This is a genomic window from Antarcticimicrobium sediminis (genome assembly GCF_004348975.1).
GTDB classification, from domain to species: Bacteria; Pseudomonadota; Alphaproteobacteria; order Rhodobacterales; family Rhodobacteraceae; genus Antarcticimicrobium; species Antarcticimicrobium sediminis.
The window spans coordinates 281,828-339,498 of sequence record NZ_SMFP01000004.1 but is presented as its reverse complement, the minus strand read 5'-3'; the positions used below and the strand labels follow the sequence as shown (position 1 = coordinate 339,498).

Below are 57,671 nucleotides of genomic sequence, written 5' to 3'. Positions count from 1 at the left end.
TCGGCCGCGACGCGGCCCAGAAGACGTTCGCCCAGCGTTGCCACGACTTCACCGTCGTTCACCGCCGCCTCGACGGTGATCGCGTTCTCGGTGCCACAATCGCGCGCCCGAACGATGCAGTCCTGCGCCACGTCGACCAGACGACGGGTCAGATAGCCCGAGTTCGCCGTCTTGAGCGCGGTGTCCGACAGACCTTTCCGCGCCCCGTGGGTGGAGTTGAAGTACTCCAGAACGGTCAGGCCCTCTTTAAAGTTCGAGATGATCGGCGTTTCGATGATGTCGCCGTTCGGCTTGGCCATCAGGCCGCGCATCCCGCCCAGCTGTTTCATCTGCGTGACCGAGCCCCGCGCACCGGAGTGGGCCATCATGTAGACCGAGTTCGGTTCCATCTCGGCCCCGTTCTCGTCGCGTTTTTCAGCCGAGATCGCGTTCATCATCGCGTCGGTGACAAGGTCGTTACACTTCGACCACGCATCCACGACCTTGTTGTACTTTTCGCCCTGAGTGATCAGGCCGTCCATGTACTGCTGTTCAAAGTCGCGCACCTGCTCGCGCGTGTTCTCGACGATCGGCCATTTCGTTTCCGGAACCACCATGTCGTCCTTGCCGAACGAGATGCCGGCCTTGAACGCCTCGCGGAAGCCCAAGGTCATGATCTGGTCGCAGAAGATGACCGATTCCTTCTGACCGCAATAACGGTAGACGGTGTCGATGACCTGCTGCACCTCTTTCTTCCGCAGCAACCGGTTGACCAGTTCGAACGGCGCCTTGGCGTTGAACGGCAGCAACGCCCCCAGACGCACACGACCCGGAGTGGTCTCGAAGCGTTGGTACACCTCGTTGCCCTCTTCGTCGAACTGGGTAACCCGCGCGCTGATCTTGGAGTGCAGATGCACCACGCCCGCGTCCAGCGCGTGCTGAACCTCGTCGAGCGAACCAAAGACCTTACCCTCACCGGGCATCCCGTCGCGTGCCAGCGTCACATAGTACAGACCCAGGATCATATCCTGCGACGGCACGATGATCGGCGCGCCGTTGGCGGGCGACAGCACGTTGTTGGTCGACATCATCAGGACGCGCGCTTCCAGCTGGGCCTCAAGGCTCAGCGGCACGTGCACGGCCATTTGGTCACCGTCAAAGTCGGCGTTGAAGGCGGAACAGACCAGCGGGTGAAGCTGGATCGCCTTGCCTTCGATCAGCGTGGGTTCGAACGCTTGGATGCCCAAACGGTGCAAGGTCGGCGCCCGGTTCAGCATGACAGGGTGTTCGCGGATCACCTCGTCGAGAATATCCCAAACCTCGGGACGTTCCTTTTCGACCAGCTTCTTCGCCTGTTTCACGGTGCTGCTGAGGCCCTTGGCCTCCAGCCGCGAATAGATGAAGGGCTTGAACAGCTCCAACGCCATCTTCTTGGGCAGGCCGCACTGGTGCAGCTTCAGCTCGGGACCGGTCACGATGACCGAACGACCGGAGAAGTCGACGCGTTTGCCCAAAAGGTTTTGACGGAACCGGCCCTGCTTGCCCTTGAGCATGTCGGACAGCGATTTCAGCGGCCGTTTGTTGGCGCCCGTGATCACCCGGCCACGACGGCCGTTGTCAAACAGCGCATCGACCGATTCCTGCAGCATCCGCTTTTCGTTGCGCACGATGATGTCGGGCGCACGCAGTTCGATCAGCCGCTTGAGACGGTTGTTCCGGTTGATCACCCGACGATACAGGTCGTTCAGATCCGAGGTCGCAAAGCGACCGCCGTCCAGCGGCACCAGCGGGCGCAGTTCCGGCGGAATCACCGGAATCACGGTCATGATCATCCATTCCGGACGGTTGCCCGATTCCAGAAAGGATTCGACGACCTTCAGCCGCTTGATGATTTTCTTCGGTTTCAGCTCGCCCGTGGCGACGGCCAGATCGGCGCGCAACTGATCGGCTTCGGCGTCCAGATCGATGTTCTGCAACATCTCGCGGATCGCCTCGGCGCCGATATTGGCGGTGAACGCATCCATGCCATAGGCATCCTGCGCGTCCATGAATTCTTCTTCGGTCAGCATCTGGCCATAGGTCAGATCGGTCAGACCGGGTTCGATCACCACGTAGTTCTCGAAATAAAGCACACGCTCCAGATCGCGCAGCGTCATGTCCAGCATCAGGCCGATCCGGCTGGGCAGTGATTTCAGGAACCAGATATGGGCAACCGGCGAGGCCAGTTCGATATGGCCCATACGCTCACGGCGGACCTTTTGCAGCGTCACTTCGACACCGCATTTCTCGCAGACAACGCCGCGGTACTTCATCCGCTTGTACTTGCCGCACAGGCATTCATAGTCCTTGATCGGACCAAAGATGCGGGCACAGAACAGACCGTCGCGCTCGGGCTTGAAGGTCCGATAGTTGATGGTTTCCGGCTTCTTGATCTCGCCGTAGGACCACGACAGGATCCGTTCCGGCGAGGCCAGCGAGACCTTGATTTCGTCAAAGACCTTGGGCGGGGTCAGCGGGTTGAACGGGTTGTTCGTGATTTCCTGGTTCATTTTCTAATCCTTAGAGGCTGGCGGAAGGGGAAGCCGGGCAAGAGCCCGGCAAACCGAGTTGGCGTAGGCCGGGCCTTGGCCCGGCGCTTGCGTCACTCATCCTCCTCCGCATCCAGGAGTTCCATGTTCAGGCCGAGGCCGCGGACTTCCTTCACCAGAACGTTGAAGGATTCGGGCACACCGGCCTCGAAGTTGTCCTCGCCCTTGACGATGCTTTCATAGACCTTGGTCCGGCCTGCCACGTCGTCCGACTTGACCGTCAGCATCTCTTGCAGGGTATAGGCGGCGCCATAGGCTTCCAGCGCCCAGACTTCCATCTCCCCGAAACGCTGACCACCGAACTGCGCCTTACCGCCCAGCGGCTGCTGGGTCACAAGGCTGTACGGCCCGGTCGAACGCGCGTGGATCTTGTCGTCCACCAAGTGGTGCAGTTTCAGCAGGTACTTCATACCCACCGTCACCGGACGCGCGAACTGTTCACCAGTCCGACCGTCAAACAGGATCGACTGACCCGAGGTGTCAAAGCCCGCACGTCGCAGCGAGTCGTTCACATCGGCTTCTTTCGCCCCGTCAAACACCGGCGTTGCAATCGGCACCCCACGGGTGACGTTGCTGGCTGCGTCGATCAGATCCTCTTCGCCCATGCCCACGATGCCTTCTTCATAGACATCGTCGCCATAGGCGATGCGCATCGCTTCGCGCACCGGAGTCAGATCGCCGGACCGGCGATAGTCTTGCAACGCATCGTCGATCTTGATCCCAAGACCGCGCGCGGCCCAGCCCATATGGGTTTCAAGGATCTGACCAACGTTCATCCGCGACGGCACACCCAGCGGGTTCAGACAGAAGTCGACCGGGGTCCCGTCAGCCAGGAACGGCATGTCTTCCATCGGCACCACGCGGGAAACAACACCCTTGTTGCCGTGACGGCCAGCCATCTTGTCGCCCGGTTGCAGCTTGCGCTTCACCGCCACGAAGACCTTGACCATCTTCATCACACCCGGCGGCAAGTCGTCGCCACGGCGCACCTTCTCGACCTTGTCCTCGAACCGGGCATCAAGGGTGCGCTTCTGCACCTCGTACTGCTCGTTCAGGGCCTCGACGATCTGCGCGTCGGCCTCTTCGGACAGCGCCAGCTGCCACCACTGACCGCGCGACAGGCTGTCGAGCAGATCCTCGGTGATTTCCGAACCCGGCTTGATGCCTTTCGGGCCCTTGGCAACCGTTTTGCCCAGGATCATCGACTTCAGACGCGCGTAGATGTTGCGATCCAAGATCCCCATCTCGTCGTCACGGTCCCGCGCCAGACGCTCGACCTCTTCGCGTTCGATCTGCAGGGCGCGCTCGTCTTTTTCCACCCCATGACGGTTGAAGACACGCACCTCGACCACGGTGCCGAAATCGCCCGGCTTGACCCGCAGCGAGGTGTCGCGCACGTCAGATGCCTTTTCGCCGAAGATGGCGCGCAGCAGTTTCTCTTCCGGGGTCATCGGGCTTTCACCCTTGGGGGTGATCTTGCCCACCAGAATATCGCCCGGCTCCACATCCGCGCCGATATAGACGATGCCAGCCTCGTCGAGGTTACGCAGCGCCTCTTCGCCCACGTTCGGGATGTCGCGCGTGATCTCTTCCGGCCCGAGCTTGGTATCGCGGGCCGCGACCTCGAATTCCTCGATATGGATCGAGGTATAGACGTCATCGCGCGAAATGCGTTCCGAAATCAGGATCGAGTCTTCGTAGTTGTAGCCATTCCAAGGCATAAACGCGACGGCCACGTTTTTACCCAGAGCCAGTTCGCCCATATCGGTCGAAGGACCGTCTGCGATCACCTCGCCCTTGCCGACCGTCTGGCCGACCTTCACCAGCGGACGCTGGTTGATACAGGTGTTCTGGTTCGACCGCTGGAACTTGCGCATCCGGTAGATGTCGACGCCGGCATCGCCCAGTTCCAGATCATTGGTGGCCCGGATCACGATCCGCTGGGCATCGACCTGATCGATCACGCCAGCCCGCTTGGCCATGATGGCCGCACCGGAATCGCGTGCAACGACTTCTTCGATACCGGTGCCGACCAGCGGCGCCTCGGCCCGCAGAAGCGGAACCGCCTGACGTTGCATGTTCGAGCCCATCAGGGCGCGGTTGGCGTCGTCGTTTTCAAGGAACGGGATCAGCGAGGCCGCAACCGACACCAGCTGTTTCGGCGACACGTCGATCAGGTCCACGTTTTCGCGCGGGGCAAGCGTATAGTCGCCCGATTTCCGCGTGCTGACCAGATCGTTGATAAAGTTGCCGTTCTCGTCCAGCGTCGCGTTGGCCTGTGCCACGGTGTGACGCATTTCCTCGGTCGCGGACATGTAATGGACCTCATCGGTCACATGGGTGTCCTTGACGACGCGATAGGGGGTCTCGATGAAGCCGTATTTGTTCACGCGGGCAAAGGTGGCCAGCGAGTTGATCAGACCAATGTTCGGCCCTTCCGGCGTTTCAATCGGGCACATCCGGCCATAGTGGGTCGGGTGAACGTCGCGCACTTCAAAGCCCGCACGCTCGCGTGTCAGACCACCCGGCCCAAGCGCCGAGAGACGGCGTTTGTGGGTGACTTCGGACAGCGGGTTGGTCTGGTCCATGAATTGCGACAGCTGCGAAGAGCCGAAGAATTCGCGGACCGCAGCGGCGGCAGGTTTGGCGTTGATCAGATCCTGCGGCATCACAGTGTCGATCTCGACACTGGACATGCGTTCCTTGATCGCGCGTTCCATCCGCAGCAGACCGACGCGATACTGGTTTTCCATCAGCTCGCCGACCGAGCGCACCCGGCGGTTGCCAAGGTGGTCGATGTCGTCGATGTCGCCCTTGCCATCGCGCAGCTCAACCAGCGCCTTGATGCAGGAGACGATGTCCTTGCTATCCAGCGTGCGCTGGGTGTCAGGCTTGTCCAGTGCCAGACGCATGTTCATCTTGACCCGGCCCACGGCCGACAGGTCATAGCGGTCGTGATCGAAGAACAGCGTGTTGAACAGCGACGACGCCGCCTCGACGGTGGGCGGCTCGCCCGGGCGCATCACGCGATAGATGTCCATGAGCGCGGTATCGCGGCCCATGTTCTTGTCCATCGCCATGGTGTTGCGGATATAGGGGCCAACGTTGATGTTATCGATGTCCAGCACCGGAATCTCGGTGACGCCAGCATCGACCAGCTCCTTGACGGTGCCGCCGATCAGATCGCCGCCCTTGTCGTATTCCAGCGTCAGCTCATCGCCGGCTTCGACATAGATCGCGCCGGTTTCCTCGTCGATCATGTCCTTGGCCACGAACTTGCCAACGATATTTTCGAACGGCACCAGCAGATCGGTGACAGAGCCTTCGTCGATCAGCTTCTTGACCGCGCGCGGGGTCACCTTCTTGGTGGCCTCGGCGATGATCTCGCCGGTTGCGGCATCGACCAGATCAAAGGTCGGACGGGTACCGCGCGCCCGCTCGGGGAAGAACGGCGCGACCCAGCCTTCACCCTTGCGCAGGGTATAGGTAACTGTGTCGTAATAGGCATCCATGATGCCTTCCTGATCCAGCCCCAGCGCATAAAGCAGCGTGGTCACCGGCAGTTTGCGACGACGGTCGATGCGCGCGAACACGATGTCCTTGGCGTCGAATTCGAAATCCAGCCACGACCCGCGATACGGAATGATCCGGCAAGCGAACAGCAGTTTGCCCGAACTGTGGGTCTTGCCCTTGTCATGGTCAAAGAACACGCCCGGCGAACGGTGCATCTGGGACACGATCACCCGCTCGGTCCCGTTGACGACAAAGGTGCCGTTCGGCGTCATGAGCGGCATGTCGCCCATGAACACGTCCTGCTCCTTGATGTCCTTCACCGACTTGGCGCCGGTATCCTCGTCCACATCGAACACGATCAGACGCAGCGTGACCTTCAGCGGAGCGCTGTAGGTCATGTCGCGTTGCATGCATTCCTCGACATCGTATTTCGGCTTTTCAAGCTCGTATTTCACGAACTCCAGTACCGCGGTCTCGTTGAAGTCCTTGATCGGGAATACCGACTGGAACACACCTTTGATGCCTTCACCGTCCTGCGGATCGGGCTGATCGCCGGATTTCAGGAACAGCTCATACGAGGATTTCTGAACCTCGATGAGGTTCGGCATCTCCAGCACTTCGCGGATTTTGCCATAGTACTTCCGAAGACGTTTCTGGCCGAGGAAGGTTTGCGCCATATCAGTGGTCACCTTTTCAGTTTCTCACCGGGAAAGACAGCCGCCGGGCCACGGCCGCTTCCCCATACGAGATCGCAAGTTCGGATCAATTCGCGGTCGCCGTCCCGACTGGCGTCCTTCCCGATCCTAGAACCACGCCTTAGAAAGAGTCCGGCCCTCGCCTGGGCCCTTTCTAAGACAGGTTCGGCTGGATCCGGTATTCCCCGGATCCAGCCCCGTTTCTACGTCGGCTCGCGCCGCGCACCGATGTGGCTTAGGCCACTTCGACTTCGGCGCCAGCTGCTTCCAGCTTGCCTTTGACTTCTTCGGCTTCGTCTTTCGACACGCCTTCTTTGATCTTGCCGCCAGCTTCCACCAATTCCTTGGCTTCTTTCAGGCCCAGACCGGTCAGGGCGCGCACTTCTTTGATCACGTTGATCTTGGAAGCGCCGGCGTTCTTCAGAACGACGTCGAATTCGGTCTTTTCTTCTTCGGCTGCGCCGGCGTCAGCCGGGCCTGCCATCATGACAGCGCCGCCAGCGGCGGGCTCGATGCCATATTCGTCTTTCAGGATGGTTTTCAGTTCCTGGGCTTCCAGGAGCGTCAGACCAACAATCTCTTCTGCGAGTTTTTTCAGATCAGCCATTTTATCAGCTCTTTCCGTTTTGATGTGTGTTCCAACGTGAGGGGCTCCACCCTACGCCAGTCAGTACAAGTCGCTTTCCGCTTACGCGGCTTCGGCCTTCTCTTCGATGGTCGAAAGAATGCTTGCGATGTTGCTTGCAGGTGCGCCAATTGCCCCAGCGATGTTGGAGGCGGGTGCGCCGAGCATGCCAGCGATCGTTGCGATAAGTTCATCGCGCGACGGCATTTTCGACACGGCCTCGACACCGGCCCGGTCCAGAGCGTTTTCACCCATTGCACCGCCAAGGATTTCGAACTTTTTGTTCTCTTTGGCGAAGCCCTCGGCAACCTTGGCCGCAGCCACAGGATCCTCGGAATAGGTTAGAACGGTCATACCGGTCAGCAGGTCCACCATGCTTTCGCAGGGCTTACCCTCAAGGGCGATTTTGGCGAGCTTGTTCTTGGCAACACGCACAGACCCACCCGCTTCGCGTGCACGCGCGCGCAGGTCTTGCATCTCAGCTACTGTCAGACCGGTGTAGTGGGCAACCACCACAACGCCAGAGCTTTCGAAGATTTGGCCGAGTTCCTCGACCACTTTCTCTTTCTGGGCTCTATCCACAGTTCTCTCCAAGTTATGGGGCGCTACCGCGCCCCGGCTCAAGTTTGCCGGACAAAGCCCGGCGTTCAGGTCCGAATTACGGGGTTGAGCCAAAAACCGCCCGAAGGCAAAGCCCCCGGTCAATCTGGTCTTTCCCGTCTCAGGCAGGACATTAAGGCCAAGGCCACCCGCCATCTTGGACGAAACGAAATAAAGCGCACGACGAATCGCACGCTTTATCCCGCGACCCTACTTAGGCCGGATTTCCCTGCTTTCCAAGGGGTAAATCGTATGCATGACACATCAATCGGAAATTAACCTTTGGCGGAATCAAAGAGCGCCCGCCGCGGTGCGTCCAGATCCAGCGCCAGCTCCAGCCGCGCACCGACCTCGTCCAGCCGCGCCAAGGCCGCCTCATCCAGCTTGTGCATCGCGTCATACAGCGCGCGCAATGGCGCCTCGGGCGCGCCCGAAGACATCGCTGCCTCGATCCGGCGGGTCATCGGTGTGGTAAACCCGCGCGAGACCGAGCGCCACTCCAGCTTGCGCCGCCAAGCCTCAAAATCATAGCCGATCATGTGCAGCAGAAAACCGCGCTGCGCCGCCCCGACCAGGCGTTCAGCCACCGGGGTGCCGTCAGACCGCTCGACCCAGTGCTGGCGCGCCCGCGCATCCGATAGCCCGGTCCGGGTTGCGGATTTTCCCTGCGGGTGCCCGATCAGCCCCCGCCGCCGGGGGCCGAACAGCGCCGCGCTCTCACCATAGACGCGCCGGGCCGCATCACGCGGCATCGGCAGGCGGAACTGCAACTGCTCCATCGGCGCCACCGGGCGCACCACCTCAGCCGTCAGCACCCGCACCGCCTCGATTGCGCGCGGTTGCGCCGCCAGCAGCGTGGCGATGGACCGCCCTTCGATATACAGAAACTCGTCCGCGTCCACGTTCAGGAACCACGGCTCATCAGTACGATGATAGGCCCAGGTCAGCGCGGCGTTCTGGCGTTTGGGGAAATTGGTATCGGGCGTCATGCCCAGCATCGCCCAGAACTCCGGCGTGCAGGGCACGCATTCGATCCGGGGATGGTCACCCAGGACCCCGATGGCGGGGTCCTGGGGATTGTCAAACATCAGCAGGAGCGAGGAAGCCCCCCCGGACAGATACCACGCGGCAAAGCGCATTGTATCAGCCAGGTCCTCATTCAGGATTGCGGCGGCTCGCCACGCGCCCTGCATCAGATTTGCGTTACTCGCCCGTGGCGTCAGCCACGTCGATCGTCACGCCCGGGCCCATGGTGGAGCTCAGCGCGATCTTCTTCATGTAGGTGCCTTTGGCGCCAGCCGGACGGGCCTTGGCCACGGCATCGACAAAGGCGCGCACGTTCTCGACCAGCTTGGCCGTATCGAACGACACCTTGCCAACACCGGCATGAACCACACCGGCCTTCTCGGCTTTGAACTGAACCTGACCACCCTTGGCGTCTTTGACGGCCTGGGTCACATCCATGGTCACGGTGCCAACCTTGGGGTTCGGCATCAGGTTGCGCGGGCCCAAAACTTTGCCCAGACGACCAACGATCGGCATCATGTCCGGGGTCGCAATGCAACGGTCGAATTCAATGGTACCGCCCTGAACGGTTTCCATCAGATCCTCGGCGCCCACGATATCCGCGCCGGCCGCAGTGGCCTCGTCAGCTTTGGCGCCACGTGCAAACACGGCAACGCGCATGTTCTTGCCAGTGCCGTTGGGCAGGCCGATCACACCGCGGACCATCTGGTCAGCGTGGCGCGGGTCGACACCCAGGTTCAGCGCAATTTCGACGGTCTCGTCGAACTTAGCTGCGGCCGCATTCTTGACCAGAGCAACGGCGTCTTCGACCGACAGGTTTTCCTTGCCAGCAAAGGCTTCGCGGGAGGCGCGGGTGCGTTTTCCAAGCTTTGCCATATTACTTAACCTCGATGCCCATGGAGCGGGCGCTGCCCAGAATGATGTGCATAGCCGCTTCGATATCGTTGGCGCTAAGATCTTTCATCTTGGCTTCAGCAATCTCGCGAACCTGTGCGATGCTCACCGATCCGACGGTGTCGCGGCCCGGGTTGGTCGCGCCCGATTCCACTTTGGCCGCTTTACGAAGGTAGTACGACGCCGGCGGCGTCTTGATGTCCATCGTAAAGGACTTGTCCTGATAATACGTGATCACGGTCGGGCACGGCGCACCGGGCTCCATATCCGCAGTCTTGGCGTTGAACGCCTTGCAGAATTCCATGATATTGATGCCGCGCTGACCCAGCGCCGGACCGACCGGCGGGGAGGGATTCGCTTTGCCGGCGGCAACCTGAAGCTTCATGGTCCCGGCGAGTTTCTTGGCCATTGGCCTTTCTCCTTTCCAACACCCTCGGAACGCGTTCCTCGGGTTTTTGTTGTGTGGTCCGGGCCCCGGCGACGCGTCGCCGACACCCTCCCACGCTCACATCATATCAGGTCTGTTTGGTGACCTGCATGAATTCCAGTTCGACCGGGGTTTCCCGGCCAAAGATCGACACAGACACCTTCAGGCGCTGGTTGTCGTCGTCTACTTCTTCGATCATGCCATCGAAGTCCTCGAACGGGCCTTCGTTGACCTTGACGCGCTCGCCGATCTCGAAATGGATCAGCGTACGGGGGGCGTCCTCACCCTCCTGAACGCGGTTGAGGATCTGATTGACCTCGGCGTCCCGCATCGGCATCGGACGACCCTGCGGGCCGAGGAAGCCGGTAACGCGGTTGATCGTGTTGATCAGGTGATAGCCGCGATCGGACATCTCCATATGCACCAGCACGTAACCGGGCATGAACCGCCGCTCGGTCGTGACCTTCTTGCCCCGGCGCACTTCGATCACCTCTTCGGTGGGCACCAACACTTCGTCGATCTCGTCCTCAAGCCCGCTCTCGGCCGCAGCGATTCTGATCTGTTCCGCGATCTTCTTCTCGAAATTGGAAAGAACGCTGACCGAGTACCATCGCTTCGCCATGAGCCCTGATGTCCTTGTCCTGATCCGGCGCAACCGACTTTCGGGCACCGATTTTTGTAAGAGTTTCAGGCAGTTGAACCGCCGCCCCGGAATAAAAATCGGCGCGCAACTCGAATCGCCGCACGCCACACCCCAAAGGTAGGGGCTCAGTTACAGCCAAGGGCCGCAATGATCAAGGGGTCGGAGCCACTTTCGTCCCGGCCCCAATCCCGCCAAAGACGATCAGCCAAAGGCCGTCAGAATACTTTGCAGACCCGCGCGGATCAACAGGTCGACCATCGCAAAGAAGGTCGCGGTCAGCGCGGCCATGATGAACACCATCACCGTGGTCAGGAGCACTTCGCGCCGCGTCGGCCAAGCGACCTTGGCGATCTCGGAGCGGACCTGCTGGATGAACTGGATCGGATTGGTGGTGGCCATAGGCGGAAATCCTGTCTGAATTAAAGGGGCACATATCCGGGTGGAGCGCAGAATTCAAGTCGCGGATTGGGGAATTCGCGGGCCGGATCGTACACCCCGCCTGCCTGCATCTTTGCGGTGCCGCAGCGATTTGGGGAGTTTCGGGGCCGTTCTGTACACAGGCCGTGACATCCCCCTGCCCCGGCCCCCGGGATAAAGATCCCCGCCACCGGGTGAATCAGGACAGCCACACCAACCGGAACCAACCGACCCAATCGGTATCGACCAGCGCGCCGCGACTCACGACCGCGCGTCGGTTGGCGGGAAATTTGTGGAAATTGGCAGGGGCAGAAGGGTTCGAACCCTCGACCTACGGTTTTGGAGACCGTCGCTCTACCAGCTGAGCTATACCCCTAAGGCCGGGCCCTGATTTATGGCAGAGGACAGCTGGACACAAGAGGGAATCTTGCCCGAATGCGGACCCGAAGGCATTGCCCCCCGGGGGCGTGGTCCTTTATGAGAAAAGACCGGCACAGGGGGGCGGCGCATGAGCCTGCGCAAACGACTAATGAACAGCACCGGGTTCGCCCGCTTTGTCAGCGCGCTGTTCGCGGGCTATATCCGGTTTGCCTATGCCACGTCTCGTTGGCGGCGGGAGGGGTTCGAGGACATGGACGCGGCGGTGCAGGCTGGCGAGCCGGTGATTTTTGTCGTCTGGCACCAACGGCTGATGATGGCCCCCTATATGTTCAACCTCTCTGGCGGATCGATCTGTTCCCTGACCTCGGCCGCGCGGGCCGGGCGCATGGTCGGGGTGCTGCTGGGCCGGTTCGGCTGGGAGAACATCTCGATGTCCAGCCACAAGCGGCATGTGGCGTTGTCGCGCGAGGTGCTGCGGCGGATACGCCAAGGGATCTCGGTCGGCATCGCGGCGGACGGGCCACGGGGGCCGGCACGGGTCAGCTCCACCGTGCCGCTGATCTGGGCGCGCAGTTCAGGCAAGCGGGTGTTCGCGGTCTCGTTCTCGGCCAACCGGGTGGTGGAATTTCCCAGCTGGGACAGGATGTGGCTGCCCGCCCCGTTCTCGCGCGGGGTATTCCTGTGCGAGGAATGGACCAGCAGCGTGCCGCGCAAGGTCAGCGATGCCGATTTCGAGTCGCTGCGACAGGCGTTCGAATCGCGCCTTGATGCGGTCACCAACGCCAGCGACAGGGCGGCGGGGCGGGAGCCACTGGCAGCGGAGACCGCGCCCCGCAGCTAGGCCCGCGTTCCCGCGCCGGCGAGCACACCAGCAGGCAGGCTAGACCGAGTAGCGGGACAGATCCGACAAGGGAAGAGGCGGGGCGCAAACGCCGCTGGCGCGGCGTGCCTCCGGCGGGAGTAATGAAGGCCAGAAAAAGAAGCGGGATCGCCGCGCGGTCTTCTGCCATCCCTTCCCAACACAGCTAAATCCCCACGGCCAAAAAGAAACCCCCGCCCGGTTTCCCGGACAGGGGTGTGAAAGCGCAGTCAGCGGCCTGTCTTAGACCGCCTTTTTCAGCACCTCGACCAGATCGGTCTTTTCCCAGCTGAACCCGCCATCGGCGTCCGGCTCGCGACCGAAATGGCCATAGGCCGCCGTGCGCTGATAGATCGGCTTGTTCAGTTGCAGATGCTCGCGGATGCCGCGCGGGGTCAGATCCATCACGCCATCAATGGCCTTTTCGATCTCCTCGTCGGGAAGAACACCGGTGCCGTGTGTGTCGACGTAGATCGACAGCGGCTTGCTCACCCCGATCGCATAGGACAGTTGCAGCGTGCATTTCTTTGCCAGTCCGGCCGCGACCACGTTCTTGGCCAGATAGCGCGCCGCATAGGCCGCCGAACGGTCAACCTTGGTCGGATCCTTACCCGAGAACGCCCCGCCGCCGTGCGGCGCCGCACCGCCATAGGTGTCGACGATGATCTTGCGCCCGGTAAGGCCGGCGTCGCCGTCCGGGCCCCCGATCACGAAGGTGCCGGTGGGGTTCACCCACCATTCGGTTTCCGGCGTAATCCAGCCTTCGGGCAGCACTTCGCGGATATAGGGTTCGACAATGGCGCGGATGTCGTCGCTGGTCTGATCCTCGCTTTCGTGCTGGGTCGACAGCACGATAGAGTTGACGCGCACCGGTTTGCCATCCTCGTAAAGCACCGACAGCTGGCTTTTGGCGTCGGGGCGCAAGGTGGGTTCGGCCCCGGATTTGCGCGCCTCGGCCAGACGCCGCAGGATCGCGTGCGAATACTGGATCGGGGCCGGCATCAACGCGTCGGTCTCATCGGTGGCATAGCCAAACATGATCCCCTGGTCGCCGGCACCTTCGTCCTTGTTGTCGGCGGCGTTCACGCCTTGGGCGATATGCGCCGACTGTTCATGCAGGAAGTTCAGCACATGACAGGTGTTCCAATGGAACTTTTCCTGCTCGTATCCGATATCCCGGATGCAGTCGCGGGCGATCTGACCGATCCGGCCCATGTAGTTTTTCAACCGCTCCTGGTCCGAAAGACCGACCTCGCCGCCGATCACGACCATGCCGGTGGTCGCGAAGGTCTCGCAGGCGACACGCGCCTCGGGCTCCTCGGCCAGAAAGGCGTCGAGAACGGCATCCGAAATCCGGTCACAGACCTTATCGGGGTGGCCCTCCGAGACGGACTCGGAGGTGAAAGTAAAGTTCTTGCGGGACATTAAAGTGCTCCATTGGTGGTTTGCCTGTCACGTCAGGAAGCCGTTGTGACAGTGCCAATCCGGTTCCGCGCGGAACGCACGGGCCAGTCAATCGCTATCTAGGCGATCCACGGCGCCATTGCACCACCTTAAACGCGAACCAGCCAAAAAGTAGCAGCAGAAACACAGGCCAGTCGCCAGTCCGCGCATAGATTGTAGGCGCCAGCGGGGCCGGCAGCTCCGCATCGACATAGCCCGCCTGACCCAAAGGAATGCTGCGGATCACCGCGCCACGCGGCCCGATCAGCGCCGAGATTCCGGTATTGGCCGCGCGCACCATCGGCACCCCCTGTTCGATCGCACGCATGCGAGCCTGCGCCAGATGCTGATACGGGCCGGTGCGGGTGCCGAACCAAGCGTCATTGGTGATCTGCAACAACAGCCGTGGACGTTCGGGTGCAGCGTTCACATCCTGCGGAAAGACCGCCTCGTAGCAGATCAGCGGCAGGGCCGGACCGAGCGCCCCCAGATCCAGAAGACGCGGACCCGGCCCGGCGCTATAGCCCTGCCCCTCGCGCGCGGCAAAGCCAGTGATCCCCACCCGCGCCGCCAGATCGCCAAACGGCACATATTCGCCAAAGGGAACCAGATGGTGCTTGTCATACAGCCCCGCCACCTGCCCGTCCCCGTCAAGATGGATCAGCGAATTGTAGACGCGCCAGCCCTCGAAACGCTGGATCCCAAGAACCACATCAGCCCCACCTGCCGCCTGCGCGATACGGGCCAGCGTCGGGGCGGCATCTTCGAGCAGGACCGGCACCGCGCTTTCCGGCCAGACGATCAGATCGGGGCGCGGCCCGGCAGCGGTAAAGTCGATCTGGCGCTTGAAAAACACCGGGATATAGGCCGGGTCCCATTTCTGGTGCTGTGGCGCGTTGGGCTGGACCAGCCGGACGGTCGCACCGGTGCTTACGACCGGATCGCCCCGCCCGGCCCCAAGCGCAAAGGCGGCAAAGCCAAAGACCAACGCGGGCAGCAGGGCCAGCGCCCAGCCGCGGGGTGTCGCCCGCCGGGCCAGCGCCCAGCCGGGCAGCATCGTGATCCCCAGCGTCGCCAGTGCCAGCCCCTGCGGCCCGATCCAGGCCAAAAGCTGATCCGCGGGCGTACCGACCCAGATCTGGGCAAGCGCGGCCCAGGGAAAGCCGGTCAACAGATAGGCACGGGCGAATTCGACCAGCGACAAGGCGATGACCAAGTCGACGATACGCCCGACGGCCCCCTGCGCCGGACAATGCGCGAAACGATGCGCGCCCCAGAACGCGGCGCCCCAGAACAACGCCAGACCGCCCGCAAGGAAGACCAGCGCAAAGGGTGCCATCCAGGCGTAGCGATCGGGGTCGACCAGAAAGGGGTCAATGATCCAGGACAGCGCGAGCGCGAACCAGCCGACGCCAAAGGCCCAGCCGGTCAGCGCCGCCGCGCGCGGGCGCGCGCAGGCCAGCAGCAACGCGGGCAGCAGGGCCAAAGCGATCAGGGTGACGGGCCAAAGCCCATAGGGCGCGAACCCCAACGCCCCGGCCGCCCCGGCGAGCGCCGCAAGCCCGAGGCGCCCCCACAAGGGCCAATGCGCCAGACCGCTCATCACGTGCCCCTAGTCCATCGCATCCGGAACGTGCACGCGCAGCCGCTTGATCCGTCGCGGATCGGCGTCGATCACCTCGAACTCGGCGCCATCGGGATGCACCACCACCTCGCCCCGGGTCGGAACCCGGCCAGAGAGCATGAAAACCAGACCGCCCAAGGTGTCGATCTCTTCCTCGTCCACGTCTTCATGGCTGGTCAGGGAGCATCCGAGTTCGGCCTCGAACTCGTCAAGCGGGGCGCGGGCCTGAGCGATATAGACGCCCGGCTTTTCCTTGATCCAAAGCTGGTCTCCGTCGGTGTCATGCTCGTCTTCGATCTCGCCCACCACCTGTTCGATCAGGTCCTCGATGGTCAAAAGCCCGTCAACGCCGCCATATTCGTCGATCACCAGCGCCATGTGGCGCCGCTCGGTCTGCATCTTGGTCAGCAGCACCCCGATCGGCATCGAAGGCGGCACAAAAAGCAGCGGCCGCAGCATCGTGGTGATATCGAAATCGGCCTCCTGACCACCGTTGAACCCGTGCGTCAGCGCCAGATCCTTGAGGTGGACAAAGCCCAGCGGCGTATCAAGCGTGCCATCATAGACCGGGATTCGCGTCATCCCGCTTTCGCGAAAGACATCGACAAGCTCATCCATCACGATGGTGCTGGGCACGGCCACGATCTCGGCGGTGGGAATCGCCACATCCTCGACCCGCAAGCGGCGCAGGTTGATCATGCCGCGTGGCTGTAGCGCCGCCGCCGAATAACCGTTGACCGGGGCTGGCGCAGTGTCTTCGCCCGGGGTGAATGCGTCGATGATGCGACCAAGGAATCCGGTCTTTTCTTCGGTCGCGGTGTTGGTGTTCTCAGGCTGCGCGCGCTGCGCCGCGTTAGAACTATCGTCTGTGTCGTCGCCCATTTATCCTATCCGAAAGGGGCCGCTCTGGCCCGACTTATCCCCTATATGGGTCATCGAGTCCCAAACTGCCAAGTATTTCGACCTCGAGCCCTTCCATCACCGTGGCATCCGGGTCACGGATGTGGTCATAGCCCAAAAGATGCAGCAGCCCGTGCACGATCAGATGGGTGGCATGATCGGCCAAGGGCTTGCCCTGCTCTTCGGCCTCGCGCAGGCACGTGCCATAGGCAATGGCGATATCCCCCAACGCGATTTCACCGCTGAAATCCGGGGACGGCCCGGCCGGCGTGGCGCCAGCCACCTCGGGGGCGAGATCCTCGGCGGGCCAGCTCAACACGTTGGTGGGCTGTGGTTTGCCGCGAAAATCGGCGTTGAGCGCAGCGATACGCGCATCATCGCAGGCCAGCAGCGCAATTTCGCAGGCTTCCGGGTCCAGCCGCAGATGTGCAAGCGTCGCGTCACAGGCGCGACTGGCCAGCCGGTGCAGATCCAGCGCCTGCCAGGCGGGGTCTTCTATGGAGAGATCAACAGTCATGGCGCGGGTCATAGGGCAGGTCGAGAGAGGGGGCCAGCCCCCTCCTTGGCCTACGGCCAATTCACCCCCGGAGTATTTCCACCAAGAAGAAGCGCGCAACAGGATCTGGTGTCAGACGTCGGCCTCATAAGCCTCGATGATGGCGGCAACCAGCGGGTGACGCACCACATCCTTGGAGGTGAAATAGCTGAAGCTGATGTTGGGCACCGTTGTCAGCAGCCGCTCTGCATCGGCCAGACCAGAGGGCATGCCACGCGGCAGGTCCACCTGAGTGCGGTCGCCGGTGATCACCATGCGGCTGCCTTCGCCCAGCCGGGTCAGGAACATCTTCATCTGCATGGTGGTGGCGTTCTGCGCCTCGTCCAGCACGACATAGGCATTGGCAAGCGTGCGCCCGCGCATGAAGGCCAGCGGCGCGATCTCGATCCGCTTTTCCTCCATCAGCTTGGCCAATTGCTTGCCCGGGAGAAAATCGCTCAGCGCGTCATAGAGCGGCTGCATGTAGGGATCGACCTTTTCCTTCATGTCACCGGGCAGGTAGCCAAGCTTTTCGCCCGCCTCCACCGCCGGACGACTGAGGATGATCTTGTCCACATGGCCGCCGATGAACATGCTGACCCCGACCGCCACGGCGAGATAGGTCTTGCCGGTGCCGGCCGGACCGATGCCAAAGGCCAGCTCATGTTCGAACAGCGCCTGCACATAGGCTTTCTGCGCCTCGGTGCGGGGTTCGACCAGCTTTTTGCGGGTCTTGATCTCGATCGGGCCACGCTTGAACATCTCAAGCTGGTCGCCGGTCGGCGCGTCGTCCTCGACGCGCCCCATGCGCAATTCGCGGTCGATATCGCCGGATTCGACAGCGCGGCCCGCCTCGAGCCGGTGGTAGAGGGCGGTGAGCACCTCGACCGCCTGAGCCTGTGCTGCCGCCTCGCCGATGATGGCAAGCTGGTTACCCCGGCGCAGGATCTGGACCGAGAGCTTGCGCTCGATCTCGGCCAGATTGCGGTCAAATTCGCCGCACAGGTCGATCAGCAGACGATTGTCAGAAAATTCGAGCGGCACCTCGCGGGGTGCGCTTTCGGCTTGCGGTGGGGTCAGGGCGCTAATGGCCAATCCGCTCTCCTTGTCTCAAACGGTAGGACAAGCCTGCCAACATCGGCCGCACCGCGCAAGCGAAACGGCGCATTTTTCACCTATTTGAAACAAAAAACGGCCGCCCCGGGATGGGACGGCCGCAAGAATGCTCGCAACTCGATCAGATCGCGTCGACGACCTTGCTGCCTTTTTTGAACGGCCCGGTGGCCACACCCGGAGGTGCCGCGCCGGAACAGACCGGTTTGCCGTATTGGTCCATCCGTTGCGACAGGTATCCTTCGACCCCGTCATCGATGATCCAGTGATCGCAGCCGGTGGGATCAACCCAGATGCCGGCCTTGAGCTGGCTCAGATCCTTGGTGTCGAAGATGTTGTTGTCGCGGGTCTTGTCGGTTGCTTCACAAGCGGCGAGCGTGCCGACCGCGGCGAGCAGTGCGATGGCCTTGACGATTTTCATGGTCTTTTTCCTCACTGCACACAGATGATTTCAACGCGACGGTTCTGCGCCATGTTGGCAGCGCTGGTATTGGGCACCCGCGGATTGCGTTCGCCATAGCCGCGCACATCCACCACGTTGGACCCAATACTGCGGGCCACGCGGGCCACCGAATTGGCCCGGTTGCGGGACAGGCGCATGTTATAGGCGTCGGATGCGCGGCTGTCGGTGTGGCCGGTAATGATATAGCCGCGCGCCCCGGTAGTGCGGAAGAAGTCGCGCAGGCGCTGCTGCCCGGCGGCGCTGATCGCATATTTGTCGGTGGCAAAGAACTGGTCCGCCGGCATCGTACCGCACAGGTTACCCCGGCGGCAGACCGGGGTGCCGTCGCGGCGCACATGCGGAGACATATAGCCCTCGGCGCCGTCATCCATGACCCAGTGCTCGCACCCATCCGGGTCGACCCAGATGGTCGGGACATAGCGTTCGCCGATCACCGTTCTGGTCCCAGCCTGCGCCATTGTTGCGAATGCGATGGCAAGCGCAATCGCTGCGGTCAGCGCGGTTATTGCGCGCCGGACCCTCAAATCAATCACCTTTGATGTAGTCACCTTTTATCCCCCGAAAATGGCGCCACCTCTGAACGATTGGGGTGGGCTTCGCTGTTATTGCGCTAAGGTTAGGAAATTAAGTGATATTTGTGAAGCAAAATCCACCATGCATTGCAGCACTTTCGGCAACACGCGCCAAGAGGGCCGGATAACCGTTTCCAAAGCCGCAAATATCAATCGCAATCAGGGCGCATTGTTCACAGGGGACGCGGCTTAGTCGAGAAGTTCCCCGGCCAGTGAATTCGTGCTGGAGCTGACGATTCTGACCCGACGCAGATCGCCTGGGGCGACGCTGTCACCCTGCACATGAACCGCATGCATATAGTCGGATTTTCCGACCATCTGGCCCGGCTGACGCCCCGGCCGCTCAAACAGCACGCCGACGTCGCGGCCCACCATGGCATTCTGCAACGCCCGCTGTTGGTGGGTCAGCAGCGTCTGCAAGCGCAGCAGGCGATCCGCCTTTTCCGCCTCGCTCACCTGGGCGCGCTCGGCGGCGGGGGTTCCGGGGCGGGTGGAGTATTTGAACGAAAACGCCGAGCCATATTGCACCGCCTCGACCAACGCCAAGGTGTCCTGAAAATCCTGTTCGGTTTCCTCGGGAAAGCCGACGATGAAATCGCCTGACAGATGCATATCGGGTCGCGCCGTGCGCAGCCGCTCGATCAGGCGCAGATATTGCTCGGCGGTGTGGGACCGGTTCATCCGTTTCAGAATGCGGTCGCTGCCCGATTGCACCGGCAGATGCAGATAGGGCATCAGTTTCGGGCAGCTCACATGCGCCTCGATCAGGTCATCGGACATGTCGTTGGGGTGACTGGTGGTAAAGCGGATCCGCTCCAGCCCGTCGACATCGTTCAACGCCCAGATCAGCCGTGCCAGCGACCAGTCCGCGCCATCGGAGCCAGCGCCGTGATAGGCATTGACGTTCTGCCCCAACAGAGTGATCTCGCGCACGCCGCGTTCGACCAGATCGCGGGCCTCGGTCAGGATCCGCTCGACCGGGCGCGAAACCTCGGACCCACGGGTATAGGGCACCACGCAAAAGGCGCAGAACTTGTCGCAGCCTTCCTGCACGGTCAGAAAGGCGGCCGGCCCGCGTTTTGCCTTGGGACGCGCCGCCAGCTTTTCGAACTTGTCCTCTTCGGGGAAATCGGTATCGAGCGCCGTTTCACCCAACCGCGTCTTTGCTTCCAACTCGGGCAGCCGATGATAGCTTTGCGGACCGACCACCAGATCGACCAGCGGCTGACGGCGCATGATTTCAGCGCCCTCAGCCTGCGCGACGCAGCCGGCGACGCCGATCTTGAGGTTCGGATTTGCCTCCTTCAGCCCGCGCAGCCGCCCCAGTTCGGAATAGACCTTTTCGGCGGCCTTTTCCCGGATATGGCAGGTGTTGAGGAGAATCATGTCGGCATCGTCCTGCGATGTCGTCTCGACATAGCCCTGACCGCCCAGCGCCTCAGCCATGCGTTCGCTATCATAGACGTTCATCTGACAGCCGTAGGTCTTGATAAAGAGCTTCTTGGGCACGGTCATAGGGTCTGCTTTCCCGGCTTTGGCAACGAGCGCCGGACATAGGGCTTTGCCCGGTGGCTTGCAATGCCAGCCCGAATACCTGACTTTGCCCCCAAACGCCAGCAAGGCGGGCAGGCAGGGTCATGCACTACACATCACTGCAAGAGTTTCTCAAATCCGGACAGACAGCCCTGGCCAAAGGGCCGGTGGCGCTGATCTTTGTCGAGGACGAGGTCGAACTGGGCACGACGCTGCGCCATCACCTGCAATGCGGCTTCGCGGCGGTGGTCGCGCTGATGCCCCCGGCGTTTGATCTACCGGGCGATCTGGCCGAACAGGTGCACCGGGTCGGATTCGATTGCAGCCAGCCCGAACGTGTCTTTGAGGCCGTGAACGCGGTGATCGACGCCGCGCCGGGGATCTGGCTCTATTACGGGTATAACGCCGAATACCTGTTCTACCCGTTCTGTGAAACGCGCAGCGTCGGCGAGATGCTGGCCTTTCATACCGAGGAACGGCGCGATGCCATGCTGTCCTATGTGATCGACCTTTACGCCGACGATCTGTCGGCCTGTCCCGATGCGGTTTCTCTGGAGCGCGCGCATCTGGACCGGTCGGGGTATTACGCGCTGGCGCGCAATGATCCGGAAACCGGCCATCCGCGCGAACGGCAGCTCGATTTCTATGGCGGGCTGCGCTGGCGCTATGAGGAACATATCCCCCGCACCAGTCGCAAGATCGACCGGATCGCGCTGTTCCGCAGCAAGCCGGGGTTACGGCTTCGCCCGGATCACACCTTTGAGGATCAGGAATACAACACCTATGCCTGCCCGTGGCATCACAACCTGACCGCCGCGATCTGTTCGTTTCGAACCGCCAAGGCGTTGAAGTCGAATCCCGGATCGACCTTTGAGATCGAGAGTTTCCGCTGGCACAATTCGACCCCGTTTGAGTGGCATTCGCGCCAATTGATGGATCTTGGCCTGATGGAACCGGGTCAGTGGTTCTGATGTGAGGCTTGGCGTTTCGACCGCGGGAAATTTTCCAATCGCCAAGATGTTCATGTTAGGGGACGACAGGATTTCAACCTGCAAGACTTTCAGCCTTCAAGTCGCATCTTGAGACCCGCGCGCATTCGCGCCACTCTCGCTCAAAAAGGTATGCCGTTGATCCGCCTCTTGCACACCGCCGATATTCATCTCGATTCTCCGTTGCGATCGCTTGCGCTGCGCAATGAGGATTTGCGCACCACGGTGGAGGCCGCCACACGCGCCGCGTTTTCCCGTCTGATCGACTTTGCCATGTCGGAACAGGTAACGGCCCTGCTGATCGCGGGCGACCTGTTTGACGGCAAACAACGCAGTGCCCGCACGGCGGCCTTTCTGACCGGGCAGTTGGATCGACTCCGCGCGGCGGAAATCCGGGTGTTCTATATCAAGGGCAACCACGACGCTGAGAACCCGATCACAGGGTCGCTTGACTTGCCCGACAACGTTCACGTGTTCGATGCGCGCGGCGGCAAGGTGCAACTGTCGGCGGAGCTCTGGATTCATGGGGTCAGCTTTGCCGATCGTCATGCCCCGGAAAGCCTCTTGCCGCGCTTTCCCGAACCGGTTGCGGGCGCGGTGAACATTGCCATGCTCCACACCTCGCTTGCCGGGGCGGCTGGCCATGACACCTATGCGCCCTGTCATATTGCCGATCTTGTCGGAATGGGCTTCGATTATTGGGCCCTTGGCCACATCCACAAGCGGCAGGTCCATTCAGAATCGCCATGGATCGTCATGCCCGGCATGCCACAGGGCCGTGATATCGGCGAGGCGGGGCCGAAATCCGCCAGCCTGCTGACGATTGAAAATGGCACGATCACGGTCGAGGAGGTTCCCACCTCGGTCGTGGACTTTACCCAGACCGCGCTGGACGTGACCGAGGCCGACAGCGACGATGCCCTGCGCAGCCTGTTGCGGGCCCATCTGGAAGCCGTGTGCGCCGGGATCACCGCCCAGACGGCCGTTCTGCGCCTGACGCTTACGGGCCAGTCCCCACGCTATTGGCAGATCCTGCGCGATCAAGACGTCTGGCAAGAAACGATCGCCGATCTCGCACAGATGGCGGGCAGGCTCTGGATCGACAAGCTGGTGTTCGATCTGGCGGCACCCGAGGCCCGCACCGGCGCGGTCAGCGCGACGGATGAGCTGTCGCGCACAATGCTCGACATCGCCAGCGAGAGCGGCTTCAACGCCGTCGCCCGCGCCAAGATCGACACCGTGTTGCAAGACCTGCCAGCAGCCCTGCGCGCCCGTCTCATCCCCGATGAGGCCGCCGCCGAGGCACTGACGCATGAGTTGGCGCAATCGGGGGCCTATCGCGTTCTGGCACGGATGAAGGGGGCGGAAAGCTGATGCGGATACAGCGCCTGTCCCTCAACCGGTTCGGTCACTTCACCGACCGGCAGTATGACTTTGGGCCGCGTAACGACAGGCCCGATTTTCACATCATCTATGGCCCGAACGAGGCGGGCAAGACCACGACCATGGAAGCGGCCTTGCGGCTGTTTTACGGGTTCCCGATGCGGGACGGGTTTGCGTTCAAACATCAACGCAGCAACCTGCAAGTCTCGGCCACGCTGGATATCGACGGAGAGCTGCGAGAGTTCTCGCGCCTGCCAAAACGAAGCGGGTCGTTGGTGGATGCGAATGGCACCGCCCTGCCAGAAACCGCGCTGTCCGCCCATCTGGCGGGGCTGAGCGAAGAGGATTATCGCCAACTTCTTTGTCTGGATGACGACACGATCGAACGCGGCGGCGAGGAAATCGCACAGGCGCGCGGCGATATCGGGCGGTTGCTGTTTTCCGCCGCGGCAGGTGTCGCAGATCTGAGCACCGTTCTGGACGGGGTGCGCGAACAGGCAGACGGGATCTGGAAAAAGCGGGCCAGCAAAACCCGCATCGCAGAATTGAAACGCGACCTTGCCACGGTCGAAAAGGACATCCGCGAGCGGGATATCTCGGCCAGCGCTTGGCGGTCCCTGCGAAAGGCGCTGGCCGAGGCGCAGACCGATGAGCAAGCGGCCCGCGCGATGCGGGACGCCCTGCAAAAACAGGCTGCCGAAATCGCCTCGCAGAAACGGGCCATCCCGCTGCTGGTTGAGCTGAACGCTTTGGACACGCGTATCGCGCCTTTTGCACAATATCCGGCGCGCCTCGATTTCGATCCGGAGCGTCTTGTCCAGCTCCGCACCGATGAAACGACAGCCCGCGCTGATCTGGAGCGTTTGAGCGCCGAACTCGCCACCCTGAAAAAGGCGCGCGAGAATATCACGCTGGAGCCGCAACAGGTGACGCTATCAGACCAGTTGGACGCGCTGGAGGAATTGCATATCCGGGACCGGTCGGCAGATTTGGATTTGGCGCGCCGACAAGATCAGCAACGCGCCGCCGAAGAGGCCATGGCCCTTGCCGCCCGCGACCTTGGCGCGCCGCGCGAAACCGATCCGCGATCTCTTGTCCTATCCCCGTCCGATATCTCGCGGCTCGAAAGCGCACGCGATGATCTGCGCAAAGCGACGGACAGCTTGGCGTCCGAAACCCAAGAGCACGCCGCGTTGACCGAGCGCCAGAGCGCCGCGCAGGAAGGTTGCGACGCCCTTGCTGCGACCGGCACCGCGCCTGCGCAGATCGACGATATCCTGTTGCGCCACGATGTCGACCGTTTGGCACCTGCGCTGGCCTCTGCCCGGCAAGCCCTTGCCTCGGCCACGCAAAACGCCCAGGCGCTGCTGCGCGCGCTGGACATGGGCGGCGTCACGTTTGACCGCCTGCCGCCCTGCCCCACAAGCCCGATCAAGGCACAGGACTGGACCGATCAGCATACCGCCCTTGTGCAGAAAATCAGCGCGGTCGCGGAGGCAAAGGCGCAGCATCAGGCGGATTTGGCGGCGCGCATCGCACAGGCCGAGGCGCTGACCGCCAGCGGCACCCTTGTCGCGGATGCGACGACCGAAGCCTTGCAACAAGACCGGGACGCGCTTTGGCTCCGGCACGAGGCCGCCCTGACCGCGGAAACAGCAAAGCCCTTTGCCAGCGCCATGCACGCCTTTGATGCGGCGATGAAATCCCGCGTATCGCACGCCCGCGATCTGGGCCAGTTGCGCCAGATCGAGCAGGCGCGCGCCGAGGCGCAGGTGCGCGCAGATCAGGCCGATGCCGTTTTGACCGGGTTGCGCAACGATCTGGCAACGCTGGAGGACAGGGTGAATGCCGCCGCCTCCGAAGTTGGCCTTGCCGCCCCGATCACACCGGCCGAATGGCTGGACTGGGTCAAACGCCACACCACGGCAACCGAGGCGTCAAACACCCTTACGGCCCTGCAAGAGATCCACCAGCCGGTTCTGGATCGGGCGCAAAAGCTATTGGACATCCTCAAGCCCCTGCTGCAGCTCGAAGATCCCGATGTCGAAAGCGCCATCCTTACCGCACGCAAATTGGCAGAACAGGAACGCGACAAGGCGGCGCAAAGAAGCAAAGCGCAGGACGCATTGCAACAAGCGGACAAGGACCTTGCCAAGCGACAGATCAAATATCAGGCCGCCCTGCAAGCCGAGGCACAAGCCAAAGACGCGTGGCAATGCTTGATCAGCGACCTGCTGGGGGATGCGGTCGCATCGCAGACCCTGATGGCCTCGCTCGCCCCCCTGCGCGACCTGCGCGAACAGGAGGAAAAGCGTGCCTCTGCCGCGCGGCGTGTCGCGACCATGCAGGCCGATCAACAGCAGTTTTCCGATCAGGTCATCGCGCTGGCGAACACCCACGGCGTGACACCGCAGGACACCGCCACGGAAACCTTTGCCGCCCTGCGCAACCTGTCCGACGCCGCCAAGAAAGCCCGCGAAAAACGCGCCGAGCTGACCAACGCCATTGCAACTGCACAAGCGAAGCTGACCGCCACTGACGAAACCCTGACCCGCATCTCGCAAGAGGTTGCGGCCATTGCTGCCGTCTTCCCCGCGGGCACACCTGTGGACAGCATCGACGCGCTGCGCAGCGCGACCGGGCAGGCCCGTCAGGTGATCGCGGATCGGGCAGAGATCATCAAACTGGAGCGCATGATCCTGTCAGAACTGGGCGTGGCCAACAGAACAGCCGCCCGCGAGATGTTGGAAAGCGTGACAACCGCCGAGCTTGAGGCCACGGCAGAGACCATCAAATCCGATCTCGCCCGCGCCGAACAGGATCTGACCAAATCGACCGAGGCGCGGGTGACCGCAGAGCAGGGGCTGGCGCAGGTGACGGGGGATGCCGATATCGCCACCTTGACCGAACGCAAAACCACGCTCGAGCTTCAGATCGAAGAGGCCGCCGTTGAACATCTGGAGCTGTCCTTGGGCCACTGGCTGGCCTCTGACGCGATCCGACGCTATCGCGACAGCCATCGTAGCGGCATGATGACCGCGACCGAACGCTGCTTTGCCACGCTCACCCAAGGCGCCTATCCGAAGCTGACGACGCAGCCCGATGGGGCCGAGGAAATTCTACTGGCGATGGACGCCGACGGTGCCACGAAACGCGCGGCGGACATGTCCAAAGGCACGCGGTTCCAACTGTACCTTGCGCTGCGCGCCGCCGCCCACGAACAGCTTGTCCAGCAAGGCACCTGCCTGCCGTTCTTCTGCGACGACATCTTCGAAACCTTCGACGAAGACCGCACCAGCGCCGCCTGCCGTGTCATGGAAGATATTGGCCGGACGGGTCAGGCGATCTATCTGACGCATCACCGCCATGTGGTCGATATCGCCATGCAGGTCTGTGACAGCCCGCCGATGTTGCACGAGATTTGATCGCTGCCGGACTCGGGTGAGGGAATGGGGCCCCTGCTGACGGCCTCAACAAAGCTGCGAAAAATATAGGCGATCAGAGAGCTGGTTTTTCAGTTCGAAAAAACGTTGCGAACAGGCCCAGACGCGGGCGATCTCCGGGGGGTCAGACTTTGCGGCGCAGGCGGATCACAACCTCGACCGCCGCGATCTCGGCCCCTTCGGGGGCCTCGGGCAGCCGTGCGATTTCAAGTTGCTCGGCCGGCGCATCGGACAGGCAGCCGTCGTTTTCCCAGTAGAAATGCGGGTGATCATGCGTGTTGGTATCGAAATAGCTTTTCGAGCCGTCGACGGTGATTTCATTCAACACACCGGCTTCGCAAAAGGCGCGCAGCGTGTTGTACACCGTGGCCAACGATACTGCCGCCCCGGTTTTCATCGCGGATTCGAACAGGCTTTCGGCGGTGACGTGGCGATGTTGCCCGTCGCCGATCAACAGTTCTGCCAAAGCCAGCCGTTGCCGCGTCGGGCGCAGCCCGGCCTGCGCTAGCCAATCGGTCGCATATGTTGTCTTTTCCGGCATCATTTTCCGGCCCTGCCCCTCATCGTGACGCTATATATAGGGTGTGAAGGTGCAGAAATACAAATGAATTTCAGTCGCAATCGCGACTGAAACCGGCCCCGAAGGTTGTACCTGCGATGCCCAGCGCACTTGCAGGACCCTTCGGCGCGGTGCTAGAGAATCCCTGATGCAACTAGGCGGCAAGCAGGAGACGCGGCAGCATGGCCCAATACCCCAGCAGTTTTGACAAAGAGGACTTGCTGAAATGCGCCCGGGGGGAGCTTTTCGGCCCCGGCAACGCACAACTGCCAGAACCGCCGATGCTGATGATGGATCGCATCACCGAGGTCAGCGCCGATGGCGGCGCCAATGGCAAAGGCCATGTGGTGGCTGAATTCGACATCCACCCGGACCTGTGGTTCTTTTCCTGCCACTTCCCTGGCAACCCGATCATGCCCGGCTGTCTGGGTCTGGACGGGCTGTGGCAACTGACCGGGTTCAACCTGGGCTGGCGCGGCATGCAGGGGCTGGGCATGGCGCTTGGCGTTGGTGAGGTAAAGCTCACCGGCATGGTGACGCCAGAGCGCAAGATGCTGACCTATTACGTCGATTTCACCCGCGTCATCGACCGCAAGCTGAAACTGGGCGTCGCGGATGGCCGGGTTGAGGCGGATGGTGAACAGATTTATTCCGTCAAGAACATGAAGGTCGGCCTGTCTGCCGCAGGGGCCTGAGCGTGCAACAGCACGCAGAGCTATGAGGAGAGCACCGATGCGTCGTGTCGTCATCACTGGATTGGGTATCGTTTCCTCAATCGGGAACAATTCCAAAGAGGTTCTGGAATCGCTGAAAAGCGGTCGCTCCGGCATCGCCGCGAGCCCCGAAATGGCAGAGCATGGCTTTCGCAGCCAGGTTGCCGGCATCATCAATCTGGATGTTGCCCAGCATGTGGACAAGCGCACGCTGCGCTTCATGGGACCGGGGGCAGCCTATGCCCATATCGCCATGTCCGAGGCGATCGCCGACGCCGGTCTGAACGAAAGCGACATCGTCAACCCGCGTACCGGTCTTGTCGCGGGCTCGGGCGGGCCGTCCACCAGCGCCCTGTTCAACGCGCATCAGACCGTTCTGAAAACCGGCGCGACCAAGCGCATCGGGCCGTTTGCGGTTCCGAAATGCATGTCCTCGACGATCTCCGCCAACCTTGCCACCGCGTTCAAGATCAAGGGCATCAACTATTCCATCACCTCGGCTTGCTCGACCTCGCTGCATTGCATCGGCAATGCGGCGGAACAGATCATGATGGGCAAGCAGGACGTGATGTTCGCGGGCGGCGGCGAAGAACTGGACTGGACGCTGTCCTGCCTGTTCGACGCCATGGGCGCGATGTCTTCCAAGTTCAACGACAGCCCCGATACCGCCTCGCGCGCCTTTGACGAGAAACGCGACGGGTTCGTGATCTCTGGCGGCGGCGGCATCGTGGTGCTGGAAGATCTGGATCATGCGCTGGCGCGCGGCGCGAAAATCTATGCCGAGGTGACCGGCTTTGCCGCCACCTCGGACGGGCATGACATGGTCGCCCCCTCTGGCGAGGGCGGCGAACGGGCCATGCGGCTGGCGCTGGAAACCCTGCCGGAAGGGCGCAAGATCAGCTATATCAACGCGCATGGCACCTCGACCCCGGTCGGCGATGTCGGCGAGGTAGAATCGGTGCGCCGCGTCTTCGGTCGGGGCACGACCCCGCCGATCAGCTCGACCAAATCGATGACCGGCCACGCCCAAGGGGCCGCCGGTGCGCTGGAAACCATTTTCTGCTTGCTGATGCTGGAAAATGACTTCATCGCGAAATCGATCAACGTCGAAACGCTGGATCCGGCGATCGACCCTTCGGAAATCGCGCTGGACACGGTGACCGACGCCGGCTTGGACAGTGTCATGACCAACAGCTTTGGCTTTGGCGGCACCAACGGGTCCATGATCCTGTCGAAATTTCACGGGTAGGTCAGAATATGTCGAACATCCTAAAGGGCAAACGCGGGCTGATCATGGGCGTTGCCAATGATCGCTCGATCGCGTGGGGTATCGCCAAGGCGATGCACGAGGCCGGGGCCGAGCTGGCCTTCACCTATCAGGGCGAGGCCTTCGGCAAGCGGTTGCAGCCCCTCGCCGCCTCGGTCGGTTCGGACTTCATGGTCGATGTCGACGTGACCGACGATGCCTCGCTGGACAGTGCTTTCGCCGCGCTGGCCGCGCGTTGGCCGACCATCGACTTTGTCGTCCATGCCGTTGCCTTTTCCGACAAATCCGAGCTGACCGGGCGGTTCATCAACACCAGCCGGGCCAATTTCAAGAACTCGATGGATATCAGCGCCTATTCCTTTATCGAGGTTGCCCGCCGCGCCTATCCGCTGATGCAAGAGAATGGCGGCACATTGCTGACGCTGACCTATCAGGGCTCGACCCGGGTTGTGCCCAATTACAACGTGATGGGCGTGGCCAAGGCGGCGCTTGAATCGGCAACCCGCTATCTAGCCAATGATCTGGGCCGCGACGGCATTCGTGTGAACGCGATTTCACCCGGCCCAATGAAGACACTGGCCGGGGCCGCCATCGGTGGCGCGCGCAAAACCTACAAGTTCACTGACCAGAACGCCCCGCTTGGCTCCAACGCCACGCTTGAGGCGGTTGGCGGCACCGCCGTCTATCTCGCCTCTGACGCGGGGGCCTTTACCACCGGCGAAATCATCCGCGTCGATGGCGGTTTTCATGTGCTGGGCATGCCGCAGCAAGAGAACCTTTAGGGGTCTGGTTCAAACCAAGGCTGGCCACAAGCAAAGGGCGCGCTCACCGAGCGCGCCCTTTGCCTTTTCTGCCCCGATGCGACATCAAGCCGGAGACCTCAGCTTTCCTTGTCCGCCTGTTCCTCCGAGAGTTTTTGCGCCAGATCCCGCCGGAACGCCTCGCCGTCACCAAACTCGACAAAGCCGCCATATTCCTCGTGCGGGGTCTCGACCCGGCGGGCATGTTTGATCGGGCACCAATGGGCCTCGGTCCGGCCAGCAATCTCGCGCACATAGGCGATCAACCCGTTGGCATAGCCGCAATAGACACAGTTCAGCTTCTGCAGCCCGTTCAGATAGGCCAGATGATAGCGGTCGATGGCAATGTAATCGGCACGCCGCACCTTTTCGATCCGATAGACCGGAAAACAGACCGCCTGATAGACGCTCACGAAAAGATCCATCAGCACCAGCGGCACGATCAGCGCATAGATCAGCGGCGCGCTCAGCACCACCAGCAACCGGGTGCGCGACAGAAAGCTCAGCCAGCTCTCGCGCAAGTCCCGGTGCCGCCGTCGCATGTCAGCGTCAAAAATCACCCGACCGCGCTCTACCCGATAACGGAACGCGGCACGGCGGGCCTCGGTTTCGAGCTGAATCGCCTCCTGAAGGTCTCGGAGGCGACCCAACAGGTCATCTAACTTGCTCGGCATGGCAATGGTCCTTGTTCCAGAGGCGCACAGAACCACAGGGCGCGGAAAAGGACCATGCCGCCAGAGTGCTGGATCAGACGATCTCGACCAACTCGATGGCAAAGGTCAGATCCTGCCCCGCCAGCGGGTGGTTGGCATCCAGCGTCACCGTCGCCTCGTCGACCGCGACCACGGTGACCGGCAGCGCCTGCCCCTCGGGGGTCTGCATCTGCAGGCGCGCGCCAACTTCAAGCGGAATATCGTCGGGAATGCCTTCGCGCGGGATCGACTGGCGGGCCTCGGGATTGACGGGCCCATAGGCCTCGTCACAGGCCACCACGACGGTCTTTGCCTCGCCGATTTTCATACCGGGAATCGCGATTTCGAGCCCCGGAATGATCTGGCCGGTGCCGACGGTGAATTCCAGCGGATCGCGCCCTTCGGAGCTGTCGAACCGGCTGCCGTCGTTCAGCGTCCCCGTATAGTGAATGCGAACCGTGTCTCCGGTTTTTACTGTGGTCATGAATGCTCCGCTGTTTGGCATGAATTAAGCGGCACAACCTAAAGCCTCGAGATCGGATGTAAACCCGATGCCCCGCCCCGGCCCGGGCGAGCGCAGTCCGCCCCTTTTCCACCCTGCGCACCTGTGCAACTGTATCGCCAAAAGGGAGACCCGAAATGCCCGTGACCACCGCAGTATTCGACGCCTATGGCACCTTGTTCGATGTCACCGCTGCCGCCCGTCAGGCCGCGACAGAACCTGATTTCCCCAAACTGGCGGAAAAATGGGCCGCTCTGGCCGCCCATTGGCGACAAAAACAGCTGCAATACAGCTGGTTGCGCGCCGTCACCGGTGCCCACACCGATTTCTGGACCGTCACGCAAGATGGGCTCGACTGGGCGCTGGAGGCGGTCGGACTGGACGGCGACAACGCCCTGCGCGCGCGGCTTCTCGCCTTGTATTGGGAACTTGGCGCCTACCCCGAAGTGCCGGCGATGCTGGCCGCGCTGAAGAAAAACGGGCTGCAAACCGCGATCCTGTCCAACGGTTCGCCCGACATGCTGGACGGCGCGGTGCAATCGGCGGGCCTTGGCGATCTGCTCGACGACGTGCTGTCGGTGGAAAGCGTCGGCGTCTTCAAACCCGATTCGCGGGTCTATGATCTGGTCGGACAGCGGTTCGGCTGCGCCAAGGATCAGGTGTTGTTCGTGTCCTCCAACGGCTGGGACGCAGCGGCGGCGGGCGGCTATGGGTTCGTCACCGCTTGGGTCAACCGTGGCGGCGAGCCGGTTGACCGCCTGCCTTGGCGCCCGGACCACATCCTGTCCGACCTCACCACGATCCCGGATCTGGCCGCCAAAGCATGAGCGACTTCACCACCACGGATGGCATCCGCCTGCACTACACCGACAACGGCGGTGGCCAGCCCCTGCTGTGCCTCGCCGGGTTGACGCGCAACGGGCGCGACTTTTCGTTTCTCGCGCCGCATCTGCCCGATCAGCGGCTGATCACGCTGGACAGTCGCGGGCGCGGGGCCTCGGGCTATGACCCCGACTACATGACCTACAACGTCCTGCGCGAGGCGCGGGACGCGATCGAACTGCTGGATCACCTCAAACTGGACAAGGCCACAGTTCTGGGCACCTCGCGCGGCGGTCTGCTGGCAATGGCGCTGGCCGCCAGCCATCCAGAGCGGCTGGCGGGCGTGATCCTTAACGACATCGGCCCGGTGGTCGGGGCGCAGGGAATTGCGCGAATCATGGATTACGTCGGCAAGAAACCCAAAGCAAAGACGCTAGACGCCGCCGCCGCCGATCTGAAGGCCGCGATGGACCGGGACTTTCCCGGCGTGCCCTTGTCGGTCTGGCGGCGCCAGGCTGAATATCAGTACCGCGCGACCGAGGCAGGGCTGGAGCCGCGATATGATCCGAACCTGCGCAAGGCGCTGCTGGAACAGGCCGCCACCGGGGCGACGCCGGATATGTGGCTGTTCTTCGAGGCGCTGCGCGATCTGCCATTGGGCGTGCTGCGAGGGGCCAATTCCGACATCCTGCCGCATGAGACGCTGGAAGAGATGAAGCGCCGCCACCCCGACCTGATCGCGGCCGAGGTTCCCGATCGCGGCCATGTCCCGTTTCTGGATGAACCGCAATCCCTGCCCCTGATCCACCGCATACTGAAAGACGCAAGATGAGCACCATAGATATGATCGAGGCCGCCGCCGGGCGGCTGGCTGGCCACGCGCGGCGCACGCCGCTGCTGTCCTCGCCGTTTCTGGACGACATCGCCGGGCGCCGGGTTCTGGTAAAGCCGGAATGCCTGCAACATACCGGCAGCTTCAAGTTTCGCGGCGCCTGGTCGGCGGTTTCGGCGCTGGATCCGGACGTACGGGCCCGCGGTGTAATCGCCTTTTCCAGCGGCAACCACGCACAGGGCGTCGCCTATGCGGCAAGGCTGCACGGGGTCTCCGCGGTGATCATCATGCCCTCGGACGCGCCGAAGATGAAGATCGACAACACCCGCGCTCTGGGGGCCGAGGTGGTGCTGTATGACCGCGCCAGCGAGGACCGCGATGCGCTGGGAGCGAAACTTGCCACCGAACGCGGGCTGACGCTGGTCAAACCCTTTGACGAACCGCTGGTGATCGCCGGGCAAGGCACCAGCGGTCTGGAGATCGTCGAACAGGCGGCGGGCCAAGGCGTGCACCAAGCCGATGTTCTGGTGCCCTGCGGCGGCGGCGGGCTGACCGCCGGCATCGCGCTGGCGCTGGAGGCCCGCGCGCCGGGCCTGCGCGTGCGCCCTGCCGAGCCTGAAGGCTTTGATGATACCGCCCGTTCGCTCCTCTCTGGCCAGATCGAGCGAAACGAACGGCTCTCCGGCTCGCTCTGCGATGCGATCATCACGCCGCAGCCGGGCAACATCACCTTTCCGATCAACAAACGGCTCTGCGGCCCCGGCCTTGTGGTAAGCGAAGACGAGGCGCTGCGCGCCATGGCGCTGGCCTTTGCCCGGCTCAAGATCGTGATCGAACCGGGCGGCGCCGTGGCGCTCGCTGCGGCCCTGTTTCGCCCCGATCAGATCGCGGGCGATGCGGTGATCGCCGTGGCCTCGGGCGGGAATGTGGACGCGCAGGTATTCCGCACCGCCTTGGAGCGTTTTGCCGAATAGAACACGCCCTGCACGAAGGACACATATCACATTCAACTTTTTGAAAGCATTTGATCCGGATCAAGGCACGCGCAGTCCCCGTCCTCCATGATAGCTACGCTCGGAGCAATCGGGCATATCTTAGGGAGTGTTGAGAGAGATGACTGACTTTACCGTAAACGGGCCTGATCCGGAAATGGTCATCGGGACCGCAGGCGAGGATCGTCTGATCTACAACCTGGTTTCCGGACCGGGCGGGGTGGTTCTGAGCCCTCTGATACACAACCCCAACAGCGGCTTTGATGGCGAGTTCCAGCCCACCGACGGCGACGTCACCTCCTTTACCGGGATCGAGCATTTCACCTTTGTCGACAAGGTCGGGGGTGATGACACCATCACCACGGGCAACGGCAACGATGCGCTGAATGGTCGGGCCGGGAACGATTTCCTGAACGGCGCTGGCGGCAGTGACGAAATCACTGGCGGTAAAGGGGGCGACACCCTCTATGGCGGCATCGACGGAGATACGATTGACGGCGGCAACGGCAATGACCGGCTGTTCGGCGAAGCTGGCTATGACCAGCTTTATGGCGGCAACGGCAATGATCGGATTTTCGGTGGCATCGATAACGACACCATCGAAGGCGGCGACGGCAACGACCGGTTGTTCGGTGGCCTTGGCGATGACTTCATTGTCGGGGGCGCCGGGGATGATCGGATGTTCGGCGGCAACGGGGCCGATTTCATCATCGCCGACGACGGGGCTGATGTGGTGGATGCCGGCAATGGCAACGACCAGATCGAGACGGCCTTTGACACCATCAAGACGCTGGAGGGCGGCGACGGGCGCGACATGCTTATGGCCTTCTATGATGGCGCCATGACTGACTCGATGACCTTCAATCTGGGCACCGGGAATTTCCGGTCAACAGATGCCAATATCGACGGCAGCACGGCGACCAACTTCGAAGATTTTGTCTTTCACGGCGGTATCGACACAAAGATCACCGGAACCGATGGCCGCAACGAGATCATCGGCGGCTTTGCCGATGACGTGCTGCTGGGCAAGGGCGGCATGGACACGCTCATCGGGGGGGACGGCAACGACACCCTGTTCGGCAACAAGAAAGCCGACACTCTGGACGGCGGGACGGGCGATGACACGATGACCGGGGGGCTCGGGACCGACACCTTCGTCTTCAGCGGTGGATCTGACACGATCACCGACTTTACCAATGACGTCGACACCATCCATATCCGCAGCCATCTGGTGGCCGAAGGCACCACCGCCAACGATCTGATCAGCAGCGCCACCGTGATCGGTGGCAACACGCTGATCACGCTGGACGGCGGCGATACCCTGACCATTGAGGGGCTCACCGATACCTCGCTTTTGAACGACGATCTGGTCCTTATCTAAGGCCAGTCCCGACACCGCGCGCCGGAGCTTTTTTCGGCGCGCGGCCCTTGCCCTTTGCCCCGCCTCGCGAAGCCGCTAAAAGGCGGGATCAGGCATAAAGGGGGCAGGAATGCAGATTGCCGATCTGGGCGACGTTCAGCTTCACTATCGGATCGACGGCGACCCCGACGGTGCGCCGGTGGTGTTCTCCAATTCGCTGGGCACCGACCTGCGGCTGTGGGATGCGGTGCTGCCGCGTCTACCGCAGGGGCTGAAGTTCATCCGCTATGACATGCGCGGTCACGGGCTTTCGTCGCTGCCCAATGGCCCCTATTCCATGGGCGCGCTGGTGCGCGATGCCGAGCGGCTGCTCGATCATCTCGAACTGCGCGACTGCGTCTTTGTCGGCCTCTCCATCGGCGGCATGATCGCGCAGGGGCTGGCGATCAAACGGCTGGACCAGATCCGCGCGCTGGTGCTGTCCAACACCGGCGCCAAGATCGGCACCAAACAGATCTGGGAAGACCGCATCGCCCAGATCCGCGCCAACGGGCTGGACCATGTTGCAGATGCCACCATGGAACGCTGGTTCGGCAAGACGTTCCGTCAAAGCGCAGAGATCACCCTTTGGCGCAACATGCTCACGCGCCAACCGGTCGAGGGCTATCTTGGCTGCGCCGCAGCCATCGGGGGCACCGATTTCTATACCCCCACCAGCGGGTTGCGCCTGCCCGCGCTCGGGATCGCTGGCGCTGACGATGGGGCCACCCCGCCCGATCTGGTGCGCGAAACCGTCAACCTGATCCCCGGCTCGACCTTTCAGCTGATCCGCGGCGCCGGGCATCTGCCCTGCGTCGATCAGCCCGAGGCCTATGCCGAGGCGCTTACCCGTTTTTTCACCCAGATTGGTCACGTCTGACCGCAAAGGAGCACATAAGATGGCCGATTTCCTGCTGATCCACGGCTCCTGCCACGGTGCATGGTGCTGGCGCGACGTGATCCCCGCGCTCAAGGCTTTGGGCCATAACGCCCGGGCCATCGACATGCCCAGCCATGGCGACGATCCCACCCCGCTGGAACAGGTGACGCTTGCCGGGTGTCGCGACGCCATCCTTGCCGCCAGCACGCCCGAGACCATCGTGGTCGGCCATTCCTGGGGTGGCTACCCGATCAGCGCGGCGGGCGAGGCCGCGCCAGAGAAGATGCGCGCGCTGATCTATCTGTGCGCCTATGTGCCGATCTCGGGGCTGTCGATGATCGACATGCGCAAACGCGCCAAGCGCCAGCCGCTGATGCCCGCCGTGCGCCGGGCCGAGGACGGTCTGTCCTATACCTTTGATCCCGACTCGCTGCGCGAGCTGTTCTATCATGACTGCCCGGAGGAGACGGTGGCCTATGCCATGCCACGTCTATGCCCACAGGCGACGCGCCCGCAGACCACGCCGCTGAGCTTGACCGCGCGATACCAGACCCTGCCCAAGGCCTATATCCGCTGCGCCAACGATCAGGCGATCCCGCCGGAATATCAGGCCGAGATGGTGCAGGACTGGCCGCGCGACCGGGTCTTCTCGCTGCCGACCTCGCATTCGCCGTTCTTCGCCGCCCCCTCCGCGCTGGCCGCCCTGCTGGACCAGATCGCGGCAACGTTCTGACCAGAAGCGCCCCGGCGCCTCTCCTCCCACAGACCGTGGCATTGCTGCGGCGGCCCGCCTCTGAGTGTCATGATCGCACCCGACGGCATCGCATTCGCCCTTGCCCTGCCCCCCGCAAGCGGGCCAGTCTATCCGCACATCAGGGAGCGAGACATGCAAACCATCAAGGCCGCCGTCTGTCACGAATTCGGCAAACCACTGGAAATCGAAGACGTTCAGCTTGCCCCGCCCGGCATGGGCGAGGTCGAGGTCGAAGTTGACGCGGTGGCGATCTGCCATTCCGACATCAGCTATGCCGAAGGGGGTTTCGGCGGCCCGTTGCCAGCAGTCTATGGCCATGAGGCCGCCGGGCGCGTCCTCACCGTGGGCGCGGGCGTGCAAGGGGTTGCGCCGGGCGATCATGTCTGCGTCACGCTGATCCGCGCCTGCGGTCACTGCTCCCCCTGCGGTTCGGGCCAGCCAACCATCTGCGAAACCCCGCACGACGGCACCAAAGGCCCGCTCACGACCAGCGATGGCGGCACCCTGTTTCAGGCGCTGTCCTGCGGGGCCTTTGCCGAAAAGGTCGTGGTGGATCACAGCCAGGTGGTGAAAATCCCCGACGACATCCCGATGGAGGTGGCCTCGGTCATCTCCTGCGGGGTGATCACGGGCGTGGGGGCCGCCGCGCTCGCCGCCGACTTGCGCGTCGGTCAGGACGTGGTTGTGATCGGGGCCGGTGGCGTCGGGCTGAACGCGATTCAGGGCGCCCGCATCGCCGGCGCCCGGCGCATCGTTGCGGTCGATATGCTGGACGAAAAGCTGGAGGTGGCAAAGGAATTCGGCGCCACCGACGTGGTCTCGGCGACCGAGGCAAAGCCTTGGAACGCGGTGAAAAAAATCCTCGGGCGCGGGGCCGATGTGGTCTTGGTCACCGTCGGCGTGGCCGAGGTCTATTCCGCCGCGCCGCGCTATCTGGCGGCGGGCGGCAAGGTGGTGATGGTCGGGATGCCCCATGGCGACAAGGTGGCCAGCTATTCGCCACTGATCATGGCCGATGCCGGTCAGGGGCTGGTCGGCTCCAAGATGGGCAATGTGGTGATCAAACGGGACATTCCCTGGATCATCGACCTGTACAAACAGGGACGACTGAAACTGGACGAACTGGTCTCCGGGCGCTGGACGCTGGAGCAGATCAACGACGCGATTGCCGATACCAAGACCGGCGCCGCCCGGCGCAACGTGATCCTGTTCAACCGCTGAACCCGGGCACGAAGATCGCGTCAGCGACGACCCCCGAGGGAGACCGAAATGAAACTGACCGATCTCGACATCATCGTGACCGCCCCCCCGCGCCGGGCTGGGGCGGGCGCTATTGGATCCTGGTGAAACTCACCACAGACACCGGCCTCACCGGCTGGGGCGAATGCTATGCCGCCTCGGTCGGCCCCGATGCCATGACCCATGTGATCCGCGATGTGTTCGCGCGCCATATGGAGGGCGAAAACCCCGAGAACATCGAATTGATGTTCCGCCGCGCCTATTCTGCGGGCTTCACCCAGCGCCCGGACCTGACCGTGATGGGCGCGTTTTCAGGGTTGGAGATCGCCTGTTGGGATATCCTCGGCAAAGACCGCGATCGCCCGGTGCACGCGCTGATCGGCGGGCGGATGAACGCGCGTATCCGCGCCTATACCTATCTCTACCCCCTGCCCCATCATGACCTGGCCGAGTTCTGGACCGCCCCCGATCAGGCCGCCGAGGCCGCCGCCGATTGCGTCGCGCGCGGCTATACGGCGGTGAAATTCGACCCCGCCGGCCCCTATACGATGCGCGGTGGCCATATGCCCGCGATGTCAGACATCACGATGTCGGTGGCCTTTTGCAAGGCGATCCGCGCCGCGGTGGGCGATCGCGCCGACCTGCTGTTTGGCACCCACGGACAGTTCACCACCGCCGGGGCGATCCGGCTGGGACAGGCGCTGGAGCCCTATGCGCCGCTCTGGTTCGAGGAACCTGTTCCGCCCGACAATATGGCCGAGATGGCCCGCGTCGCCCAATCCGTGCGCATCCCCGTCGCCACCGGCGAGCGGCTGACCACCAAGGCCGAATTCGCCGCCGTGCTGCAAACCGGCGCCGCCGCCATCCTGCAGCCCGCGCTGGGGCGCTCCGGCGGCATCTGGGAGACGAAAAAGATCGCCGCGCTGGCGGAAACCTATAACGCCCAGATCGCCCCGCATCTTTACGCCGGGCCGGTGGAATGGGCCGCCAACATCCAACTGGCCGCCTCGATCCCCAATATCCTGATGTGCGAGTGCATCGAAACCCCGTTCCACGACGCCCTGATCAAGGGCGCAATCCGGGTCGAGGACGGCTTCGTTACCCCACCCGACGCCCCCGGCCTCGGCATCGAGGTGGACGAGGATCTGGCCCGCGCCCACCCCTATACCGGCTCTGGCTTGCACCTCGAAATGCGCGAAGATCCTTGCGATTACGTCGACGGAAACGCCTTTCAGGGCGGTGCCCCTGCGACAGAGCGATAACTTGACCAAAGAAATTCTGACACTATGTCTTTTTTAGACTTTTCAGGAGTACCCGACGTTTGACTGCCCAGACCCTTTCTTCGCAGACCATTGCCTCGCTGCCGCCCGAAACGCCCGGCGACATGGCCAGCAGTGCCAGCGACGCCGCCGCCTTCCTCAAGACGCTGGCCCATGAGGGGCGGCTGATGATCCTGTGTCATTTGGGCACCGGCGAAAAATCGGTAGGCGAGCTTGAATCGCTTTTGCAAATCCGCCAAGCGGCGGTCAGCCAGATGTTGGCCCGCCTGCGCGACGAAGGGCTGGTGTCGACACGGCGCGAGGGCAAGACGATCTTTTACGCCTTGGCCGACAGCAACACCGAACAGATGATCGGGCTGCTCTATTCCCTGTTCTGCGGCAAGGACGCGCCCGGCCAGCACAGCTGACCGGACCGCCCCGCGCGCCGCTCAGCTGTCGGCGCGCACGTTCTGGCTCTGAACGCCCAGCCCGGCAATCTCGGCCCGCACCTGATCGCCCGGCTTCAGGTAGACCGGCTGCGGCTTCATCCCCATCCCGACGCCCGGCGGGGTGCCGGTCGCAATCACATCGCCGGGATGCAATGTCATCATCTGCGACAGATGCGATATGATCTGTGCCACGGAAAACACCATCGTCGCGGTGCTGCCCGCCTGCATCCGCTGCCCGTTCACGTCCAGCGTCAACTCCAAAGCCTGCGGATCGGAGACCTCGTCGCGGGTCACCAGCCAGGGCCCCAACGGCCCAAAGCTGTCACAGGATTTGCCCTTGGTCCACTGCCCCGACAGCTTGGTCTGGTAATCGCGTTCAGACACGTCGTTGATCACGCAATAGCCAGCCACATGGTCCAGCGCCTCGGCCTCCGACACATATTTTGCCGCCCGGCCGATCACCACGCCCAGCTCCACCTCCCAATCAACCGACTGTGCGGCGCGCGGGATCACGATATCGTCGTCCGGCCCCGCAATGGCCGAGGTCGCCTTCATGAACAGGATCGGATGTTCAGGCAGCGCCATCCCCGCCTCTTCCGCATGATCGGAGTAATTCAGCCCGATGCACATGAACTTGCCCACACCGCCGACGCAGGGTGCCAGACGCGGCGTGCCCGCCACCAACGGCAGCTGTTCCGGGTCAATCGCCGCCAGCCGCGCCAACGTCGCCGCATCCAACGCGGCGCCGGTGATATCGACAACCTCACCGGACAGCGACCGCAGCTGCCCCGCGCCATCCAACAGCCCGGGACAGATCTCCGTGCCCTCATAGTACCGCACCAGCTTCATTCCACTCTCCCTGTATCCAATCCTCGGCCCAACAGCGCGCGCCGCTCTTTTTCTGGCAAAAATACTCCCGCCGGAGGCATGGCAGTGCCATAGGCGCTGCCATTTCGGGACACAACCGGCGCAGCATCGCACCGCATCAATTTGAAACGTACCCCGCCACCACCTGCAACAGCTTGAAGGCGGTCGCCGCGTCGTTCTCGACCACCGCCAGAAACTCCTCCTCGCCGATCCGCAGACAGGTCAGGTCGGTTTCCGCCACCATGCTCAGCGCGCGCGGAACCTTGCGGATCAACCCCAGTTCCCCCACCAGCGTTCCCGGCCCGACCTTGGCGATCCGTTGATCTGCCTCGCCGTCCTTGGGCAGATACAGCCCCGCCTCGCCCTCGATCACCATATAGGCGCCGTCCCGGGGCTGGTCGCCCTTCAGGAATATGACCTCACCCTTGGGGGCCTGATACCAGCGCGCGCCGAAGGCCAGCAGCCGCAACTGCTTGCGGTTGAGCCCGGAAAACAGCGGCGTGGTTTCCAGTGCGCGCAGCTTGCGCGCCAGATCGGCGCGCGCGCCGCTGTCCGCCTCTCCGTCCGCACCGGCCTCCTCGCTGACCAACCGACCTTGGCGCAGCTCCAGAAACAGATCAAAGACCGACTCGTTTTCAAAGCTCTCGTTGATATAGATCAGTGTCGTCTCCGGCAGCAGCTTGCGCAGATTGCGGAACACCGCCACCTGGGTTTGCATGTCATAGCTGACCAATGCCTGATCCAGAATCAGGATATCGGGCCGCTTGATCGTGGCCCGGCTGAACGCCAGTGGCTCGGCAAAGATCGCCGGCAGGTTCTGCCCACCCAGCGCGATCGGCACGTCAAAGATCAGCTCGATCACCAGATCCTGCGCGCCGCCCTCGGCCAACACCCCGGCCACCACCTTGCGCAGCTCATCCGCCTTGCTGCCCGCCGCCTCGGAAATCTTGCCAAACAGCGCGTTCTCCAACACCGTCAGCCCCGGCGCAAAGGCCGTCCTGTCGAGCGGCGCGAACAGATCCCCAAGGCTGTCTTGCAGTTCATGCGCATGGCCTGCGCGCAGTTCCAGAATCCGCGCCTTCAGATCGTCGGAAAAGGCCGGACCGATCTGTTCGGCCGAGATCCGAAACGGCACCGTGAACAACAGCGCCATATCTTCACCGCTCAACGCCCCGGTGCCGCCGCCGCGGGTCTTTTCCACCAGATCCACGGCCGTTTCATAGGTCTTGGCGTCAATCCCCAACTTGCGAAACAACGGATGATCGGTGCCGTCCAGACCAAAGATCTGGCGCAGCATGTCGATCACGTCGCGGGTCAGGTCCAACAGGGTTTCGCCCAGCCCCAAGCTGCGCATCTGCGCCATGAAATCGGACCGTCCGGCCAGCAATTCGCGGGTGATCGGCTGGCGCGGCGTGGCAAACAGCAGGTTCTCCCCCACCGGCAGCGCCGGGTTGTACCGATCCGGCAGGCAAAAGTACGCATAGGCGCGCAGCCCCGCATCGGTCACCGCCTGCTGCACCCGGGGGCGCAGCTCGACCAGTTTCTCCGCCAGCTCCGCATGATCACCCGCATCAAACCGCTGGTCCAGCCCGCGCTGGAACAGCGCCGTGCCCGAGCCCATGCCCTGCACAAGTTTCAGCCACCAGTTGCGCAGCGCCTGCGAATCCTCCAGCCCGGCCAGTTTAGGATCAAGCCATTCGGCGTCCTCGGGGTCGGCGCTGTTGCCGGCGCGCTGCGCCTCGGCGTATTGCGCCTCGTCACTGCCGGCCGATTGCGGGCGCATCCGCAGCGGCATCATCACATTGTCGCCAAAGCTGCCCTGAAACAGCACCGGGCGCGACGAGGCATGCCCGATCCGCTCCGCGATCACCGCTTGATGCAGCCCTGACAGCTCATGCCCGCCGATCCGCAGCCGCCCCGTACTGGGCAACAGCTCCCGCGTCAGCAATTCCGACAGGGCGCGGCGGTCTTCCTCGCTGGGGGCGGCGATCCCGATCACCTTGCCACCGGGCAGCGTGGCATTCAGATCCTCCAACACCAGATTGTCATCGGCGTCACGCACCGTCACCCCATCCAGCACGATATCGCCGGTCAGCGACGGGATCGCTTCCGGTTCACCGGAAAACAGGCTCTCGTCAACCATGCCCTGCGGCGCAAAGCGTTCGGTGATCACGTCCCAGCGCAGCGCCATGTCCTGCGTCTGGTTGTAATAGGTCAACAGCTCTTTCCACGGCGAGCTGAGATCCTTGTACGCCGCCAGCGCCGCCACCAGCGCCCCCAGCGACACCGCGCCTTGCAACACCAGATAGCCACCGATGGAAAAGAAGAAGAACGGCGTCAGCTGGCCGATGAAGTTGTTGAGAAACTTCATGAAGAATTTCTTCTGGTAAATCTCGAAGCGGATATCGAACAACCGACCCAATTGCGCCGTGATCACCGCCATGCGATAGCGCCAGCCGCCATTGAGGCGCAGCGCACTGGCCCCCGCCGCGCTTTCCCCGATGGCGGCGGCCAGAATGCGCACCTCTTGAATGCGCTTCTTGTTCAACTGGTTGATCTGGCGTTGCAGTTTCGGGATCAGCCAGCCCTGCAACGGGATCAGCGCCACCGCAGCCAGCCCGAACCAGACACTTTGCAGGAACAGGAACCCCAGGATGGTGATCATCTGCCCCGCCTGCAGCACCGGCTGGCTGATCGCATCGCCCATGAGCCCGCCCATCGGCTCGCTTTCGGCGGTCACCATCGACACCAGTTCGCCCTGGCTGACGCGTTCGAAATAGGGCTGCGGAAAGCGCAGGATGCGCGCGATAAGCTGATAGCGGAAGCGCCGCAGCATCCGCTCGGACAGCACCCCTTTCATCGTGTTGATCCGCATCTTCAGCAGCCCATGCGCCAGAACCGACAGCAGGAAAGCGATGCAGAGGATGCCAAGGAAGGTGACCTGCTCGAAGGCAAACCCATAGTAGGTGATGGTCGAGGTTTCCGACCCGATCGCGTCGTTGATGATCCGCTTGGGCAGTTCCAGCGTCAGGTACAGCATCGGGAACAGCGTCGAGGTGACCAGCAACAGGATAAGCTGGTCGCGCTTGGAATACTTCCAGATAAAGCCGAATAGAGAAGGTTCTATAGCAATGATCCCACGGCAAAGAGGTGTCGAACAGTGACCGATGCGCCACGATAGGAGGCATCGCCATATGTGACAAGCCACCCGTAGGTGCCACTTTGATACGGGCAATTGCAGGCGCGCGATGAAACCCCTAAGCTTTCTTTAGAACCCAACTGGGGGAACCGCCCTTGACCGGTACCATTGGCACACTTCTGATCTTGTTCTGCCTTTTGCAGATCAAGCACATGTTCGCAGACTTCTATCTTCAAACCCCGCGCATGCTGTCGGGGCGCGGAAGCTATTGGCATCTGGGGCGCGCCCAACATGCCGGGGTCCATGTCCTGGGCTCGATCATCGTCTTCCTTCTTGTCGGGGCGCCGCTGCTTTTCATCCTGGCGCTGGTGGCGGTGGAATGGCTGCTGCATTTCCACATCGACTACTGGAAGGGGCAGCTTTGCAATCGCAAGGCGCTTGATCCGTTCAAACCTGCCTTCTGGCGCGCCACCGGGGCAGATCAGGCGATGCACCAGTTGACCTATGTTGCGATGGCCTGGGCCTGGGTGGAATTCGCGGTCTGAGCAGGGGCACGCAGACCCCGGATCAGCGCCCTGTTCCATCAGCGCCCCCGCCCTATGCCGGATGCGGTGCAAACGCCGCAACCGGCTCGGCATAGCCCTTGAGCGGGATCGGCTCCAGATCCTCGAACGTGATCCCCTCCAGCATGCGGGCGGCGTCCCGCGTGGCCTGATCGACCAGAACCTGCCCCGGCCGCGCCTTGGAACACAGCCGCGCGGAGAGGTTCACGGTCGAGCCCAACACCGTGAAATCCATCCGGTCTTTCGCCCCCATTGCGCCCATCACCACCTCGCCCGAGGCGACCCCGATGCCCACATGCAGATTATAGTCGGGATACTCCTCCAGCAGCCGCGCCATCGCCGCCGTGATTTCCACCGCGCAGCCCACCGCGCGCTGCTCCATCCCGTCGCCCTCGAACACCGCGACCAGCGCATCGCCGACGAACTTGTCCACATCACCGCCAAAACGTTCTACGATCCGGGTCTGCACGTCGAAATAGCTGTTCAGCGCCTCGATCACCACCTCGGGCGAGACCCGCTCGGAAAACTCGGTATAGCCGCGGATATCGGTGAAGATCACCGAAACACGCCGCCGCTCGCCGCCGCGGTGCATGCCTTTTTCCTGTGCGCTCTGGATCGCCGAAACGGTCCCGCGCGAGACGAATTTCATCAGTTCCAACCGCTCGCCCAATTCGCCGATCATACGGTTGAACCGCTCGGCAAGGTCGCCGATCTCGTCGCGCGCGCGCACCCCTTCGACCCGTGCGGCGAAATCCCCCTCCCCAACACGTTCGGCCACCGCCCCGATCTTGAGGATCGGGCGGGTCAACTGGCGGGCGAAGATCAGCGCCCCGATCCCCGCGATCACGAACCCCACCAGACCGACGATCAGGATCTGCCGGGTAATCGCATTGACCACCGCATAGGCGCTGTCCTCGCTCAACTCGGTGATCACCGCCCATGGGAACCAGTCGGGAAAGGCATAAGCCCCCAGCATCGCGGTGCCGTCTGGGCGCACATAAGGCTCCAGCGCATCGGCCCGGGCGCCGGCGACGATCAAGGGCAGCGCCGAGGCGACGATCTGGCGGTCGTTCAACAGATCCTGCCCCGCGCCCAGCGCCCGCCGCCCGGCCTGATCGACTACGGTGATCTCGCCGCGTTGCGCAAAGGGATGATGGCGCACCATCTCACCCAGTGCCGACAGGTCGATCTTGGCCGCCATGGTGACCTGTCGCCCGGCGATCGTGGTGTTCAGCGGCAGCGCCAGCGTGGCGATCCAGTCCCCGGTCGCCTCCAACCGCCCCACCACGGGCCGCCCGTACTGGCCGGTCGCCGCGATCGCCTTGATCAGATCGGCCGGCGTGGACAGTGTTTTCACCGGGTCCAGCCCCGCCGCCGCCAGCTTGCCCGCGAACCCCTCGTTGGTGACCAGAATCGGCAGGTCAGATCCCTGCACGGACAGTTGCACCGCCACCACCTGCGGCAGCTCCTCCAGCCCCAGCGTCAGCAGAGACACCTTTTGCGCCACCCCCAGATCGGCACTGTCGATGCCATTGCGGATCACCGTCAACGGTGTCAGCCACCGCCCCTCGAAGGTGTTGTCAAACGCCTCGCGCAGGCCGCTGGCGACCGTGGTCAGATCCTCGTTCGCGGCGCTTTTCAGCTCGTCGCGGGTCAGCCGCGTCAGGTTCTGCCCGACCATCACCAGCGGCACCACCGCCAGCAAGGCCGCAAAGGCAAAGAACTTGAGACGCAGCGGAAACCGCATCGGCGCTACTCGCCGCGCGGCCGTGCCGTGATCACCGCCGTGTCACGCGCCACCCCACAGACAAGCCCGGTGGTATCGCGGGCCTCGACCGTCACGGTATAGTCGCCCGGCGCGCCATAGCCGTGCCGCGCCACCGCACCCGAGGCCCCGGCCCCGTCGCCGAACTGCCAGCCGACCCGCACGCCCTGACCGTCAGGATCACGGGTGTCGCTGGCGTCAAAGCGCACCACATCATGGGCCGCCCCCACCGGCACCGTGCGATCCGGGCCGGCATCAACCATCGGCGGAGCATTGACTAGAACGCGGGCGGTATCGCTGCCGGTGTCGCAGGCGGCGGCGCCGCTGTCATCGCGCACGGTCAGCCGCACCTCCAGCGCACCGGGGCTGTCAAAGCTCCGCTCCACCTGTGCCCCGTCCAGTGTCACCCCATCGCTGAACACCCATTGATAGCCGACAAGCCGCCCGTCCAGATCGGTCGAGGGCCCGGCATCGAACATCACCGGCTCACCCGGGCAGACCACCCGGTCCGGCCCCGCCAGCGCCGAGGGCGCGGCATTGACGCGGGCATAAACCTCTTCGCTGCTGCGACTGCTCAAAAGCCCGGCGCCATCATCCAGCGAGACCTGCACCGGGAACAACCCGGGGCGGTCGAACATGTGTCGCACCTCGGCCCCCTCGGCCGCGCGGCCATCGCCGAACACCCAACGCACCTGCGTCTGAGGTTCGGCATCGACCTGCCAGATCACGGGTTCTGCCGGGCAGACCGGCGGCGGCGCGTTCAGATTGGCCACCGGCACTGGCCGCACAACGACCTGTTTCAAAGCGGTCACGCTGCTGTTGCTGACACCGGCATCGTCGCGCACCGTCAGCCGCAGATCGTAGGTGCCGGGGGCGTCGAAACTATGGGCCGTGCGCACGCCGCTGGCGGTACCGCCATCGCCGAACGCCCATTCATAGGACAGGATCGCCCCATCGCTGTCCGCCGACAGGCTGGCGTCGAACCTGGCCTCCTGCCCGACCGCAAGCATGTCCGGGCCGTCGATCAGCGGTGCCGGGGCAGCATTGACCACCACCCACTGCACCATCTCAAGCGCGCCACAGCCCGCGCTGCCGTCGCGCAGATCGGCGCGCAAGGTCACGCTATAGCGGCCCGGCTCGGCCCAGACATGGCTGATCTCGGCCCCCTCGGCCGTGCTGCCATCTCCGAACGTCCAACGGAAGTTTTTCGGCGTTTCGCCACCCGCCGCACCAACATGCGCCTTGAGCGTCACCGCCGCCCCCACCGCCGCCCGCTCGGGGCCCCGGATCCGCAGTTCAGGTGCCGGAACCACCTCGACAAGGGTCGTGTCGGTATCCAGGGGGCTGCAGGCACCGCGCGCCTCGCCGGTGATGGTCAGCGTCACGGTATAGCTGCCCGGACGGGTAAAGATATGCTCTGGCGTGTCGCCGCTGCCGGTGCCGCCATCGCCAAAGGTCCAGCTAAAGGCATTCACCGCCCCGTCCGCATCGCTCGAACCGGTGCCGTCAAACCGCACTTTGGCATTGGCGCAGACCTGCATGTCGGCGCCCGCATCCGCGATCGGCCCTTCGCGCACCAGTGCCGCGATCCGGTCCATGCTGGTGCCGTATTCGGTCCCGGTCTCGTTGCGCACCTGCAAGGTCACCGGATACACCCCCGGCCGTTCATAGGTCTTGGTCGGGTTGATCAGATCCGATGTGCTGCCATCCCCGAATTCCCAAGAATACAGCAACAATCCACCATCGGGATCAGCGCTGTCAGAGGCATCGAACAGCACCGGTTCGCCGGAACAGACATCGCGGTTGCCGCCGGCATCCGCCACCGGACGCGCCCGGATCGTGACCGTGGTGGCGTCAATCGAGCGCGCATTGGCCAGCCCGGTGCCATCGTCCACCTGCAGCGTCACCGGATAGACCCCCGGATCGGCGTAAACATGGGTCACCTGTGCGCCAAAGCCCGGGGAGGAGTTGTCGCCGAAATCCCAGCGATAGATCAAGGCATCGCCATCCGCGTCGGACGATCCGGTGCCATCGAACACCACGTAAAGCCGCTCGCTTTCCACCGTCGGGCCGGCTTCGGCCTGCGGCGCGTTGTTGACGCGGATCGTCACATCGTCCTGCGCGGTGCCATTGGCCACGCCGCTGTCATCGGTGACGATCAACTGCGCCGACCACACCCCGGGCGTAACATAGGCGCGTTCGACCGTCGGGGCATCCAACGGGCTGCCCAGATCGTCGAACTCCCACCGATAGCCGGCCAACTGCCCGTCCTCGTCATAGGACTGGCCCGCATCGAACAGCACGCTATCGCCCGGCGCGATCAGCAGATCAGGCCCCGCCACCGCGACCGGGGCGGCATTGACGGTGATCAGAACCTCGGAGTCATCCTGCGCCGCACCGCCGGGAAACCCGTCCGATACGGTCAGCCCGACCCGGTACAACCCCGGCGCGTCAAAGACATGCGCGACCCGCGCCCCCTGCTGTTCGCTCCCGTCCGGAAAGCGCCAGTCATAGCCCGCGATCGCCCCATCCGGGTCAAGCGAGGCGCGCCCCGACAAAACCACCTCTTCGCCGGGCGCAACCACCTGTGGCGGGCCGGCATCGGCGATCGGCGTGGCGTTCACCACCACCCGCAGGGTGTCGCGATCCAGATTCAGCGGCGCGCCGCTGTCGTCGCGCACCACCAACGCCACCTCATAGCTGCCGGGCCGCTCATAGGCATGTTCGACCTGTTGCCCGCTTGCGCTTGCACCATCGCCGAAATCCCAATCCCAGCGCGTCACGCTGCCGTCGCTGTCGGTCGATCCGCCGCCGTCGAACCGCACCACGCTGGCGGTCACGAACTGATCCGGCCCGGCCTCGGCCAGCGGGGCGGCATCCACCCGCACCACCTGCGAAACGCTCTGCAGTGCCGAGGCGGTGCCGCTGTCGTCAATCACTGTCAGCGTCACGTCAAACGCGCCCGGCTTGGTCCAGGCATAGTTCACCACCTGCCCCTCGCCCGTGGCCCCGTCGCCAAAATCCCAGATATAGGACAGGATCTGCCCATCCCCGTCGCTCGAGGCACTGCCGTCCAGCACGGCCAGCTCCGACACCGCGACCGGCCGGTCGGGGATCGCAAAGCGCGGCTCTGGCGGGGCGTTCACCACCACCGTCATCCGGTCCTGCGCGCTGCCGTTGACAACACCGCTGTCATCGGTGACCCGCAACATCACGCTATAGCTGCCGGACCCGGTAAAGGTATGCGTCACCGTCTCGCCGTCCAGCACGGTGCCGTCGCCCATCTCCCAGACATAGCTGTCGAGCTGCCCGTCGATATCATAGCTTGCCCCGGCGCTCAGGATCACCGGCTGGCCGACAACCGCCTGCTGGTCGGTCCCGGCCTCGGCCACGGGGGGAAAGTTCACCACCACCCGCCGGGTCTCTATCCCGAAGTTACAGGGATGTGCGACGCCGTCCTCGACCCGCAGCACCGCGCGGTACTGACCCGGCGTGGCATAGGCATGGCTGGCGCGCGCGCCCTCGGCCACGGCACCATCGCCAAACCGCCAGTTGTAGCGCGTGATCGGGCTGTCCGAGGGCCGCGAGCCGCTGCCGTCAAAAGCCACCGGCTCGCCCGGGGCCACCATGATATCGGGGCCCGGCACCGCCACCGGCGCGTCGCGCACATGCACCGGCAGCTCCAACGCCGCGCCACGTCCGGGGCGGGTGCCCGCCTCGACCCCCTCCAACCGCGCGGTATAGTGACCGGGGGCGTCATAGCGATAGGCGATCACCGGCTCTTGCGCGCTGTTGCCGTCACCGAAGGTCCACAGGTGGGACAACGGCCCGCCCGCGACGGAGCCGCTGGCATCAAAAGCAACCGAGCGACAATCGGCCAAGGGTCGGGCCGTGGCCTGAAGCCTTGGGCGCGCCGGGTCAGGCGCGCGCAGCGGCGGCATCTGCAACGGCAGTGGATTTCCCTCGGCGTCGAACACCGCCATGGTCACGTCATTGGGCGTCTCGAAGCCGCCTTTCAGGCTGACCGCAAGATTGCGATCCCCGGTCTCGGCGCTGTCGGAGGTCCAGAAATCCTGCCCCGAACTGCGCAGCCCCAGATCGGCAAAATCGGTGACCAGTGCCAGATCGGCATTGGCGCCGTCAAAGCTTTGGACCGTGAGCGCACCGGCGCCCGGCCCGGTGAAGCGCACCCATGTCGCCGGGTTCGCGGCGGCCCAGCGCACGGTTGGGCGATAGGCGAACATCTCCAACCCTTCGGGCGGGCGGGCACGGTCACGCGCAAGGCTGACCCCCAGCGAATAGCTGTTGCCATCGTTGCCCTCGGAGCCCTGCACATCAAGGCGGAAATAGGCGCGCTCGTCCACCACCTCGCCCTGCCGCGCGCGTACCGCGGCCAGCGTGACCCAGCGCCCGTCGGTCTCGCGTTCATTGCGCCAGCTTTGCTGTTTCAACAGCTCGCCCGGGCCGCTCACCGGCACAAAGGTCTGACGCGGCGCGCGCGCGCCCTCGGCCACCGGTTCGGGGCGCGTGGCGGCGGTAAAGGCGCCCGCGCCACCGAACAGGCGAAAGGTGGTCTCTGAATCGGCGCTACCGCCATAGGTGAAATCGCCCGCGCCACCGGTTTCCGGATCATAAAGCCGCAGATAGACCCGCTCGCGCAGATCAGCGGGCAGGCTGAAAAAGATCTGTTCACGGTGGTCCACGTCGCCCTCGCGGCTGGCCGCGCGGCGCCCGTATACCACCAACAGCCCCTCTTGCGCACCCGTCGCCTGGGCCTGGGCCATTCCTGCCTCGGCCAATAGGGCCAACCCCAGCAGCGCCTCTGTCCACATCCGTGCGATCCGCATGATCCGTCCTCCGTTGCCGAACCGCGCACAGGCGCGACCGGCCTGTTCCTACTCGTACGCCGCGTTTCCGGCGTAATCCTCGATAACCAATTCAATCAGCTGCAGCGCACCCGGCTGCGGTGGCAGGCTTGCACGACAAATGCCGCTGGTACTGTCACAGCGCAAAAAGCCTTCGACCTCGGCCCCGTCTATGGTGAGGATGAACGATGCCGCCTGACGCAGACCACTGGCATCGCGCGCCTCGGCCCGGATCTCTATCGGCCCGTCCACTCCCTGATTGCGCCCCAGATCGACGCTCAGGATCTCTGGCGGGTCGATGTCATAGAGCATGCGCAACGGAGTCACCGCGACATTGCCGACCGCATCGCGAACCACCAGTTCAAAGGCGTTTTCACCCGGCTCCAACGTCAGCGACAGCTCAAAGCGGCCCTCGGCGCTCAACGGCACCTCGGTCCCGGCCAGCGTCAGCCCAGTCGCGTCGGCGGCCTGGCCAGTGAGTTGCACCACCGGCTCGCCGGTGGCCCGCGGCGGCGGCAGGTCCAGCACGATCTCCGGCGGCACCCCATCGCGCAGCGCGGTAAAGTCGAGCGCACCCTCGACCGCGCCGCCGGGCGCCAATACCTCGATCCGATAGCCCCGCTCGGCGGCATCGACCGGCACGGTGAAACTTACCCCGCCAGTCTCGGCCACGCGAGTGCGCAGCACCTCGGCCCCGGCCGCATCACGCACCACGACCTCGGCCCCCGGCGCCCCGGTGCTTTGCCCCATCACCGACAGCACATCAGACCGTGTCGCCAGCGCCCTGCCGACGCGCGCGATATCGCCAGACAGCGTAATCTCGACGGCCACCGCCGGGCGATAGACCACGCTCAGGCTGCGGGTACTCTCGTTTCCGGCCAGATCGGTCGCCACCACCGTGATCTGGTTCGGCCCCGGCACCAGCGGCAGGCTGGCCAGAAAGCTGCCATCGCGCGCCACATCCAGCGGCGCACCGTTCAGATCCAAGGTGGCATCAGGCTCTGACGCCCCCAGAATTTCCACTTGTGGCGCAGTCAGGATACTCTCTCCTGCGGGCGACAACAGCGTCAGGAAAGGCGGCGTGTTGTCCACCCGCAGGGTGAAATCGCGCGGCGTGCTCCACGCCCCCGGCAGGCCCAGCCGATCCAATGCCGCCACCCGCCAGTGATAGCGCCCCGGTGCCAGCCCCTCGGCCAGAAACCCGGTCTCGCCAATCCCGAATTCCGAGATCTTCATCTGGTTGAAGCCCGGATCACCCGCCACCTCGAGCCAATACGCTTCGGCGCCGTCCTGCGCGGCCCAGTCCAGCGCGGCAGTGGCGGTATACAGGATCGCCCCCACCGCCGGGGCCGCCAAAAGCGGGCTGTCCAACACCTGCGCCCGCTGCGACCCGGCCCCGCTCAGCACGACGCCCTCGTTCTCGCCCACCACGATCAGGTCGCCGCCGCGCGCAATCTCCAGCGCCGGGGTGTCATAGTTGACGAACCGCGCGCCGCTGGCATCGTTCTTGATCCAGAAATCCGACGAATTTGTGCTGGTCTCGACCCCGGGCACCTCGATCTCGAAGGCGGTCTTGTCCGAAAGCTGGTTCAACAGCGCATAGAAATCCCCCTCGACCAGCGACACTTTGGTCACCTCGCCCCCGGTCAGCGGATCAGAGCGCATGCGCTGGATGGTGGCGTTGGAATTCGGGTTCAGCCGCAACCGGCTGAGATCGCGAAACGTCACCTGCGTGGTGGAATTCGACAGCGTGCGCAGCCGCTCGAATTCCACCAATATGTCATTTTGCGCGCGCTCCGACCAAGCCGGTTCCGCCGGGGCCCGCCCCTCGACCCGGCCCTGCACGTCCGAGACCACAGCCTCGGCCGCCCGGTCCCGCTGCGCGATCGAGATGTCCAACGCCTGCTCGGCGAACCCCGTCGCCACCCCGGCAAAGGACACCACCTGTCGCCAGGACCCGGTTTCACGCCGCGACATCGCCGTATCGCGGTTCTCGATGGCGCTGCCGATCTCGGTCGGGGCAAAAATGCGCGCGCCTTCGGCGGTGGCTTTCTGGATCGCCTGCAAGGAAGACAAAAGCGCGCTGTCAGCGGCCAGAACCTGCGCCACCGGCAACACCAGTTCGATCCCGGGCACCAGATCGGCAGGCGAGGCGATATCGTTCAGCGCCAGAACCACCGGCCACAGATCCGGGTCGTGCAAATAGGTGCCGACAACGCCGCGAATGGTGTCGCCCTCGGAGAACAGCACCCGTTCGGGCGGGGCATCCATCGGGTCGGCCTCGGCCACCGCCGCCTGCGCGAACCCCAACAGCGTGACCCCGAACAGCGCGGCACCGCTCGCCAAGGCTGCCAGCCCCCGGCGGCACATGATCCGAAAAAAGATCTCGCGCGGCGTCACGTCTTAAGGTCCCCGCTACCAAAAAATAGTTAAAACTTTCGAAACACACGCGACACTTTCACGCAGCACCCCACGTTGACGCAAGGGAAATCGCGTAACACCGCAAGTCCATCCCTTGGCGCGAACAGTGCGTCGACAACAGGCATCAATCTAACGAAATTGTTTTCAATGTAGAAACAATCTTAGCGCGTGATCGGTCGGTTCCGCTTGATCGTGCGCAGCACCACGTTGGTCTGCGCGCTGTTCACCGCCGGCAGGCGGAACAGGAATCCGTCCAGAAACCGGTTATAGGCGTCCAGATCCCGGCACAGCACCCGCAGGTGGTAATCGGCCTGCCCGGTGGTGGCATAGCATTCCTGCACTTCCGGGCTCGCCTCCACCGCGCGGATGAACTCCACGATCCGGTCCGGGTCGTGCCGGGTCAGATGCACATGCACGATGGCCTCGAACCCCAGCCCCATCTTGCCCGGATTGACCACCGCGCCATAGCGCTCGATCACTCCGGCCTCCTCCAGCGCGCGCACCCGTCGCCACAGCGCCGAGGCCGACATCCCCACCGCCTCGGCCAGCTCCGCATTCGATTTGCGACAATCCTGCTGCAACAGCTCAAGCAGGCGGAAATCACGGTGATCCAGATCCATATGCGCGAAACCCCAATCCATGAAATGTCCATTTGGTGAACCATCTATCCGATATTCCCGCAAGTTTCACGAAATATGAAACGTTTTTCCATCTCGCGCGGGCCATTATCGCCTCAAAGCCGCAGTCCAAAAGCCGCTATCCCAAAAGCCGCAGTCCCACAGGAGCCGCCCCATGACCCGCCCGGAAACCGCGTTTCGCACCTATCAGCTTGACGACCGTTACAGCGACAGCACCGGCCGGGTGTTTCTGACCGGCACGCAGGCGCTGGCTCGGATCATGATGGACCAGGCCCGCCGCGACCGCGCGGCGGGGCTCAACACCGCCGGGTTCGTGTCAGGCTATCGCGGCTCACCGCTGGGCGGGCTCGATCTGGAACTCTGGCGCGCCCGCAAATGGCTGGAGGCCGACCGCATCACCTTCATGCCCGCCGTGAACGAAGATCTGGGCGCCACCGCAGTGCTGGGCGCACAACAGGCCAGCCTTGATCCCGATTGCGAGTATGAGGGCGTGTTCTCCATGTGGTACGGCAAGGGGCCGGGCGTTGACCGGTCCGGCGATGCGCTGAAACACGGCAACGCCTATGGCAGCGCCCCCAAGGGCGGCGTGCTGGTGGTGGCGGGCGACGATCACGGCTGCGTCTCCTCCTCGATGCCGCATCAATCCGACGTTGCTTTCATGGCGTGGTTCATGCCGACGCTGAACCCCGCCTCGGTCGCGGAATATCTCGAATACGGTGAATACGGGCTGGCGCTGTCGCGCTATTCCGGCACCTGGGTCGGGTTCAAGGCGATCTCGGAAACCGTGGAATCCGCCCGCTCGGTGGATCTGCGTCCGGATCGCGTCTTTGCCAATCCGCCGCTCGACCTGCCCCCGGGCGGGTTGCACGTGCGCGCCGCCGATCTGCCCAGCGCCGAGATTGAGATCCGCATCCAGCACAAGCTGCGCGCGGTCGAGAGTTTTGTCGAGGCCAACCCGATTGACCGGCGCATCTATGACATCCCCGACGCCCGCTTCGGTTTCGTCAGCACCGGCAAGGGGCATCTTGACCTGATGGAGGCGCTGCGCCTGTTGGGGCTGGATGAATCCGCCTGCCGCCGCCTTGGCATCGACATCTACAAGGTCGGCATGGTCTGGCCACTGGCGCGCCGCGACGCGCTGGAATTCGTGCGCGAAAAGCGCGAGGTGCTGGTGGTCGAGGAGAAGCGCGGCATCATCGAGAGCCAGTTCAAGGAATATTTCTATGACTGGCCCGGCCACAAGCCGGAAAGGATGGTCGGTAAATACGACAGTCAGGCCAACCCCTTGATCCCCTGGACCGGCGAGTTGGATCCGCTGATGCTGGCCCCCATCGTCGCCGCCCGGCTCGACCGCTTCTTTCCTGAAGAAAACCTGCCGGCCAAGGCCCACGCCCTGACCAAGACGCCGCCGCCCCTGCTGAATGTCGAGGGTGCCTCCCGCACCCCCTATTTCTGCTCGGGCTGCCCGCACAATACCTCGACCAAAGTGCCGGAGGGCTCCCGCGCGGCCAGCGGCATCGGCTGTCACGTGATGGCCAGCTGGATGAACCGCGAAACCTATGGCTATGCCCAGATGGGCGGCGAGGGCGTGCCGCACGTCGCGGCCAGCAAGTTTACCGGCGGCAAGCATATCTTTCAGAACCTGGGCGAGGGCACCTGGTATCACTCCGGCAGCCTCGCCATCCGTCAGGCGGTCGCGGCGAAGACCAACATCACCTACAAGATCCTGTATAATGACGCGGTTGCCATGACCGGCGGCCAACCGGTTGACGGCCCGGTCAGCGTGCATGGCATCGCCCAGACCTGCCGCGCCGAAGGGGTGCGGCGCATCGCGCTGGTATCAGACGACATCGACAAGTTCCGGCACAGCGATTTCCCCTCAGAGACCACCTTCCACGACCGCGCCGAAATGGACGCGGTACAGCGCGAGCTGCGTGAGATCCCCGGCGTCACGGTGCTGATCTATGAACAGACCTGCGCCACCGAGAAACGCCGCCGGCGCAAGCGTGACACCCTGGACGACCCCAAGCGGTTTGCATGGATCAACGATCTGGTCTGCGAGGGCTGCGGTGATTGCTCGATTGAATCAAACTGCCTCAGCGTCGAGCCGCGCGAAACCCCGCTGGGCCGCAAGCGCAAGATCAACCTGAATTCCTGCAACAAGGACTTTTCCTGCCTGAACGGCTTTTGCCCCAGCTTCGTCACCGTCGAAGGTGCCACCCGGCGCAAACGCGCGGCGGCCGATCTGGATTTCCTCGGGCTGGAAGCCGCCCTGCCCGCCCCGGATCTGCCCGCGCTCGACACCCCGTTCGATCTGCTGGTTACCGGGGTTGGTGGCACCGGCGTCGTAACCGTTGGCGCGCTGATCACCATGGCCGCCCATCTTGAGGGCAAGGGCAGTTCGGTGCTCGACTTTACCGGGTTTGCACAGAAATTCGGCACCGTGCTCAGCTATATCCGTCTTGGCGATGCGCCAGAGGCGATCAACCAGGTGCGCATCACCCCCGGTGCCGCCGACGCGGTGATCGGGTGCGACATCGTCGTCAGCTCGGCCCCCAAGGCCAGCGCCCATTACCGCAACGGCACCCGCATGGTGCTGAACCGCGCCGAGATGCCCACCGGCGATCTGGTGCTACACCGCGACGCCCAGCTGAAGACCGATCGCCGGGAACAGGTGATCGCGGGCGTGATCGGGGCGCAAAACCTCTCGGCCTTTGATGCCAACGCGGCAGCGGAAAAGCTGTTGGGTGATTCCGTCTTTGCCAATGTGATGATGCTGGGCTTTGCCTGGCAAAAGGGTCTGGTGCCGGTCAGCGCCGCCGCGCTGGGTCAGGCGATCCTGTTGAACGGAGTTCAGGTGGAGGCCAACCGCGCCGCCTTTGCCATCGGTCGGATTCTGGCCGACGCGCCAGAGCAGTTGCAGGCGGCCTATCGCGAGGACGCCGAGCCAGAGGAAACCCTCGAGCAGATGATCGACCGCCGCGCCGATTTCCTCTCAGGTTATCAAGACGCCGCCTATGCTGACCGCTACCGTACAAAACTGGCCGCGTTTCGTACGAAATGCCCCGACGCCTCGGAGGATCTGCTGCGCGCGGCGGCGAAATCCCTGTTCAAGCTGATGGCCTACAAGGACGAATTCGAGGTCGCCCGCCTGATAGCAGATCCCAGCTTCACCGCCGAGTTGAACCAGCAGTTCGAGGGCGATTTCAAGGTCAACTACCACCTTGCCCCGCCGCTTTTGAACCGGCGCAAGGACGGCCGGGGCCGCCCGCTCAAGCGCAAGTTCGGCCCGTGGATGGGGGCGGGGTTCCGGCTGCTGGCGCGGATGAAAGGGCTGCGCGGCAGCGCGCTCAACCCGTTCGGATACCATGGCGAGGCGCGGCTGCATCGCGATCTTCTGGCTTGGTACGAGGCCGCGCTGGACCGCATCGCCACCGCCTATGCGCCAGAGCGGCAGGCCGATTGCGCCGCCATCCTCGCCGCGCCGATGGAGATTCGCGGCTATGGTCCGGTGCGGGTGCAAGCGGCGCAAAAGGTCCGCGCCGCGACCGACGCGGCGCTGGACCGGTTGAGCTGAGGTGATACCAGTATTGGCCCGGCTCAGAGCGC

Annotated in this window: 44 protein-coding genes, 1 tRNA gene, 1 pseudogene and 1 riboswitch (2 of these 47 running past the window's edge); of the genes and pseudogenes, 18 read left to right on the top strand and 28 right to left on the bottom strand. The window is 63.5% G+C overall.

From position 1 onward, the window contains the following. From rpoC to E1B25_RS08925, 10 genes are all read right to left on the bottom strand, one after another. A protein-coding gene (gene rpoC / locus E1B25_RS08970) for a DNA-directed RNA polymerase subunit beta' (RefSeq protein ID WP_132828513.1) crosses the window boundary here: on the bottom strand, nucleotides 1–2,528 show its 5' portion. It extends 1,714 nt beyond the left edge of the window; the window shows 2,528 of its 4,242 coding nt (coding positions 1–2,528); its start codon is at nucleotides 2,526–2,528; its stop codon lies off the left edge, out of view. Between the two features lie 92 nt (nucleotides 2,529–2,620). Then, nucleotides 2,621–6,757 carry a DNA-directed RNA polymerase subunit beta gene (gene rpoB, locus E1B25_RS08965; protein WP_132828565.1) on the bottom strand — a complete coding sequence of 1,379 codons (4,137 nt, stop codon included), beginning with the start codon at nucleotides 6,755–6,757 and terminating at the stop codon, nucleotides 2,621–2,623. A gap of 253 nt (nucleotides 6,758–7,010) precedes the next feature. Beyond that, nucleotides 7,011–7,382 carry a 50S ribosomal protein L7/L12 gene (gene rplL, locus E1B25_RS08960; RefSeq protein WP_132828511.1) on the bottom strand — a complete coding sequence of 124 codons (372 nt, stop codon included), beginning with the start codon at nucleotides 7,380–7,382 and terminating at the stop codon, nucleotides 7,011–7,013. 81 nt (nucleotides 7,383–7,463) lie between these two features. Continuing rightward, nucleotides 7,464–7,982 (bottom strand): 50S ribosomal protein L10, encoded by a 519-nt coding sequence (gene rplJ, locus E1B25_RS08955; protein WP_132828510.1) that lies wholly within the window; start codon nucleotides 7,980–7,982, stop codon nucleotides 7,464–7,466. A gap of 293 nt (nucleotides 7,983–8,275) precedes the next feature. Beyond that, nucleotides 8,276–9,139, bottom strand: a complete 864-nt coding sequence (locus E1B25_RS08950) for a glycosyltransferase family 2 protein (protein WP_280960244.1) — start codon at nucleotides 9,137–9,139, stop codon at nucleotides 8,276–8,278. A gap of 64 nt (nucleotides 9,140–9,203) precedes the next feature. Then, complete coding sequence (gene rplA / locus E1B25_RS08945) at nucleotides 9,204–9,902, bottom strand: 50S ribosomal protein L1 (RefSeq protein WP_132828507.1); 699 nt, start codon at nucleotides 9,900–9,902, stop codon at nucleotides 9,204–9,206. A 1-nt stretch (nucleotide 9,903) separates the two neighbouring features. Continuing rightward, on the bottom strand, nucleotides 9,904–10,329 hold the full coding sequence (gene rplK / locus E1B25_RS08940) for a 50S ribosomal protein L11 (RefSeq protein ID WP_132828505.1): 426 nt from the start codon (nucleotides 10,327–10,329) through the stop codon (nucleotides 9,904–9,906). A gap of 106 nt (nucleotides 10,330–10,435) precedes the next feature. Continuing rightward, nucleotides 10,436–10,969 carry a transcription termination/antitermination protein NusG gene (gene nusG / locus E1B25_RS08935; protein ID WP_132828503.1) on the bottom strand — a complete coding sequence of 178 codons (534 nt, stop codon included), beginning with the start codon at nucleotides 10,967–10,969 and terminating at the stop codon, nucleotides 10,436–10,438. Between the two features lie 222 nt (nucleotides 10,970–11,191). Further along, nucleotides 11,192–11,389, bottom strand: a complete 198-nt coding sequence (secE, locus tag E1B25_RS08930) for a preprotein translocase subunit SecE (protein WP_132828502.1) — start codon at nucleotides 11,387–11,389, stop codon at nucleotides 11,192–11,194. A gap of 318 nt (nucleotides 11,390–11,707) precedes the next feature. Then, nucleotides 11,708–11,783, bottom strand: a tRNA-Trp gene (locus E1B25_RS08925). A 132-nt stretch (nucleotides 11,784–11,915) separates the two neighbouring features. Here E1B25_RS08925 and E1B25_RS08920 point away from each other — a divergent pair. Continuing rightward, complete coding sequence (locus tag E1B25_RS08920; protein WP_132828501.1) at nucleotides 11,916–12,629, top strand: lysophospholipid acyltransferase family protein; 714 nt, start codon at nucleotides 11,916–11,918, stop codon at nucleotides 12,627–12,629. 261 nt (nucleotides 12,630–12,890) lie between these two features. On the opposite strand, the gene metK is transcribed toward E1B25_RS08920, so the two are convergent. The 8 genes from metK to miaB form a co-directional block, all read right to left on the bottom strand. Beyond that, nucleotides 12,891–14,072 carry a methionine adenosyltransferase gene (gene metK, locus E1B25_RS08915; RefSeq protein WP_132828499.1) on the bottom strand — a complete coding sequence of 394 codons (1,182 nt, stop codon included), beginning with the start codon at nucleotides 14,070–14,072 and terminating at the stop codon, nucleotides 12,891–12,893. 5 nt (nucleotides 14,073–14,077) lie between these two features. Beyond that, nucleotides 14,078–14,127: riboswitch (SAM-SAH riboswitch) on the bottom strand. Nucleotides 14,128–14,166: 39 nt separating this feature from the next. Then, nucleotides 14,167–15,693, bottom strand: coding sequence for an apolipoprotein N-acyltransferase (gene lnt / locus E1B25_RS08910; protein WP_132828497.1), 1,527 nt, complete (start codon nucleotides 15,691–15,693; stop codon nucleotides 14,167–14,169). A gap of 9 nt (nucleotides 15,694–15,702) precedes the next feature. After that, nucleotides 15,703–16,596, bottom strand: coding sequence for a hemolysin family protein (locus E1B25_RS08905; RefSeq protein ID WP_132828496.1), 894 nt, complete (start codon nucleotides 16,594–16,596; stop codon nucleotides 15,703–15,705). Between the two features lie 34 nt (nucleotides 16,597–16,630). Then, the gene (gene ybeY, locus E1B25_RS08900) at nucleotides 16,631–17,131 is read right to left on the bottom strand and encodes an rRNA maturation RNase YbeY (protein WP_132828494.1); all 501 of its coding nucleotides are present in this window, start codon (nucleotides 17,129–17,131) and stop codon (nucleotides 16,631–16,633) included. Nucleotides 17,132–17,242: 111 nt separating this feature from the next. Next, the gene (locus E1B25_RS08895) at nucleotides 17,243–18,244 is read right to left on the bottom strand and encodes a PhoH family protein (RefSeq protein WP_132828493.1); all 1,002 of its coding nucleotides are present in this window, start codon (nucleotides 18,242–18,244) and stop codon (nucleotides 17,243–17,245) included. A 142-nt stretch (nucleotides 18,245–18,386) separates the two neighbouring features. Beyond that, nucleotides 18,387–18,683: a hypothetical protein gene (locus E1B25_RS08890; protein WP_132828491.1), complete on the bottom strand. Its 297-nt coding sequence runs from the start codon at nucleotides 18,681–18,683 to the stop codon at nucleotides 18,387–18,389. Between the two features lie 11 nt (nucleotides 18,684–18,694). Beyond that, entirely contained in the window at nucleotides 18,695–19,183 is a 489-nt protein-coding gene (locus E1B25_RS08885) for an OmpA family protein (protein WP_132828490.1), read from the bottom strand. Between the two features lie 303 nt (nucleotides 19,184–19,486). Beyond that, on the bottom strand, nucleotides 19,487–20,812 hold the full coding sequence (miaB, locus tag E1B25_RS08875; RefSeq protein WP_132828487.1) for a tRNA (N6-isopentenyl adenosine(37)-C2)-methylthiotransferase MiaB: 1,326 nt from the start codon (nucleotides 20,810–20,812) through the stop codon (nucleotides 19,487–19,489). A gap of 122 nt (nucleotides 20,813–20,934) precedes the next feature. Here miaB and E1B25_RS08870 point away from each other — a divergent pair, with 122 nt between their 5' ends. The 3 genes from E1B25_RS08870 (at nucleotide 20,935) to E1B25_RS08860 (ending at nucleotide 26,627) form a co-directional block, all read left to right on the top strand. Beyond that, nucleotides 20,935–21,801, top strand: a complete 867-nt coding sequence (locus tag E1B25_RS08870; RefSeq protein WP_132828486.1) for a hypothetical protein — start codon at nucleotides 20,935–20,937, stop codon at nucleotides 21,799–21,801. Between the two features lie 150 nt (nucleotides 21,802–21,951). Further along, on the top strand, nucleotides 21,952–23,193 hold the full coding sequence (locus E1B25_RS08865; RefSeq protein ID WP_165937585.1) for a metallophosphoesterase family protein: 1,242 nt from the start codon (nucleotides 21,952–21,954) through the stop codon (nucleotides 23,191–23,193). Further along, nucleotides 23,193–26,627: an ATP-binding protein gene (locus E1B25_RS08860; protein ID WP_132828482.1), complete on the top strand. Its 3,435-nt coding sequence runs from the start codon at nucleotides 23,193–23,195 to the stop codon at nucleotides 26,625–26,627. The genes E1B25_RS08865 and E1B25_RS08860 overlap by 1 nt, the downstream gene beginning before the upstream one ends. A gap of 142 nt (nucleotides 26,628–26,769) precedes the next feature. Here the strand turns inward: E1B25_RS08860 and irrA are convergent, their stop codons facing one another. After that, on the bottom strand, nucleotides 26,770–27,186 hold the full coding sequence (gene irrA, locus E1B25_RS08855; protein ID WP_280960243.1) for an iron response transcriptional regulator IrrA: 417 nt from the start codon (nucleotides 27,184–27,186) through the stop codon (nucleotides 26,770–26,772). 200 nt (nucleotides 27,187–27,386) lie between these two features. On the opposite strand from irrA, the gene fabA reads away from it, so the two are divergent. Genes fabA through E1B25_RS08840 form a run of 3 tightly spaced genes read left to right on the top strand, consistent with a single transcriptional unit; the run spans nucleotide 27,387 to nucleotide 29,966 of the window. Then, entirely contained in the window at nucleotides 27,387–27,899 is a 513-nt protein-coding gene (gene fabA, locus E1B25_RS08850; RefSeq protein ID WP_132828478.1) for a bifunctional 3-hydroxydecanoyl-ACP dehydratase/trans-2-decenoyl-ACP isomerase, read from the top strand. A gap of 37 nt (nucleotides 27,900–27,936) precedes the next feature. After that, nucleotides 27,937–29,166, top strand: a complete 1,230-nt coding sequence (gene fabB, locus E1B25_RS08845; protein WP_132828476.1) for a beta-ketoacyl-ACP synthase I — start codon at nucleotides 27,937–27,939, stop codon at nucleotides 29,164–29,166. 8 nt (nucleotides 29,167–29,174) lie between these two features. Continuing rightward, a complete protein-coding gene (locus E1B25_RS08840) occupies nucleotides 29,175–29,966 on the top strand; it encodes an enoyl-ACP reductase FabI (protein ID WP_132828474.1) in 792 nt (263 codons plus the stop codon). A 98-nt stretch (nucleotides 29,967–30,064) separates the two neighbouring features. Here E1B25_RS08840 and E1B25_RS08835 read toward each other — a convergent pair whose 3' ends face one another. Together E1B25_RS08835 and E1B25_RS08830 are read right to left on the bottom strand one after the other, a co-directional pair. Next, nucleotides 30,065–30,658: a hypothetical protein gene (locus E1B25_RS08835; RefSeq protein ID WP_132828473.1), complete on the bottom strand. Its 594-nt coding sequence runs from the start codon at nucleotides 30,656–30,658 to the stop codon at nucleotides 30,065–30,067. A 73-nt stretch (nucleotides 30,659–30,731) separates the two neighbouring features. After that, entirely contained in the window at nucleotides 30,732–31,160 is a 429-nt protein-coding gene (locus E1B25_RS08830) for an FKBP-type peptidyl-prolyl cis-trans isomerase (protein ID WP_132828471.1), read from the bottom strand. Between the two features lie 155 nt (nucleotides 31,161–31,315). Between E1B25_RS08830 and E1B25_RS08825 the strand changes: the two genes are divergently transcribed. From E1B25_RS08825 to E1B25_RS08785, 9 genes and pseudogenes are all read left to right on the top strand, one after another. After that, complete coding sequence (locus E1B25_RS08825; RefSeq protein WP_132828469.1) at nucleotides 31,316–32,005, top strand: haloacid dehalogenase type II; 690 nt, start codon at nucleotides 31,316–31,318, stop codon at nucleotides 32,003–32,005. Continuing rightward, nucleotides 32,002–32,832 (top strand): alpha/beta fold hydrolase, encoded by an 831-nt coding sequence (locus E1B25_RS08820; protein ID WP_132828468.1) that lies wholly within the window; start codon nucleotides 32,002–32,004, stop codon nucleotides 32,830–32,832. Before E1B25_RS08825 ends, E1B25_RS08820 begins: the two co-directional genes overlap by 4 nt. Beyond that, entirely contained in the window at nucleotides 32,829–33,806 is a 978-nt protein-coding gene (locus E1B25_RS08815) for a threonine ammonia-lyase (RefSeq protein ID WP_132828466.1), read from the top strand. The genes E1B25_RS08820 and E1B25_RS08815 overlap by 4 nt, the downstream gene beginning before the upstream one ends. 139 nt (nucleotides 33,807–33,945) lie before the next feature. Beyond that, on the top strand, nucleotides 33,946–35,205 hold the full coding sequence (locus E1B25_RS08810; protein ID WP_132828465.1) for a calcium-binding protein: 1,260 nt from the start codon (nucleotides 33,946–33,948) through the stop codon (nucleotides 35,203–35,205). A gap of 109 nt (nucleotides 35,206–35,314) precedes the next feature. Beyond that, the gene (gene pcaD, locus E1B25_RS08805) at nucleotides 35,315–36,103 is read left to right on the top strand and encodes a 3-oxoadipate enol-lactonase (protein WP_132828463.1); all 789 of its coding nucleotides are present in this window, start codon (nucleotides 35,315–35,317) and stop codon (nucleotides 36,101–36,103) included. Nucleotides 36,104–36,122: 19 nt separating this feature from the next. Beyond that, nucleotides 36,123–36,836 carry an alpha/beta fold hydrolase gene (locus E1B25_RS08800; protein WP_132828461.1) on the top strand — a complete coding sequence of 238 codons (714 nt, stop codon included), beginning with the start codon at nucleotides 36,123–36,125 and terminating at the stop codon, nucleotides 36,834–36,836. A gap of 153 nt (nucleotides 36,837–36,989) precedes the next feature. Next, nucleotides 36,990–38,078: a Zn-dependent alcohol dehydrogenase gene (locus E1B25_RS08795; RefSeq protein ID WP_132828459.1), complete on the top strand. Its 1,089-nt coding sequence runs from the start codon at nucleotides 36,990–36,992 to the stop codon at nucleotides 38,076–38,078. A 48-nt stretch (nucleotides 38,079–38,126) separates the two neighbouring features. Further along, nucleotides 38,127–39,358 (top strand): annotated as a pseudogene (locus E1B25_RS08790) (mandelate racemase/muconate lactonizing enzyme family protein). A gap of 122 nt (nucleotides 39,359–39,480) precedes the next feature. After that, nucleotides 39,481–39,783 (top strand): ArsR/SmtB family transcription factor, encoded by a 303-nt coding sequence (locus E1B25_RS08785; protein WP_132828563.1) that lies wholly within the window; start codon nucleotides 39,481–39,483, stop codon nucleotides 39,781–39,783. 21 nt (nucleotides 39,784–39,804) lie between these two features. Here E1B25_RS08785 and E1B25_RS08780 read toward each other — a convergent pair whose 3' ends face one another. Continuing rightward, a complete protein-coding gene (locus tag E1B25_RS08780) occupies nucleotides 39,805–40,653 on the bottom strand; it encodes a fumarylacetoacetate hydrolase family protein (RefSeq protein WP_132828457.1) in 849 nt (282 codons plus the stop codon). Nucleotides 40,654–40,789: 136 nt separating this feature from the next. Continuing rightward, entirely contained in the window at nucleotides 40,790–43,711 is a 2,922-nt protein-coding gene (locus E1B25_RS08775) for an ABC transporter transmembrane domain-containing protein (protein WP_132828561.1), read from the bottom strand. Nucleotides 43,712–43,965: 254 nt separating this feature from the next. Here E1B25_RS08775 and E1B25_RS08770 point away from each other — a divergent pair, with 254 nt between their 5' ends. Next, a complete protein-coding gene (locus E1B25_RS08770) occupies nucleotides 43,966–44,355 on the top strand; it encodes a DUF3307 domain-containing protein (RefSeq protein WP_132828456.1) in 390 nt (129 codons plus the stop codon). 52 nt (nucleotides 44,356–44,407) lie between these two features. Here E1B25_RS08770 and E1B25_RS08765 read toward each other — a convergent pair whose 3' ends face one another. The 4 genes from E1B25_RS08765 to E1B25_RS08750 form a co-directional block, all read right to left on the bottom strand. Continuing rightward, nucleotides 44,408–46,120 (bottom strand): adenylate/guanylate cyclase domain-containing protein, encoded by a 1,713-nt coding sequence (locus E1B25_RS08765; RefSeq protein WP_132828454.1) that lies wholly within the window; start codon nucleotides 46,118–46,120, stop codon nucleotides 44,408–44,410. Nucleotides 46,121–46,125: 5 nt separating this feature from the next. Further along, the gene (locus E1B25_RS08760; RefSeq protein WP_132828452.1) at nucleotides 46,126–50,985 is read right to left on the bottom strand and encodes a PKD domain-containing protein; all 4,860 of its coding nucleotides are present in this window, start codon (nucleotides 50,983–50,985) and stop codon (nucleotides 46,126–46,128) included. Nucleotides 50,986–51,033: 48 nt separating this feature from the next. Next, nucleotides 51,034–53,403, bottom strand: coding sequence for a FecR domain-containing protein (locus tag E1B25_RS08755; RefSeq protein WP_132828450.1), 2,370 nt, complete (start codon nucleotides 53,401–53,403; stop codon nucleotides 51,034–51,036). Nucleotides 53,404–53,585: 182 nt separating this feature from the next. Next, entirely contained in the window at nucleotides 53,586–54,044 is a 459-nt protein-coding gene (locus E1B25_RS08750; protein WP_132828559.1) for an Lrp/AsnC family transcriptional regulator, read from the bottom strand. 172 nt (nucleotides 54,045–54,216) lie between these two features. On the opposite strand from E1B25_RS08750, the gene E1B25_RS08745 reads away from it, so the two are divergent. After that, nucleotides 54,217–57,639 (top strand): indolepyruvate ferredoxin oxidoreductase family protein, encoded by a 3,423-nt coding sequence (locus E1B25_RS08745; RefSeq protein ID WP_132828449.1) that lies wholly within the window; start codon nucleotides 54,217–54,219, stop codon nucleotides 57,637–57,639. Nucleotides 57,640–57,662: 23 nt separating this feature from the next. On the opposite strand, the gene E1B25_RS08740 is transcribed toward E1B25_RS08745, so the two are convergent. Further along, nucleotides 57,663–57,671: the final stretch of a glutathione S-transferase family protein gene (locus E1B25_RS08740; RefSeq protein WP_132828447.1), read on the bottom strand. 621 nt of this gene lie beyond the right edge of the window; only the last 9 of its 630 coding nucleotides appear in the window; its start codon lies beyond the right edge, outside the window; its stop codon occupies nucleotides 57,663–57,665.

Bases quoted from the DNA above. Each gene is read 5' to 3' on its own strand.
- E1B25_RS08825 (WP_132828469.1), top strand. From the start codon at position 31,316: ATGCCCGTGACCACCGCAGTATTCGACGCCTATGGCACCTTGTTCGAT.
- E1B25_RS08820 (WP_132828468.1), top strand. From the start codon at position 32,002: ATGAGCGACTTCACCACCACGGATGGCATCCGCCTGCACTACACCGAC.
- metK (WP_132828499.1), bottom strand. From the start codon at position 14,072: ATGTCCCGCAAGAACTTTACTTTCACCTCCGAGTCCGTCTCGGAGGGC.
- E1B25_RS08830 (WP_132828471.1), bottom strand. From the start codon at position 31,160: ATGACCACAGTAAAAACCGGAGACACGGTTCGCATTCACTATACGGGG.
- irrA (WP_280960243.1), bottom strand. From the start codon at position 27,186: ATGCCGGAAAAGACAACATATGCGACCGATTGGCTAGCGCAGGCCGGG.
- nusG (WP_132828503.1), bottom strand. From the start codon at position 10,969: ATGGCGAAGCGATGGTACTCGGTCAGCGTTCTTTCCAATTTCGAGAAG.
- E1B25_RS08890 (WP_132828491.1), bottom strand. From the start codon at position 18,683: ATGAAAATCGTCAAGGCCATCGCACTGCTCGCCGCGGTCGGCACGCTC.
- E1B25_RS08795 (WP_132828459.1), top strand. From the start codon at position 36,990: ATGCAAACCATCAAGGCCGCCGTCTGTCACGAATTCGGCAAACCACTG.
- E1B25_RS08840 (WP_132828474.1), top strand. From the start codon at position 29,175: ATGTCGAACATCCTAAAGGGCAAACGCGGGCTGATCATGGGCGTTGCC.
- E1B25_RS08905 (WP_132828496.1), bottom strand. From the start codon at position 16,596: ATGGGCGACGACACAGACGATAGTTCTAACGCGGCGCAGCGCGCGCAG.
- E1B25_RS08885 (WP_132828490.1), bottom strand. From the start codon at position 19,183: ATGGCGCAGGCTGGGACCAGAACGGTGATCGGCGAACGCTATGTCCCG.
- E1B25_RS08870 (WP_132828486.1), top strand. From the start codon at position 20,935: ATGCACTACACATCACTGCAAGAGTTTCTCAAATCCGGACAGACAGCC.
- lnt (WP_132828497.1), bottom strand. From the start codon at position 15,693: ATGAGCGGTCTGGCGCATTGGCCCTTGTGGGGGCGCCTCGGGCTTGCG.
- secE (WP_132828502.1), bottom strand. From the start codon at position 11,389: ATGGCCACCACCAATCCGATCCAGTTCATCCAGCAGGTCCGCTCCGAG.
- rplA (WP_132828507.1), bottom strand. From the start codon at position 9,902: ATGGCAAAGCTTGGAAAACGCACCCGCGCCTCCCGCGAAGCCTTTGCT.
- E1B25_RS08800 (WP_132828461.1), top strand. From the start codon at position 36,123: ATGGCCGATTTCCTGCTGATCCACGGCTCCTGCCACGGTGCATGGTGC.
- fabA (WP_132828478.1), top strand. From the start codon at position 27,387: ATGGCCCAATACCCCAGCAGTTTTGACAAAGAGGACTTGCTGAAATGC.
- E1B25_RS08785 (WP_132828563.1), top strand. From the start codon at position 39,481: ATGGCCAGCAGTGCCAGCGACGCCGCCGCCTTCCTCAAGACGCTGGCC.
- E1B25_RS08760 (WP_132828452.1), bottom strand. From the start codon at position 50,985: ATGCGGATCGCACGGATGTGGACAGAGGCGCTGCTGGGGTTGGCCCTA.
- ybeY (WP_132828494.1), bottom strand. From the start codon at position 17,131: ATGACTGTTGATCTCTCCATAGAAGACCCCGCCTGGCAGGCGCTGGAT.
- E1B25_RS08745 (WP_132828449.1), top strand. From the start codon at position 54,217: ATGACCCGCCCGGAAACCGCGTTTCGCACCTATCAGCTTGACGACCGT.
- E1B25_RS08860 (WP_132828482.1), top strand. From the start codon at position 23,193: ATGCGGATACAGCGCCTGTCCCTCAACCGGTTCGGTCACTTCACCGAC.
- rplK (WP_132828505.1), bottom strand. From the start codon at position 10,329: ATGGCCAAGAAACTCGCCGGGACCATGAAGCTTCAGGTTGCCGCCGGC.
- E1B25_RS08835 (WP_132828473.1), bottom strand. From the start codon at position 30,658: ATGCCGAGCAAGTTAGATGACCTGTTGGGTCGCCTCCGAGACCTTCAG.
- E1B25_RS08815 (WP_132828466.1), top strand. From the start codon at position 32,829: ATGAGCACCATAGATATGATCGAGGCCGCCGCCGGGCGGCTGGCTGGC.
- E1B25_RS08810 (WP_132828465.1), top strand. From the start codon at position 33,946: ATGACTGACTTTACCGTAAACGGGCCTGATCCGGAAATGGTCATCGGG.
- E1B25_RS08865 (WP_165937585.1), top strand. From the start codon at position 21,952: ATGCCGTTGATCCGCCTCTTGCACACCGCCGATATTCATCTCGATTCT.
- fabB (WP_132828476.1), top strand. From the start codon at position 27,937: ATGCGTCGTGTCGTCATCACTGGATTGGGTATCGTTTCCTCAATCGGG.
- E1B25_RS08780 (WP_132828457.1), bottom strand. From the start codon at position 40,653: ATGAAGCTGGTGCGGTACTATGAGGGCACGGAGATCTGTCCCGGGCTG.
- E1B25_RS08750 (WP_132828559.1), bottom strand. From the start codon at position 54,044: ATGGATCTGGATCACCGTGATTTCCGCCTGCTTGAGCTGTTGCAGCAG.
- rplL (WP_132828511.1), bottom strand. From the start codon at position 7,382: ATGGCTGATCTGAAAAAACTCGCAGAAGAGATTGTTGGTCTGACGCTC.
- E1B25_RS08775 (WP_132828561.1), bottom strand. From the start codon at position 43,711: ATGCTGTACCTGACGCTGGAACTGCCCAAGCGGATCATCAACGACGCG.
- miaB (WP_132828487.1), bottom strand. From the start codon at position 20,812: ATGACCGTGCCCAAGAAGCTCTTTATCAAGACCTACGGCTGTCAGATG.
- E1B25_RS08765 (WP_132828454.1), bottom strand. From the start codon at position 46,120: ATGCGGTTTCCGCTGCGTCTCAAGTTCTTTGCCTTTGCGGCCTTGCTG.
- E1B25_RS08950 (WP_280960244.1), bottom strand. From the start codon at position 9,139: ATGCGCTTTGCCGCGTGGTATCTGTCCGGGGGGGCTTCCTCGCTCCTG.
- E1B25_RS08920 (WP_132828501.1), top strand. From the start codon at position 11,916: ATGAGCCTGCGCAAACGACTAATGAACAGCACCGGGTTCGCCCGCTTT.
- pcaD (WP_132828463.1), top strand. From the start codon at position 35,315: ATGCAGATTGCCGATCTGGGCGACGTTCAGCTTCACTATCGGATCGAC.
- rpoB (WP_132828565.1), bottom strand. From the start codon at position 6,757: ATGGCGCAAACCTTCCTCGGCCAGAAACGTCTTCGGAAGTACTATGGC.